Annotated in this window: 55 protein-coding genes (1 of these 55 running past the window's edge); 17 read left to right on the forward strand and 38 right to left on the reverse strand. The window is 66.7% G+C overall.

What is annotated here, in order from left to right:
• Positions 1 to 261: the 5' portion of an amidohydrolase family protein gene (locus tag ABD017_RS02690; RefSeq protein WP_343879855.1), read on the reverse strand. Its footprint begins 774 nt before the window's first position; the window shows 261 of its 1,035 coding nt (coding positions 1-261); the start codon lies at positions 259 to 261; its stop codon lies beyond the left edge, outside the window.
• A gap of 208 nt (positions 262 to 469) precedes the next feature.
• On the opposite strand from ABD017_RS02690, the gene ABD017_RS02695 reads away from it, so the two are divergent.
• Entirely contained in the window at positions 470 to 1,030 is a 561-nt protein-coding gene (locus tag ABD017_RS02695; RefSeq protein WP_343879857.1) for an ECF-type sigma factor, read from the forward strand.
• Positions 1,031 to 1,064: 34 nt separating this feature from the next.
• Here ABD017_RS02695 and ABD017_RS02700 read toward each other — a convergent pair whose 3' ends face one another.
• From ABD017_RS02700 to ABD017_RS02735, 8 genes are all read right to left on the reverse strand, one after another.
• A complete protein-coding gene (locus ABD017_RS02700; RefSeq protein WP_343879858.1) occupies positions 1,065 to 3,182 on the reverse strand; it encodes an FUSC family protein in 2,118 nt (705 codons plus the stop codon).
• A 491-nt stretch (positions 3,183 to 3,673) separates the two neighbouring features.
• On the reverse strand, positions 3,674 to 4,237 hold the full coding sequence (efpL, locus tag ABD017_RS02705) for an elongation factor P-like protein EfpL (RefSeq protein ID WP_343879860.1): 564 nt from the start codon (positions 4,235 to 4,237) through the stop codon (positions 3,674 to 3,676).
• 112 nt (positions 4,238 to 4,349) lie between these two features.
• Positions 4,350 to 5,117: an SDR family NAD(P)-dependent oxidoreductase gene (locus ABD017_RS02710; protein ID WP_343879862.1), complete on the reverse strand. Its 768-nt coding sequence runs from the start codon at positions 5,115 to 5,117 to the stop codon at positions 4,350 to 4,352.
• Between the two features lie 31 nt (positions 5,118 to 5,148).
• The gene (locus ABD017_RS02715) at positions 5,149 to 5,739 is read right to left on the reverse strand and encodes a GNAT family N-acetyltransferase (protein ID WP_343879864.1); all 591 of its coding nucleotides are present in this window, start codon (positions 5,737 to 5,739) and stop codon (positions 5,149 to 5,151) included.
• Between the two features lie 8 nt (positions 5,740 to 5,747).
• Positions 5,748 to 6,236, reverse strand: coding sequence for a GNAT family N-acetyltransferase (locus ABD017_RS02720; RefSeq protein WP_343879866.1), 489 nt, complete (start codon positions 6,234 to 6,236; stop codon positions 5,748 to 5,750).
• A gap of 39 nt (positions 6,237 to 6,275) precedes the next feature.
• The gene (locus ABD017_RS02725) at positions 6,276 to 7,178 is read right to left on the reverse strand and encodes a hydroxymethylglutaryl-CoA lyase (RefSeq protein WP_343879868.1); all 903 of its coding nucleotides are present in this window, start codon (positions 7,176 to 7,178) and stop codon (positions 6,276 to 6,278) included.
• 91 nt (positions 7,179 to 7,269) lie between these two features.
• Positions 7,270 to 9,276 (reverse strand): acetyl/propionyl/methylcrotonyl-CoA carboxylase subunit alpha, encoded by a 2,007-nt coding sequence (locus ABD017_RS02730; RefSeq protein ID WP_343879870.1) that lies wholly within the window; start codon positions 9,274 to 9,276, stop codon positions 7,270 to 7,272.
• Positions 9,277 to 9,422: 146 nt separating this feature from the next.
• The gene (locus ABD017_RS02735; RefSeq protein WP_343879872.1) at positions 9,423 to 10,217 is read right to left on the reverse strand and encodes an enoyl-CoA hydratase/isomerase family protein; all 795 of its coding nucleotides are present in this window, start codon (positions 10,215 to 10,217) and stop codon (positions 9,423 to 9,425) included.
• A gap of 115 nt (positions 10,218 to 10,332) precedes the next feature.
• On the opposite strand from ABD017_RS02735, the gene ABD017_RS02740 reads away from it, so the two are divergent.
• From ABD017_RS02740 to ABD017_RS02760, 5 genes are all read left to right on the forward strand, one after another.
• Complete coding sequence (locus ABD017_RS02740; RefSeq protein WP_343879874.1) at positions 10,333 to 10,578, forward strand: FeoA family protein; 246 nt, start codon at positions 10,333 to 10,335, stop codon at positions 10,576 to 10,578.
• Complete coding sequence (gene feoB, locus ABD017_RS02745) at positions 10,575 to 12,410, forward strand: ferrous iron transporter B (RefSeq protein ID WP_343879876.1); 1,836 nt, start codon at positions 10,575 to 10,577, stop codon at positions 12,408 to 12,410. The genes ABD017_RS02740 and feoB overlap by 4 nt, the downstream gene beginning before the upstream one ends.
• Positions 12,407 to 12,706 carry a DUF6587 family protein gene (locus tag ABD017_RS02750; protein WP_343879879.1) on the forward strand — a complete coding sequence of 100 codons (300 nt, stop codon included), beginning with the start codon at positions 12,407 to 12,409 and terminating at the stop codon, positions 12,704 to 12,706. The genes feoB and ABD017_RS02750 overlap by 4 nt, the downstream gene beginning before the upstream one ends.
• A gap of 110 nt (positions 12,707 to 12,816) precedes the next feature.
• Positions 12,817 to 13,155 (forward strand): cupredoxin domain-containing protein, encoded by a 339-nt coding sequence (locus ABD017_RS02755; protein WP_343879881.1) that lies wholly within the window; start codon positions 12,817 to 12,819, stop codon positions 13,153 to 13,155.
• A 5-nt stretch (positions 13,156 to 13,160) separates the two neighbouring features.
• Complete coding sequence (locus ABD017_RS02760; RefSeq protein WP_343879883.1) at positions 13,161 to 14,015, forward strand: FTR1 family iron permease; 855 nt, start codon at positions 13,161 to 13,163, stop codon at positions 14,013 to 14,015.
• Positions 14,016 to 14,049: 34 nt separating this feature from the next.
• Here ABD017_RS02760 and ABD017_RS02765 read toward each other — a convergent pair whose 3' ends face one another.
• The 3 genes from ABD017_RS02765 to ABD017_RS02775 all read right to left on the reverse strand — a co-directional run bounded on the left by ABD017_RS02765 (position 14,050) and on the right by ABD017_RS02775 (position 17,584).
• On the reverse strand, positions 14,050 to 15,657 hold the full coding sequence (locus tag ABD017_RS02765; RefSeq protein WP_343879885.1) for a carboxyl transferase domain-containing protein: 1,608 nt from the start codon (positions 15,655 to 15,657) through the stop codon (positions 14,050 to 14,052).
• A gap of 175 nt (positions 15,658 to 15,832) precedes the next feature.
• A complete protein-coding gene (locus tag ABD017_RS02770; RefSeq protein ID WP_343879887.1) occupies positions 15,833 to 16,240 on the reverse strand; it encodes a hypothetical protein in 408 nt (135 codons plus the stop codon).
• Between the two features lie 159 nt (positions 16,241 to 16,399).
• Positions 16,400 to 17,584, reverse strand: a complete 1,185-nt coding sequence (locus ABD017_RS02775) for a thiolase family protein (RefSeq protein WP_343879889.1) — start codon at positions 17,582 to 17,584, stop codon at positions 16,400 to 16,402.
• A 214-nt stretch (positions 17,585 to 17,798) separates the two neighbouring features.
• Here ABD017_RS02775 and ABD017_RS02780 point away from each other — a divergent pair, with 214 nt between their 5' ends.
• A complete protein-coding gene (locus ABD017_RS02780; protein ID WP_343879891.1) occupies positions 17,799 to 20,648 on the forward strand; it encodes a S8 family serine peptidase in 2,850 nt (949 codons plus the stop codon).
• A gap of 97 nt (positions 20,649 to 20,745) precedes the next feature.
• Here ABD017_RS02780 and ABD017_RS02785 read toward each other — a convergent pair whose 3' ends face one another.
• The 20 genes from ABD017_RS02785 to ABD017_RS02880 form a co-directional block, all read right to left on the reverse strand.
• Positions 20,746 to 21,903: an isovaleryl-CoA dehydrogenase gene (locus ABD017_RS02785; protein WP_343879893.1), complete on the reverse strand. Its 1,158-nt coding sequence runs from the start codon at positions 21,901 to 21,903 to the stop codon at positions 20,746 to 20,748.
• Positions 21,904 to 21,999: 96 nt separating this feature from the next.
• Positions 22,000 to 22,440: an excinuclease gene (locus tag ABD017_RS02790; RefSeq protein ID WP_343879895.1), complete on the reverse strand. Its 441-nt coding sequence runs from the start codon at positions 22,438 to 22,440 to the stop codon at positions 22,000 to 22,002.
• 80 nt (positions 22,441 to 22,520) lie between these two features.
• Positions 22,521 to 23,249, reverse strand: coding sequence for a 3-oxoacyl-ACP reductase FabG (fabG, locus tag ABD017_RS02795; RefSeq protein WP_343879897.1), 729 nt, complete (start codon positions 23,247 to 23,249; stop codon positions 22,521 to 22,523).
• Positions 23,242 to 23,709 carry a hotdog family protein gene (locus ABD017_RS02800; RefSeq protein ID WP_343879899.1) on the reverse strand — a complete coding sequence of 156 codons (468 nt, stop codon included), beginning with the start codon at positions 23,707 to 23,709 and terminating at the stop codon, positions 23,242 to 23,244. Before ABD017_RS02800 ends, fabG begins: the two co-directional genes overlap by 8 nt.
• Positions 23,706 to 24,911 carry a beta-ketoacyl-[acyl-carrier-protein] synthase family protein gene (locus ABD017_RS02805; RefSeq protein WP_343879901.1) on the reverse strand — a complete coding sequence of 402 codons (1,206 nt, stop codon included), beginning with the start codon at positions 24,909 to 24,911 and terminating at the stop codon, positions 23,706 to 23,708. The genes ABD017_RS02800 and ABD017_RS02805 overlap by 4 nt, the downstream gene beginning before the upstream one ends.
• Positions 24,908 to 25,627: a methyltransferase domain-containing protein gene (locus tag ABD017_RS02810; protein ID WP_343879903.1), complete on the reverse strand. Its 720-nt coding sequence runs from the start codon at positions 25,625 to 25,627 to the stop codon at positions 24,908 to 24,910. The genes ABD017_RS02805 and ABD017_RS02810 overlap by 4 nt, the downstream gene beginning before the upstream one ends.
• Before the next feature lie 8 nt (positions 25,628 to 25,635).
• Entirely contained in the window at positions 25,636 to 26,082 is a 447-nt protein-coding gene (locus tag ABD017_RS02815; protein WP_343879905.1) for an acyl-CoA thioesterase, read from the reverse strand.
• Positions 26,054 to 27,052, reverse strand: coding sequence for a lysophospholipid acyltransferase family protein (locus ABD017_RS02820; protein ID WP_343879907.1), 999 nt, complete (start codon positions 27,050 to 27,052; stop codon positions 26,054 to 26,056). The genes ABD017_RS02815 and ABD017_RS02820 overlap by 29 nt, the downstream gene beginning before the upstream one ends.
• Positions 27,045 to 27,674 (reverse strand): ApeI family dehydratase, encoded by a 630-nt coding sequence (locus tag ABD017_RS02825; RefSeq protein WP_343879909.1) that lies wholly within the window; start codon positions 27,672 to 27,674, stop codon positions 27,045 to 27,047. Before ABD017_RS02825 ends, ABD017_RS02820 begins: the two co-directional genes overlap by 8 nt.
• Positions 27,671 to 28,222, reverse strand: a complete 552-nt coding sequence (locus tag ABD017_RS02830; RefSeq protein WP_343879911.1) for a COG4648 family protein — start codon at positions 28,220 to 28,222, stop codon at positions 27,671 to 27,673. The genes ABD017_RS02825 and ABD017_RS02830 overlap by 4 nt, the downstream gene beginning before the upstream one ends.
• Positions 28,210 to 28,506, reverse strand: coding sequence for a phosphopantetheine-binding protein (locus tag ABD017_RS02835; protein WP_343879913.1), 297 nt, complete (start codon positions 28,504 to 28,506; stop codon positions 28,210 to 28,212). The genes ABD017_RS02830 and ABD017_RS02835 overlap by 13 nt, the downstream gene beginning before the upstream one ends.
• Positions 28,503 to 29,291, reverse strand: a complete 789-nt coding sequence (locus tag ABD017_RS02840; RefSeq protein WP_343879915.1) for a lysophospholipid acyltransferase family protein — start codon at positions 29,289 to 29,291, stop codon at positions 28,503 to 28,505. Before ABD017_RS02840 ends, ABD017_RS02835 begins: the two co-directional genes overlap by 4 nt.
• On the reverse strand, positions 29,270 to 30,001 hold the full coding sequence (locus ABD017_RS02845) for a beta-ketoacyl synthase chain length factor (protein WP_343879917.1): 732 nt from the start codon (positions 29,999 to 30,001) through the stop codon (positions 29,270 to 29,272). The genes ABD017_RS02840 and ABD017_RS02845 overlap by 22 nt, the downstream gene beginning before the upstream one ends.
• Positions 29,998 to 31,257, reverse strand: coding sequence for a beta-ketoacyl-[acyl-carrier-protein] synthase family protein (locus ABD017_RS02850; RefSeq protein ID WP_343879919.1), 1,260 nt, complete (start codon positions 31,255 to 31,257; stop codon positions 29,998 to 30,000). Before ABD017_RS02850 ends, ABD017_RS02845 begins: the two co-directional genes overlap by 4 nt.
• On the reverse strand, positions 31,257 to 32,480 hold the full coding sequence (locus ABD017_RS02855; protein WP_343879921.1) for a beta-ketoacyl-ACP synthase: 1,224 nt from the start codon (positions 32,478 to 32,480) through the stop codon (positions 31,257 to 31,259). The genes ABD017_RS02850 and ABD017_RS02855 overlap by 1 nt, the downstream gene beginning before the upstream one ends.
• Positions 32,477 to 33,280: a glycosyltransferase family 2 protein gene (locus tag ABD017_RS02860; RefSeq protein WP_425543648.1), complete on the reverse strand. Its 804-nt coding sequence runs from the start codon at positions 33,278 to 33,280 to the stop codon at positions 32,477 to 32,479. Before ABD017_RS02860 ends, ABD017_RS02855 begins: the two co-directional genes overlap by 4 nt.
• A gap of 34 nt (positions 33,281 to 33,314) precedes the next feature.
• The gene (locus ABD017_RS02865; protein WP_343879925.1) at positions 33,315 to 33,587 is read right to left on the reverse strand and encodes an acyl carrier protein; all 273 of its coding nucleotides are present in this window, start codon (positions 33,585 to 33,587) and stop codon (positions 33,315 to 33,317) included.
• Between the two features lie 336 nt (positions 33,588 to 33,923).
• Positions 33,924 to 36,059, reverse strand: a complete 2,136-nt coding sequence (gene yccS, locus ABD017_RS02870) for a YccS family putative transporter (protein ID WP_343879927.1) — start codon at positions 36,057 to 36,059, stop codon at positions 33,924 to 33,926.
• A 216-nt stretch (positions 36,060 to 36,275) separates the two neighbouring features.
• Complete coding sequence (locus tag ABD017_RS02875) at positions 36,276 to 37,379, reverse strand: Glu/Leu/Phe/Val dehydrogenase dimerization domain-containing protein (protein WP_343879929.1); 1,104 nt, start codon at positions 37,377 to 37,379, stop codon at positions 36,276 to 36,278.
• A gap of 198 nt (positions 37,380 to 37,577) precedes the next feature.
• On the reverse strand, positions 37,578 to 38,375 hold the full coding sequence (locus ABD017_RS02880; RefSeq protein WP_343879931.1) for a M48 family metallopeptidase: 798 nt from the start codon (positions 38,373 to 38,375) through the stop codon (positions 37,578 to 37,580).
• 103 nt (positions 38,376 to 38,478) lie between these two features.
• On the opposite strand from ABD017_RS02880, the gene ABD017_RS02885 reads away from it, so the two are divergent.
• Together ABD017_RS02885 and ABD017_RS02890 are read left to right on the forward strand one after the other, a co-directional pair.
• Entirely contained in the window at positions 38,479 to 39,081 is a 603-nt protein-coding gene (locus tag ABD017_RS02885) for a TetR/AcrR family transcriptional regulator (protein WP_343879933.1), read from the forward strand.
• A gap of 26 nt (positions 39,082 to 39,107) precedes the next feature.
• Positions 39,108 to 40,019, forward strand: coding sequence for an alpha/beta fold hydrolase (locus tag ABD017_RS02890; protein WP_343879935.1), 912 nt, complete (start codon positions 39,108 to 39,110; stop codon positions 40,017 to 40,019).
• Between the two features lie 66 nt (positions 40,020 to 40,085).
• Here the strand turns inward: ABD017_RS02890 and ABD017_RS02895 are convergent, their stop codons facing one another.
• A complete protein-coding gene (locus tag ABD017_RS02895; protein WP_343879937.1) occupies positions 40,086 to 40,928 on the reverse strand; it encodes a TonB C-terminal domain-containing protein in 843 nt (280 codons plus the stop codon).
• 322 nt (positions 40,929 to 41,250) lie between these two features.
• Here ABD017_RS02895 and ABD017_RS02900 point away from each other — a divergent pair, with 322 nt between their 5' ends.
• From ABD017_RS02900 to ABD017_RS02925, 6 genes are all read left to right on the forward strand, one after another.
• Complete coding sequence (locus ABD017_RS02900) at positions 41,251 to 44,904, forward strand: methylmalonyl-CoA mutase family protein (protein WP_343879939.1); 3,654 nt, start codon at positions 41,251 to 41,253, stop codon at positions 44,902 to 44,904.
• Between the two features lie 3 nt (positions 44,905 to 44,907).
• Positions 44,908 to 45,447 carry a nucleotidyltransferase family protein gene (locus tag ABD017_RS02905; protein ID WP_343879941.1) on the forward strand — a complete coding sequence of 180 codons (540 nt, stop codon included), beginning with the start codon at positions 44,908 to 44,910 and terminating at the stop codon, positions 45,445 to 45,447.
• Positions 45,410 to 45,613 (forward strand): hypothetical protein, encoded by a 204-nt coding sequence (locus tag ABD017_RS02910; protein ID WP_343879943.1) that lies wholly within the window; start codon positions 45,410 to 45,412, stop codon positions 45,611 to 45,613. The genes ABD017_RS02905 and ABD017_RS02910 overlap by 38 nt, the downstream gene beginning before the upstream one ends.
• A 628-nt stretch (positions 45,614 to 46,241) precedes the next feature.
• Positions 46,242 to 46,760, forward strand: coding sequence for an RHS repeat-associated core domain-containing protein (locus tag ABD017_RS02915; RefSeq protein ID WP_343879945.1), 519 nt, complete (start codon positions 46,242 to 46,244; stop codon positions 46,758 to 46,760).
• Between the two features lie 116 nt (positions 46,761 to 46,876).
• Complete coding sequence (locus ABD017_RS02920) at positions 46,877 to 47,188, forward strand: hypothetical protein (RefSeq protein ID WP_343879947.1); 312 nt, start codon at positions 46,877 to 46,879, stop codon at positions 47,186 to 47,188.
• A complete protein-coding gene (locus ABD017_RS02925) occupies positions 47,188 to 47,553 on the forward strand; it encodes a hypothetical protein (RefSeq protein WP_343879949.1) in 366 nt (121 codons plus the stop codon). Before ABD017_RS02920 ends, ABD017_RS02925 begins: the two co-directional genes overlap by 1 nt.
• A gap of 100 nt (positions 47,554 to 47,653) precedes the next feature.
• Here ABD017_RS02925 and ABD017_RS02930 read toward each other — a convergent pair whose 3' ends face one another.
• Positions 47,654 to 48,358, reverse strand: coding sequence for a transposase (locus ABD017_RS02930; RefSeq protein ID WP_343879951.1), 705 nt, complete (start codon positions 48,356 to 48,358; stop codon positions 47,654 to 47,656).
• Between the two features lie 214 nt (positions 48,359 to 48,572).
• Between ABD017_RS02930 and ABD017_RS02935 the strand changes: the two genes are divergently transcribed.
• Positions 48,573 to 49,409, forward strand: a complete 837-nt coding sequence (locus tag ABD017_RS02935) for a glycoside hydrolase family 11 protein (protein ID WP_343879953.1) — start codon at positions 48,573 to 48,575, stop codon at positions 49,407 to 49,409.
• A 229-nt stretch (positions 49,410 to 49,638) separates the two neighbouring features.
• On the opposite strand, the gene ABD017_RS02940 is transcribed toward ABD017_RS02935, so the two are convergent.
• From ABD017_RS02940 to ABD017_RS02950, 3 genes are all read right to left on the reverse strand, one after another.
• Positions 49,639 to 50,862 carry an XVIPCD domain-containing protein gene (locus tag ABD017_RS02940; protein ID WP_343879955.1) on the reverse strand — a complete coding sequence of 408 codons (1,224 nt, stop codon included), beginning with the start codon at positions 50,860 to 50,862 and terminating at the stop codon, positions 49,639 to 49,641.
• A gap of 34 nt (positions 50,863 to 50,896) precedes the next feature.
• Positions 50,897 to 51,505, reverse strand: coding sequence for a hypothetical protein (locus tag ABD017_RS02945; RefSeq protein ID WP_343879957.1), 609 nt, complete (start codon positions 51,503 to 51,505; stop codon positions 50,897 to 50,899).
• A 573-nt stretch (positions 51,506 to 52,078) separates the two neighbouring features.
• A complete protein-coding gene (locus ABD017_RS02950; RefSeq protein ID WP_343879959.1) occupies positions 52,079 to 52,951 on the reverse strand; it encodes an SMP-30/gluconolactonase/LRE family protein in 873 nt (290 codons plus the stop codon).
• A 181-nt stretch (positions 52,952 to 53,132) separates the two neighbouring features.
• Between ABD017_RS02950 and gndA the strand changes: the two genes are divergently transcribed.
• The gene (gene gndA / locus ABD017_RS02955; RefSeq protein WP_343879961.1) at positions 53,133 to 54,542 is read left to right on the forward strand and encodes an NADP-dependent phosphogluconate dehydrogenase; all 1,410 of its coding nucleotides are present in this window, start codon (positions 53,133 to 53,135) and stop codon (positions 54,540 to 54,542) included.
• Between the two features lie 203 nt (positions 54,543 to 54,745).
• Here gndA and ABD017_RS02960 read toward each other — a convergent pair whose 3' ends face one another.
• Positions 54,746 to 55,288: a protein tyrosine phosphatase family protein gene (locus tag ABD017_RS02960; protein WP_343879963.1), complete on the reverse strand. Its 543-nt coding sequence runs from the start codon at positions 55,286 to 55,288 to the stop codon at positions 54,746 to 54,748.
• Positions 55,289 to 55,411 lie beyond the last annotated feature (123 nt).

Below are 55,411 nucleotides of genomic sequence, written 5' to 3' on the forward strand. Positions count from 1 at the left end.
GTAGCCCGGCGCCCAGTACGAGAACAGCACCGGCACGGTCGAGATCACCTGCACGTCCACGCCGAAGCGGGCGTAGTCGTCGATGCGCTGCTGCGGATCGAACGCCGAATCCCACACCTCGCGGAAAAACCGGCCGCCCTTGTAGATGCGGTGGCGCCCGTCGGAGTGGGTCATCACCGGGAAACGGTCGTTGCCGTACTTGGCCGCCAGATTCGGCCAGTCACGGGGAAGAATGTGCGCATGGCTGTCGATCTTCAGCATCCGCGAAGTGTAGAACCGGGCCGCGACGCTGTCGTGCCGCGGTCGCACAATCGCCCGGCGCGCCGTGGCCGCGAAACGAGGGTGGGCGGCGGCGAAACGTGATCCCTATCCGGACGTCCGGCGGCTTTCCAGTTACGATGTGCGTCTGCATGCGGCGTTCGGCGCGGGGGCCCGGCCCGGCCGCCGTCATGCGCGAGGGTGGAGTTCCATGACCGATCAAGCTGAAGTCACACGCTTGCTGCATTCGGCGCAGTCGGGAAATCCGCAGGCGTTGAACGAGGCGCTGCGCCATATGTATGCGGCGCTGCACGGCATCGCCAAGGCCCAGCTTCACCGCGAGCAGATGGAGCGCACGCTCAGCGCCACGGCCCTGGTGAATGAGGCCTACCTCAAGGTTTTCGGCGGCGCGGAGCCGCCGCAATGGGCCAATCGGCACCACCTGCTGGGGGTGGCGGCACGCGCCATGCGCGAAGTGCTGATCGATTCGGCGCGGCGCCGCAAGGCCAGCAAGCGGCCGCAGGAAGCCGGTCGCCTGCCCTTGCTGGAGATCACCGCCGAGCTTTCCGACCACGTCGATTACGCCGCGTTGGCCGAATGCCTCGATCTGCTGGCTGCGCTGGACCCGCGTCAGGCAAACATCGTGGCCATGCGTTTTTTCATGGGCATGACCGCCGAGCAGATCGCCGCGGCGCTGGATATCTCCGCCAGCACGGTGCAGCGCGAATGGCGCCTGGCGCGTGCCTGGCTGCAGCGCGAACTGGAGCGGTAGCGGCGCCGCATCGCGCCTGCCGGCAGCCGCGGATTCAGGTCGCCTGGGTGGGTTTGCCCGGACGGGAATGCAAGCGCCGGCCATCGGAGGTGGTGACGCCCTGCTGCACCACGTGGGCCAGTGTGTTCACGTTGTCGACCAGGCGATCGCTGATACGGGTCAGCAGGTCGGCGCCGGCGCGGTTCTCGGACATCAGCAGCAGCACCACCAGCGTCTGTTGCAACGCGCGCAGGTCGGGCAGGTCGATCGGCATGCGTTGTTCGCGCAGGGCATCGGCGATCGCGCGCAGCGTGTTCGCCACCAGCTCGATGAACACACCCGTTTCCACTTGCTCGGGCAGGGCGTTGTTGTCATCGATCAGCGCCTCCAGCGCCATCGACGTGCGGGCCAGCCGGTTGCCGTTGGCGAACAGGGCGCGCGCCATGTTCAGAAGCTCGGGCGGCGTGGCAGGTTCCGCGCGCATGCGTTCGATGGAGGCCTGCGCATTGCTGCGGCGGGTGCGCGCCGCGGTGCGGGTTTCGCGATGGGCCGTGCGCTGCGAGGGTTGCGCCAGCGCGGCCAGGTAATCGGCGTAGCCCTCCAGCATCCGCGCCAGCGCGGCGCGGGCGCGACCGCGCTCCCACGTCGGCCAGGCCACGTAGGCGAGCAGGGCCATGCCGCAACCCAGCGTGGTGTTGATCACGCGATCGGCCACCGCCACGCCGGAATTGACGCCCTCGAACGACAGCAGGATCACCACCGTGCCGGTCAACGCCGCCACCGCGATGCCGTAATGGGCGCTGGCCAGGTAGCGGAACGTCATGCACAACACGGCCAGCAACAGCAGATGCGCCCATGGCTGGTCGGGCGTGACGTGCAGCAATACGGTGGTGACCACCAGGCCGGCCACCGTTCCCAGCATGCGCAGCAGGCCGAAGTTGAAGGTGGCGGCGAAATCCGGGCGCAGCACGATCGCCGCCGTCATCGGCAACCAGTAGCCGTGCGGCAGGTCGAGCAGGCGCGAGATCCACAGCGCCGCCGAAAGGCAGACGGCCGTGCGCAGGGCATGGCGGAAAGCCACCGACTGCACGGTGAGGTTGGCGCGCAGCGTGGCGAGGCCGGAGCTGCTGCGCAGCGCCTTGGGCAATTGCGTTTCCGCCGCACGCGCGCGCCATTCGCCGCGGCTGCCGGCCCAGTCGGCGTTGCGCACCGCCGCGGACAGCTGGCCGGTCAGCGCGTGCACGTGGCGGTTCATGCCGGCGCTGAGCGAGCTGCCGTCGATCTCGGTTTCACGCGCTTGCAGCCATTGCAGCGAACGCGCGGCCTGGGTGGGGGTGGCGCCTTCGTCCAGCGCGGTGGCGATGCCTGACAGCACCTCGGCCGCCTGTTCGCGAAATTTCCGACAGGCGTCGTTGTCCGCGTCCAGCTCGCTCATGGCGATGAATTCCAGCCGCATCCGTTCGGCCAGCTCCAGCAGCACGCCGAACGCCTCCATCGCGCGGCCGTGCGCGCGGTGCCGGCCCAGCAGGGTCTGCTGCAGGGTAGTCATCGCGTCGGTCAGTGCGGGCGCATCGGCGTTGTCCTGCGAGGGCTGCGTGGCCAGCGTGGCCAAGCCTGCGTACACGGTGGCCAGCACCTGGCGCTCGGGCCAGTAGCGTTGCAGCGGCCAGGCAGCCAGCGAAAACAGGGTGAGCAACAGGCCGCCGCAGACGATCAGGGCCGAGGCGCTTGCCGCCTGCACCAGCGGCAACGGCGTGGCCGCCGTGATCACCAGCAGGATCATGCTGGTCATGCCGACGCGGGCGGTATCGGTGCCGAACACCACCAGCAGCCCGCCAAAAAAACCGAACGCCGCCGTGGCCAGCAGGATCGGCAGCAGATGCCCGCCGATCAGGAAGCCCAGCAACGAGGCGATGCCGGCCACCAGCGACGCCAGCAGCAACTGACGCGTGCGCTGGCGGTAAGGACCCGGCTGATCGGAGAACATCGTGTTGAGCGCACCCGCCGCCACGCCCAGGCCGACCTGCGGATGACCGGTCCCCAGGCCGATCGCCAGCGGCAGCGCCACCGCCGCGGTATTGCGCACGACCACCCGCCACGGCACGTCGGGCCGCTTGACGCGGACCAGACTCTCGATCGCGTGGGCGCGTAGCGAGTAGGCGCTGCTGGGCATGGTTTTCCTCGGCGCTACGGTTCGGGTTTACACGTGGCGAGAGTAGCGCAGGGGACGTGAGGCTTTGGGTGTTGCGGGGTGCGAACCGGAGTGGGGTGTCGCGCCCGGTTTTTCGTCCTGTTTTCGCATGATGCGCGCAATGCGGGGGCGAACAACCTCATCAGATCCGTCATTCCAGCGAAAGCTGGAATCCAGTGACCTCCGGCCTCTGAAAAAGAGGCTCTGGATTCCAGCTTTCGCTGGAATGACGAGGTTCTTGGAGGTACTGAGGCTCGAAGTGCTACCTGTTCCATGCGAAGTGGACTGAGGCAGGCAGCCGTCCATGGAGCGCTGCCGCTCGGCTTCCTGCCTCGTCCGAGCCTGACGCGCGAACGTCCACTGGACGTTCGCAAGCGCGTTGATGGGCTGAGGCAGGTAGCCGTCCATGGAGCGCTGCCGCTCGGCTCCTGCCTCGCCCTCGCCTGATCGGGAATGCCTTTGGGCATTCCCGATCAGGCTCGACCCCCGAATTCGCCGGTTAGGGTGTTTACCCAGATCTTTTCGTTGTTGCTGATGTATTCGGGCACCTGCACTTCGATGCCGGTGGCGAGCTTGGCCGGCTTGGTGCGCTTGGTGGCGCTGGAGCCCTTCATTTCCGGTGCGGTGTCGACCACGGTGAGCATCACGCTGCTGGGTACCTGCAGGCCCACCGGCGCGTCGTCGATCAATTGCACGTAGTAGCCCTCCAGGTCCTCCACGATGTAGCCGGCATTGTCGCCGACCAGCTCGGGCGAGAGCGGGTACTGGGTGTAATCCTCCGCATCCATGAACACGAACGCGCCATCGTCCATGTACGAGAAGGTCGCCGCGCGGCGCACCAGGTCCATCTCGCGCAGATCGTCGTCGGCGCGCAGGCTCAAGTCGTATTTGCGGCCGCCGGGGATGGAATACATGGTGAAGCGGAAGGTGACATTGCCGCCGCGCGCGGTGGGCGCGCTGCGCTCGATGTCGCGGATCTGATAGACGGCACCTTCGTGCTCGACCACGTTGCCTTTCTTGACGTCGGAAGCTTTCATAGGTCAGAAGTGAGTTAAGAGAAGTGAGGAGTGAGAGAAGAGCAGAGGCGTGTGGTGAAGCGGCATGAGGCGAGCTTTCTCTCACTCCTCACTCCTCTCCACTCACTCCTCGCTACTTGGGTTGCAACCGCACCGCACCGTCCAGCCGGATCGTCTCGCCGTTGATGTAGCGATTGCCAAGGATGAAGGCGACGGTGCTGGCGAATTCCTCCGGTTGGCCCAGGCGCGCGGGGAACGGGATCGAGGCGCTCAGCGAGGCCTGTACCTCGTCCGACATGCCGTCGACCATCGGTGTCCAGAAGATGCCTGGCGCGATGGTGGCCACGCGGATGCCGAAGCGGGCCAGTTCGCGCGCCATCGGCAAGGTCATGCCCACCACGCCGCCCTTGGAGGCGGAGTAGGCGGCCTGGCCGATCTGGCCTTCGTAGGCCGCGACGCTGGCGGTGTTGATGATCACGCCGCGTTCGCCGTCCTCGCCCGGCTCGTTGTGCTGCATCAGCGCGGCGCCGGCCTTGGCCACGTTGAAGCTGCCGACCAGGTTCACCATCACGGTGGCGGAGAAACTGGCCAGCGGCATCGCGCCCTGCTTGCCCAGCACGCGACCCGCGCCCAGGATGCCGGCGCAGTTCATCACCAGGTTCAGCCCGCCCATCGCGTGGTGCGCCGCTGCCGCGTTGGTGGCCACGCCGTCTTCGGAGGTGACGTCGGTGCGCAGGAAGCGCGCGGCGTCGCCCAGCTCGCTGGCCGCGGCCTGGCCGTTGGCGTCGTTGACGTCGAACAGCGTCACCTTGCCGCCGTTGGCGACCAGCTGCCGCGCCACCGCCAGGCCGAGCCCGGAAGCGCCGCCGGTGATGATTGCCTTGACCTGATGGAGTTGCATGGACTGTCCCGGTGGGGAAGGGCCCGCCATCTTAACCGAGCGCGTCGTCGCCGTGATCCAGCCATGTCCGCAACAATGCGGGCGCAAGCTGGGGATATGGCGTGACCGGCGGGGGCGGGTTCGCCGCCGGCTGCAGTTCCTTCTGCCACACGCCCACGTCCCACCATTGGCCCAGCTTGTAGCCGCTCTGGCGCCACACGCCGGCGGGGCTGAAACCCATCGCTTCGTGCATCGCCACGCTCACCGTGCCGGGCAGGGTGATCACGCCCACCGCCTGGGTGATGCCCTGCTCGCGCATCACGTCCAGCAGCGTGCCGTACAGGCGCCGCGCGATCCCGCGGCGCTGCGCGTCGTCGCGCACGTAGATCGAGGTTTCGGCGATCCAGTCGTAGGCGGCGCGTTCGCGGAAGCGGCTGGCGTAGGCATAGGCCAGCACTTCGCCATCCGCTTCCCAGACCAGCCAGGGGTAATGCTGCAGCTTGCTGCGGATGCGTCCTGCCATCGCCTCCACGCCGGGCAGTTCCGTTTCGAAGGTGGCCACGCCGTGGGTGATCGACGGCGCGTAGATGGCGTGGATGGCGGCGGCATCTTCCACGCGCGCCGTGCGGATGGGCAGGGTCAAGATCCGGCTCACAGGTCGCGAATGAAAAAGCGGTCGCAGCTGAAGTGGCCGGTGCCGCCCATCGGCCCGCACAACGGCGTGAAGCCGGTGCGCTTGTACAAGGCCTGCGCCGCGTCCATGCCGGTCAGCGTTTCCAGGTAGCAGCGCCTGAAGCCGTGCGCGCGGGCCGTATCGAGACAGCGCTGGATCATCGCGCTGCCGGCGCCGATGCCGCGCGCGGCGGGCAGGAAGTACATCTTGCGCAGCTCGCAGACATCCGGCTCGGCGTTCTGCAACGGCGCGACGCCACCGCCGCCCACCACCGCGCCGTCGCGCTCGACCACGAAATAGCTGCTGCGCGGCTGCGCGTACGAGGCGTACATCGTGTCCACCTCGGCATCGTTGATGGCGAAGCCGGGGCCGTCGGCGCCGAACTCGGGCATCACGGCGCGGATGATCGCGGCCATGGCCGCGTCGTCGGCCGGCTGGATCGGGCGGATCAGGAAGGTGTCGGTCATGGCGTGGGTGCGCCGCAGTGGTGGGGAAAGGATGGTAGCTCAGGCCGCGGCGGTGCGCGCCCGGGTTACGCGGCTGGCGGTTTCCTTGTGAAGTTGCGTGGCCAGCCATGCGCCGGTGGCGATGAGCTTGTCCAGGTCGACACCCGTTTCCAGCCCCATGCCATGCAGCATGTAGACCACGTCCTCGCTGGCCACGTTGCCGGTGGCGCCCTTGGCATACGGGCAACCGCCGGTGCCGGAAACGGCGCTGTCGACCACGCGCACGCCTTCCTCCAGGCAGGCCAGGATGTTGGCCAGCGCCTGGCCGTAGGTATCGTGGAAGTGCACCGCCAATGCCGCCATCGGCACCTCGCCGGCCACCGCCCGCAGCATGGCGCGCGCCTTCGCCGGCGTGCCCACGCCGATGGTGTCGCCCAGCGAAATTTCGTGGCAGCCCATCCGGTGCAGGCGCTGCGCCACGCGCACCACGTCGCTCACCGGCACGTCACCCTGGTAGGGGCAACCCAGCACGGTGGACACGTAGCCGCGCACGCGCACGCCATCGGCCCGAGCCTGCTCCAGCACCGGCGCGAAACGCTCGATGGATTCGTCGATGGACGCGTTGATGTTGCGCCGGTTGAACGCCTCCGACGCGGCCGTGAACACCGCCATGTCGGTGGCGCCGGCGGCCAGCGCGCGCTGGTAGCCCTGCATGTTCGGTACCAGCACCGGATAACTCACGCCCGGTTTCTTGCGGATGCCGCCGAACACTTCCGCCGCATCGGCCAGCTGCGGCACCCATTGCGGGCTGACGAAACTGGTGGCCTCGATCGTCTGCAAACCGGTGTCCGACAGCCGGTCGATCAGTTCGATCTTCACCACCGCCGGCAGCAACGTCTTTTCATTCTGCAGCCCGTCGCGTGCGCCGACTTCGACGATGCGTACGTGGTCGGAAGAGGTCATGGCAAGCTCCGGATCGATGTAGGAGCGGCTTCAGCCGCGACGCTTTTGCGGTGTGCCGAAGAAGGGCGCGCACAGGGTGCGCCCCTACAGCTCATGCTTCGGCGAATTTCACCAGCACCGCATCGGCCTCGACGAAGTCGCCTTGCGCGGCACCCACGCTTTCGATGGTGCCGGCACGCGGTGCCTTCAAGGCCAGCTCCATCTTCATCGCCTCCATCACCAGCAGATCCTGACCTTGCTCGACCTGATCGCCAACCTGCGCCTTCACCAGCACGACGCGGCCGGGCATCGGCGCGATCACCTGGTTGCCGCCGGCCGCGTCGCTGGCTTCCCAGGCGAACGCGACCGCGCGGGTGAAGCTGTAGCGCTGGCCGTCGGCGTCGTGCAGCAGGACGTGCCGTGCGTCGGCGCGCAGCGGCAGGCGCAGCGACCGGCCGTCGAAGCGCGCGCTCAGCGTGTTCTGCAGCATCCGCGCGCCGCGCACGTCGCAGATGGCCTCGCCATGGCGCAGGCGATAGTCGCCGCCGTCGCCATGGGCTTCGATGTCGTGGCGCTGCTCGCGCCAGGTCAGCGCGATGATGCGCTTGCCGGCGTGGCCGATGCGCCAGGCGTCGGCGCGCGCCCAGGGCGAATGCGGGTCGGCGGCAGCGTGCTCCACGTGCGTTTCGTCATGCAGCAAGGCAGCGGTGGCGGCAGCGAACAGCACCTGGTCGGCCGGCGTGGTGTCGCCCGCCAGGAACTCGTCGAGGTGGCGATCCAGGTAGCCGGTATCGATGCGCCCTTCGACGATGGCCGGATGCCGCGCCAGCCGTTCCAGAAAGCCGATGTTGGATTTCGGGCCGATGATTTCGCCCGCGGCCAGCGCCTCGCGAAGCCGCTGCAGCGCTTTCGCACGCGTCGCATCGAACACGATCAGCTTGGCGATCATCGGGTCGTAGAAGATCGTCACCGTGTCGCCCTCGACCACGCCGCCGTCCAGGCGTACGTGCGGCGAGGGTGCCGGCAGGCGCAGCGTCTGCAACTTGCCGGAGCCGGGCAGGAAGTTCTGGTCCGGATCTTCCGCATACAGCCGCACTTCGATCGCGTGGCCGTGGGCGTGCACCTGATCCTGCTGCAGCGGCAGCGGCTGGCCGGCGGCCACGCGCAATTGCCATTCGACCAGATCCAGCCCCAGCGTCATCTCGGTGACCGGATGCTCGACCTGCAGGCGCGTATTCATCTCCATGAAGAAGAACTCGCCCGGACTGCCGTCGGCCTGGCGCGCCACGATGAACTCCACCGTGCCGGCACCCACATAGTCGACCGCTTTCGCCGCCGCCACCGCGGCCTGGCCCATGGCCTGGCGGGTGGCGTCGTCCAGCGACGGGCAGGGCGTCTCCTCCAGCACCTTCTGATAGCGGCGCTGCGCCGAGCACTCGCGTTCGTTGAGATGGATCACCTGGCCGTGGGTGTCGCCGAACACCTGGAACTCGATATGCCGCGGATGCTCCACGTAGCGCTCGAGAATCACCCGCGCATCGCCGAACGCACTGGTTGCCTCGCGCTGCGCCGAGGCCAGTGCGTCGGCGAATTCCGCCGCATCGCGCACGATCCGCATGCCCTTGCCGCCGCCGCCGGCCGCCGCCTTGATCATCAGCGGGAAGCCGGTTTTTTCCGCTTGCGCGGCCAGAAACGCCGCGTCCTGGTTGTCGCCGTGATAACCGGGCACCAGCGGCACCGCGTGATTTTCCATCAGCGCCTTGGCCGCGGCCTTGGAGCCCATCGCCTCGATGCTTTCGGGTTTCGGGCCGATGAAGGCGATGCCGGCGTCGGTGCAGGCGCGGGCGAAATCGGTGTTCTCGGAAAGAAAACCGTAGCCGGGATGCACCGCCTGCGCGCCGGCCTTCTTCGCCACCTCGAGAATGACATCGCCGCGCAGGTACGACTCGGCCGGGCGCGGGCCGCCGATCGGCCAGGCTTCATCGGCCAGGCGCACGTGCTGGGCGTCGCGGTCGGCTTCCGAGTACACCGCGATGGTATGGATACCCAGGCGCCGGCAGGTGCGGATCACGCGGCAGGCAATCTCGCCGCGGTTGGCAATCAGTACGCGCTCGAACATGGGGTATTCCTGCCGCCGTTGGATGGTGGTGCAAAGCTTGTAACGCTAACAGATAGGCGCGTGGCAACCGATGCGCGGCGCAGCATGAAACGCGCGTCAAGCGGCCTGCAGCGCTCGATATCGCCGCGCCGCAGAGCGGTGTCACGTCAGAGGCCGCCCACCCATGCCGGTGCGCGTTTGTCGAGGAAGGCGGCGAGCCCGTGCTGGCCTTCCTCGGAAACGCGCAGGCGGGCGATCAGCGCTGCATTTTCTTCATCGATGCGCTCGGCCCGCGCCGCGTCCGCACCGCCGGTGCGCAGCGCCAGTTGCTTGGCTTCGTGTTGGGCGTTCGGACCGGCCTTGCCCAGCAGGTGCAGCTGGCGCGCAATCGCCTCGTCCAGTTCGCCCGCGGGCACGCTGGTGTGCAGCAGGCCGATGCGGGCCGCCGTGGCGGCGTCGAACACTTCGCCGGTGATGAACAGACGTCGTGCCTGGCGCAGGCCGATGGCGGCGACGACGTACGGCGAAATGACCGCCGGCACCAGCCCCAGCTTCACCTCGGACAGCGCGAACTTGCTGCCGTCCACGCCGATGGCGATGTCGCAGCACGCCACCAGGCCCACGCCGCCGCCGTACGCGGCGCCGTTGACCCGCGCCACGGTGGGCTTGGGCAGGTATTGCAGCGTGCGCATGAGGCGGGCCAGGCGCAGCGAATCGGCGCGGTTGTCCGCCTCGCTGGCGTCGACCATGCCGCGCATCCAGTTGAGGTCGGCGCCGGCGGAAAAGCAGTTGCCCTTGCCGGTCAGCACCACCGCGCGCACCGCCGGATCGGCGCCGGCCTGTTCGAGGGCGACGGTGAGCGCAGCAATCAAACCGTCGTCGAACGCGTTGTGGACCTGCGGCCGGTTCAGCGTGAGCCAGCAGATACCGTCGCGCCGTTCGCTCAAAATGGAATCGGTCATGGGGGCGTCCCGCAAAGACCCGCATCATAAACGCTGCCTGTTGACGACCGCGTCGTGCGATGCAAGCGGTTGCGCGAGGGGCTACAATGCGAACAATTCTTATTTGAGAAATACCGTGCGTCTTTCCGAATTGCCCAAGGGTTCCCCCGCCGTCGTTGACCGCGTGGACGATGCGCATGCGTCGGACCCGATCGCGCAACGCCTGCGCGACCTGGGTTTTGTCGATGGCGAACCGTTGCGGGTGGTGGCGACCGGTCCGATGGGCGGCGATCCGCTGCTGATCCAGATCGGCTCGACCCGCTTTGCGCTGCGTCGCGCCGAAGCGGCGCGGGTGAGCGTGCGCGTCGAGGTGGCCGCGTGAGCGCTTCCACGCTGAAGATCGCGCTGGTCGGCAACCCCAATTGCGGCAAGACGGCGCTGTTCAACCAGCTCACCGGCGGCCGCCAGAAAGTGGCCAATTACGCCGGCGTCACGGTGGAGCGCAAGGAGGGCCGCTTTACCGCGCCGTCCGGCCGGGTGCTGCAATTGCTGGATCTGCCCGGCACCTACAGTTTCGAGGCCAACAGCCCCGACGAGCAGATCACGCGCGACGTCTGCGCCGGCACCTACCCGGGCGAGGCGCCGCCGGATCTCATCGTCTGCGTGGCCGACGCCACCAACCTGCGCCTGCACCTGCGCTTCGTGCTGGAGGTGAAGCGGCTGGGCCGGCCGGTGGTGCTGGCGTTGAACATGATGGATACCGCACGCCAGCGCGGCATCGTCATCGACGTGCCGCAGTTGCAGGAACGGCTGGGCCTGCCGGTGGTGGAAACCGTTGCGGTGAAGCGCGGTGGCGCCAGTGCGCTGATCGAGCGCGTGGATGGCGAAGTGCCCGCCGCCGCGCCGGCGCAGGCGGACGACGCCGCCAGCCGCGCCGATCTCCATGCGCAGGTGCGCGAATTGCTGGCCGCCACGGTGACGATGCCGCGCGCCACGGCGGTCATCGACGACGCGCTGGATCGCTGGACGCTGCATCCGGTGTTCGGCCTGATGATCCTGGCGGTGGTGATGTTCCTGGTGTTCCAGGCGGTCTACTCGCTGGGCAAGCCGATGACCGACATGATCGGCGATGGCTTCGGCTGGATGGGCGAGCAGGCCGCGGCACTGATGCCGGCCGGACCGTTGCAGAGCCTGGTGACCGACGGCCTGTTCGGCGGCATCGGCACGGTGCTGGGTTTCCTGCCCGAAATCCTGGTGCTGTTCCTGTTCATCATCGTGCTGGAGGAATCGGGCTACCTGCCGCGCGCGGCGTTCCTGCTCGATCGGCTGATGCTGTCGGTGGGGCTGACCGGGCGCTCGTTCATCCCGCTGCTGTCGAGCTTCGCCTGCGCCATCCCCGGCATCATGGGCACGCGCAGCATCCAGGACCCGCGCGACCGCCTGGCCACCATCCTGATCGCGCCGTTGATGACCTGCTCGGCGCGATTGCCGGTGTATGCGCTGCTGATCGGCGCGTTCATCCCCACGCGTCGCGTGTTCAGCGTGTTCAACCTGCAGGGCGTGGTGCTGTTCGCGTTGTACCTGGCCGGCATCCTGGGCGCGATGGCGGTGGGTTGGGTGATGAAGCACATACGCCGCGACAAGAGCGAGCACGCGTTGCTGATGGAACTGCCCTCGTACCGCCTGCCCAAGGTGCGCGACGTGGCGATCGGCCTGTACGAGCGCGGCGCGATCTTCATGCGGCGCCTGACCGGCGTGATCCTGGGGTTGACCGTGCTGATGTGGTTCATCTCCACCTTCCCGTCGCCACCGGCCGGTGCCACGCAGCCGGCCATCGAATACAGCTTTGCCGGCTACATCGGGCGGGCGCTGCAGTACGTGTTTGCGCCGATCGGGTTCAACTGGCAGATCAGCCTGGCGCTGATCCCCGCCTTCGCCGCGCGCGAAACGGCAGTGGCGGCGCTGGCCACGGTGTACCTGGTGGGTGGCGAGGCGAGCGGCCTGGGTCAGGCGCTGGCCGGGCAGATTTCGCTGGCCAGCGCGCTGTCGCTGCTGGTGTGGTTTGCCTACGCGCCGCAGTGCATGTCGACGTTGGCGGTCATCCGTCGTGAAACCGATTCCTGGCGCAACGTGGCGGTTTCCTTCGGCTACATGTTTGCCATGGCCTACACCGCGTCGTTCATCGTCTATCAGGTAGCGAGGATGCTGGCGTGAGTACGGGCCTGTTGCTGCAATACGTGGTCATCGGCGTGATCGTACTGGCCAGTGTGCTGCTGGTGGTGCGAAAGCTGGCGCCGCAATTCAGCAACCGCTGGCTGGCGGCAGCCTCCATCCGCTTCAATCGTCCGGGCCGGGCGGCTTGGGTGCGGGCCGTGGGGCGGCACCTGCAGCCTAAGCAAGCCACCGGCGATTGCAGCGACGGCTGTGCCACCTGCGGTGCCTGTGGGCCGAAGCGGCCCGCGTCGGCCCATGTCGAACCGCAGCCGCTGGAGTTCCGTCAACGCCGCTGAGCGGCGGTCGAGACTGATCGAGCCTGAAAAGCCCACGGAGCGGCCGAGTTCGCTTGAGCTCGTTCTTGAGAATGATTATCATTAGACAATCGAGGCCACCGGACATTGTCGTGAACTACGCAGGATCAATCGCGCTGGGATTGTTGCTGTCGCTGACCACCCTGGGCTCCGCCGTGGCGGCCGAGCCCGCGGCCTACACCCTGGTGCTGCAGAACCACCGTTATCAACCCACCGAGTTGCACATCCCGGCCGATACGCGGGTGAAACTGGAAGTCATCAACAAGGACCCTTCGCCGGAAGAGTTCGAGAGCAATGATTTTCCCGCCGAGAAAATCATCATGCCCAAAAGCAGCGCCACGCTGTTCGTGGGTCCGTTGAAAGCCGGCCGCTACCATTTCTACGGTGATTTCCACCAGCCTACCGCGCAGGGCACGTTGATCGTGGAGTAGGGCGCATGTGGGCGATCGCATTGCTGGTGTTTCGCGAGGTGCTGGAGGCGGCGCTGATCGTCAGCGTGGTGGCCGCGGCGACCCGCGGCGTGCGTCGGCGCGGCTGGTTCATCGGCGGCGGCATCGGGCTGGGCGTGCTCGGCGCCCTGCTGGTGGCGGCCTTCGCTGGCGCCATCGCGCAATCGCTGAGCGGCGTGGGCCAGGAGTTGTTCAATGCGGCCGTGCTGCTGGCGGCGGTGGTGATGATCGGCTGGCATGTGATCTGGATGTCCAGCCACGGTCGCGAGCTCACGCAGCACATGAAAGCCGTAGGCAGCGCCGTGCGCACGGGCGCCAGTTCACTGACCATGCTGCTGGCCGTGGTGGCGCTGGCCGTGTTGCGCGAGGGCTCGGAGATCGTGCTGTTCCTCACCGGCATGCTGGCCGGTGGCGCGGACGGCCTGTACCAGGGCCTGGCCTTGGGCCTGCTGGGCGGCGCGCTGGTGGGTTTTGCGCTGTACTTCGGCTTGCTGCGCATTCCGATCCGGCATTTCTTCAGCGCCACCAACGGCATGCTGGTGCTCCTTGCCGCGGGGCTGGCCTCCTCGGCAGCACGCTACCTGGTACAAGCCGACGTGTTGCCGGCCTGGGGCAACCAGGTCTGGGACAGCTCGTGGCTGCTCTCCGACGGATCGCTGGCCGGCAGCATCCTGCACATCCTGGTGGGCTACGAGGCGCGTCCCGCCGGCATCCAGCTGGTGTTCTACGCCACGGCGGTACTCGTGCTGGTGTCGGGCATGCGCTTGCTCGGTCATGACGGCAAGTCGTCGCCCCGCCACGCGGAACCGGCGGCCAAGGCGCTGACGGGCTCGGCATCCTGAGGCAGCGCGGGCTGCGCCAGGGACGCGCCACCGGCTACATGCGGAACACGCCGTAGCGCTGGGGTTCGATTGGTGCGTTGAGCGAGGCCGAGATGGCCAGGCCCAGCACGCGGCGGGTATCGGCCGGGTCGATCACGCCGTCATCCCATAGCCGCGCGCTGGCGTAATAGGGATGACCCTGGCGCTCGTACTGTTCGCGCAGCGGTGCCTTGAAGGTTTCTTCCTCGTCCGCGGACCATTCGCCGCCCTTGGCCTCAATGCCGTCGCGCTTCACCGTGGCCAGCACGCTGGCGGCCTGCTCGCCGCCCATCACGCTGATGCGTGCGTTCGGCCACATCCACAGGAACCGTGCGCCGAATGCACGCCCGCACATGGCGTAGTTGCCGGCGCCGAAACTGCCGCCGATCACCACGGTGAATTTCGGCACGTGCGAGCAGGCCACGGCGGTGACCATCTTGGCGCCGTCCTTGGCGATGCCCGCCTGTTCGTATTTCTTGCCGACCATGAAGCCGGTGATGTTCTGCAGGAACACCAGCGGCACGTTGCGCTGGTTGCACAGCTCGATGAAGTGCGCGCCCTTGAGCGCGCTTTCGGCGAACAGGATGCCGTTGTTGGCGACGATGCCCACCGGGTAGCCGTGGATATGCGCGAAGCCGCAAACCAGGGTCTTGCCGTAGCGCGCCTTGAACTCGTGCAGTTCGGAACCGTCGACGATGCGCGCGATCACCTCGCGGATGTCGAACGGGCGCCGTGTGTCCTCGGGGATGACGCCGTAAAGCTGCTCGGCCGGGTAGTTGGGCTCGACCGGCGTGGCCAGCGCCAACGGCATGGGCTTGATGCGGTTGAGGCTGGCCACGATGTCGCGGGCGATCGACAACGCATGCGCGTCGTTCTCGGCGTAGTGGTCGGCCACGCCGGAGATGGACGTATGGACGTCCGCGCCGCCCAGGGTCTGCGCGTCGACCACTTCGCCGGTAGCCGCCTTCACCAGCGGGGGACCACCCAGGAAGATGGTGCCCTGGTCGCGCACGATGATGGTCTCGTCGCTCATGGCCGGCACGTAGGCGCCACCGGCGGTGCACGAGCCCATCACCACGGCGATCTGCGGGATGTTCAATGACGACATCCGCGCCTGGTTGTAGAAAATGCGGCCGAAATGCTCCTTGTCGGGAAAGACTTCGTCCTGCAGTGGCAGGAACGCGCCGCCGGAGTCGACCAGGTAGACGCAAGGCAGGCGGTTTTCCAGCGCCACTTCCTGCGCGCGCAGGTGCTTTTTCACCGTCATCGGAAAATAGGTGCCGCCCTTGACGGTGGCATCGTTGGCGACCACGACAATTTCCAGTCCATTGACGCGACCGATGCCGGTGATCAGCCCCGCGGCCGGCGCGGCGCCGTCGTACAAGCCATGGGCGGCCAGTGGCGACAGTTCGAGAAATGGCGAGCCGGGATCGAGCAGGGCGCGGATTCGCTCGCGTGGCAGCAGCTTGCCGCGCGCGGTGTGCCTGTCACGCGCCTTTTCGCCGCCACCGTTGCTAGCGCGGGCCAGTTGGTCGCGCAGGTCGTTCACCAGTGCCTGCAGGCGCGCGTGGGCCGCCTGGTAATCGGGGGAGCGAAGATCGATCTGCGAGGCGATGACACTCATGCTGACGGGTCCATGGATTTTGCCGGGACTGGCGTGGTCGATCCCGGATGATAGCGGTGGCGGAGTGTCGACCCAAACGCGGGCCGGCTGTCATTCCCGTTCAGGCCTTGAGTTCGAATGAGGCGCAAAAAAAACGGCCGCGCGAGGCGGCCGTTTTTTCGGAAGCAGCGAGGGATCAGTGATCCTTCTTGGCGTCGTCGGCAGCGTCTTTCGCGTTGTCGGCAGCGTCCTTCGCGGCGTCGGCAGCCTTGTCGGCCTGGTCGGCGGCGTTCGCGGCGGCATCCTTCGCCTGGTCAGCGGCGTCGCCGTTGTTGGCGGTCGCTGCGGTGGAAGCGGCGCTGGCCGCCTGCTGCGCCTGCGCAGCCGCCTGGCCGGCAGCGTCAGCAGAGGTGTTGGCCTGGTCGGCCGCCTGCATCGCTTCCGTGGACGGAGCCTGCGCAGCAGCCTGCTGTGCGGTATCAGCAGCCTGCTGAGCCGTATCAGCGGACTTCTGGGCGTCCTGCGCGGAATCCTGCGCGCCGTTGCTGCATGCCGCCAACAGCGCGACGAGCGCGGAGGCGAGTAGGGTACGCGTAAACTTCATGGTGGATCTCCTTTGCCGTGGAATGCCGTTTGGCCGTGTATTAATAGCGCTTTCGTGGAACCTGCGCCACATATTTATAGCAACGCTTCAGTGCACATTAAAAACCGGTTTAACCCGCTTTCATTGGCGTGCGGATTGTTGCGCGTCGTGCGTGAGGGTTCAGTCTACGGATTCGACGGCAATGGCGGTTGCTTCGCCGCCACCAATGCACAAGCTGGCAATGCCGCGCTTGAGCCCGCGCGTTTTCAACGCGTTGACCAGGGTGACGACGAGTCGCGCACCACTGGCGCCGATGGGATGGCCCAGCGCGCAGGCGCCGCCGTTGACGTTGATCTTGTCGCGTGGAATGCCGAGTTCGCGCATGGGGGCCATTGCCACCACCGCGAATGCTTCGTTGATCTCGAACAAATCGACGTCGGCAATATCCCAGCCGGCCTTTTCCAGCACCTTGGCGATGGCGCCGACGGGCGCGGTGGTAAACCATTCCGGCTCTTGCGAATGGGTGGCGTGGGCCACGATGCGCGCCAGCGGTGACAGGCCGCGCGCCCTGGCGTCGGCTTCGGTCAACAGCACGACGGCGGCGGCGCCGTCGGAAATGCTCGACGAGCTCGCAGCGGTGATGCTGCCGTTCTCCTTGCGGAAGGCGGGGCGCAGGCTGGGAATCTTCGCGATGTCGGAACGGCCGGGTTGTTCGTCGGTATCGACCTGGACGTCACCCTTGCGGCCGCTGACCGTGACCGGAACGATTTCGTCGGCAAAGGCGCCGTTCTTCTGCGCGGCCTGGGCACGCTCCACCGAGCCGATCACGAAGGCGTCCTGTTCCTCGCGGCTGAAGTGGTACTTGTCCGCGCACAGTTCGCCAAAGACACCCATCGACTGGCCGTCGTAGGGATTGGTCAAGCCGTCCCACGCCATGTGGTCGACCAGCTTGCCGTCGCCATAGCGGATGCCGGTGCGCGCATTGACCATGTGCGGAGCATTGGTCATCGACTCCATGCCGCCGGCCACCACCACGCTGGCCGAGCCGGCCTTGATCAGGTCGTGGCCCAGCATGATGGCCTTCATGCCCGATCCGCACACCTTGTTGACCGTGGTGGCGCCGCTGGCGGCCGGCACGCCGGCGCCCAGCGCGGCCTGGCGGGCAGGCGCCTGGCCCAGGTTGGCCGGCAGCACGCAGCCCATCAGTACTTCGCTGACATCGGCCGCGGCCACGCCCGATTGCTCCAGCGCCGCACGGATCGCGGTGGCGCCAAGCGTGGGCGTGGGGACGCCGGTGAACTGGCCGAGAAAGGAACCGATCGCCGTGCGCTTGGCACCGGCAATGACAATGCTGTCGTCCGACATGGGTATCTCCGCGATGTTTGGGAGGCGCGAACGCCTGCCGAATATTTCCGCAAATTATCGCAGTTGCGCCGAAGCGCCGGCAAATCCGCGTGAACGGCATCGCAGCGCGCGCCGCACGGTAACTCGTGAGCTTTTCGTTGTGTCAGTATTCGACTTCGCGCAGCCAAAAGGGGTGTTGGCGGCGATGGTTGCAGGGGATCAAACGGGGAGCACCATGAAAAACATCGAACCGAAATCACGTCGCTGCGAAATGGCGTTGGCCATCGGCATGGCGCTGGCCTTGAGCGCCTGCGGCGGCGGCGGTGGTGGAGGCGGCGGTGCGAATGTGCGCCCGACGCCCACCCCGGTCCCGGCGCCGGCACCGGCGCCCACTCCGGTTCCGGCGCCCGCTCCCGTACCCAGCCCGACACAGACCGACCCGCCGTTCGATGCCCAGGTCAGCCTTACCGGCGCGGACAAGGCGCACGCGCAGGGCTTCACCGGCAGTGGCGTGAGGATCGGCGTGATCGACAGCGGCATCATGCGCAACCATCCGGCCCTGGCAGGGCGCGTGGTGAAATCGCTGTACTACATCGACCCGGCCATCAACAACACCGCCGTGGACGATGTGCTCGGTCACGGCACGTGGGTGGCGGAGATCGCCGCGGGCAAGGCGTTCGATCTCTTTGCCGGCGGCGTGGCCCCCGGTGCGAGCCTGGTGTCGGCGCGCATCATCAGCGATTCGCCGCCACCGGACGACGGCACCGGTCAGGGCAACGAGGTCACCAGTGCCGACCCGTTGGGTTCCATCAACGATGACCTGATCGCCAACAACGTCAAGATCACCAACAACTCGTGGGGCGGCCTGTACTGGTCGGCAAGCGCCACCGCCACCACCCAGAGCTTCCACGACGCCTACGCGCCCTTCGTCAAGACCTGGGGCGGGCTGGTGGTAATGGCGGCGGGCAACAGTGGCGAGGCCAATCCCAGCGACGTGGCCGCGTTGCCCAGCCGCACGCCCGACCTCGAGCCGGGCTGGCTTGCGGTGGTGGCGCTCGACACCAACAAGCCCACCACCCTGGCCAGTTACTCCAATGCCTGCGGCGTGGCGAAGAACTACTGCCTGGCCGCGCCCGGCGACGTGATCGTCAGCGACAAGGACGACACCAGCGCCGATACCACCTACCTCATCGTCAAGGGCACCTCGCTGGCGGCGCCGCAGGTCTCCGGTGCGGCCGCGCTGGTGTGGCAGGCCTATCCGTATTTCACCAATGACCTGGTTCGCCAGACCCTGCTGGGCACGGCCGACGACCTGGGTGCGCCGGGCGTGGATGCGGTGTTTGGCTATGGCGGGTTGAACGCGGGCAAGGCGGTCAACGGGCCGGCGAAGTTCGACTGGGGCGACGTCAGCGTAAGCGTGCCGGGCAGCTCGAGCTGGAACAATCCGATCTCCGGTGCCGGCGGGTTGATCAAGCAGGGGACCGGTACGCTGACGCTCACCCAGCCCTCGACGTTCACCGGCTTGACCCAGGTGCAAGCCGGTACGCTGGTGGCGAAGTCGCTGGTTTCGAGCGTGACCATCGGTGCGCAGGGTACGCTGGCCAATACCCATGCCATCGGCGGCAACGTCGTCAACAGCGGCGTCATCGGCGTCAATGGCGGCGACGTGACGGTGGCCGGCGACTACACCCAGCAGGGCAGTGGGCGGTTGGCCGTGTCGCTGGGCTCGGCATTGAAGGTGACGGGCAAGGCGACGCTCGCCGGTGGCGATCTCTATGTGATCGGCAAGGAGAACAGCTACGTTGCCGATTCGCACACCGTCGTGCTGAGCGCGGCAGGTGGCTTGACCGGTGCCTTCAGCGGCTATGCCAAGGCCTCCAACGTGACCTTGCTCAATGCCACGCTGGGCTATGACGCCAACAACGCCTGGCTCAATGTCAGCCAGGTGCAGGCAACCTCGGTGACGGGGCTTGCCTACACGACGGCTTCGTACGCCGCCGCGCAGCGGGTGGATGCGGCGTTCGGCCAGATCAACAACCAGCTCGGTGGCGGTGCGTCCGGCAGCGCCGCCGTGGGCAGCGGTTTCATCCAGGCGGCGGCAACCCTGCAGCACACGGCCAATCTGCAAAACCTGCAGCGCTCGCTGGAAAGCCTGTCCGGCCAGTTGCACGCGGCCAGCACGGCGATGACGTTCGAGGCGATCGATGCGGGCACGCGCGCCTTGTCGGATCGATTCGACAGCCTGCTGACCGCGCCGCGTGCCGGCAGCTGGACGCAGAACCTCGGCTACCACGGTGGCATGTCGCGCAGCGGCTACAGCGAGGTCGGCTACGACCTCAGCGGCTGGCTGGCGGGCCAGGACTACCGCATCGGCAGCAACGGGGTTGCCGGTTTCGCGCTGAGCCAGAGCCGGGGCCTGGGCCGCCTGGCCGAGAGCGCCGACCAGGGCCGCAGCCATGCGGTGGAAGGCATGCTGTACGGCGGCGTGATCGATGGTGCCTGGTACACGATGGGCCGTTTCGGCATCGGCAGCTATCGCGAAAACATGCGGCGCACGGTCGAGCTGGGCGCGCAATCCACGGGCGTCAGCAGCCAGAGCGGAGGCCGTTACGGCGTGGCTTACGGCGAAAGCGGCTACCGTCTTGCGCTGGGTCGCACGGCGGTCACGCCGTACGTCAACCTGCAGTACGCGCAGATCCGTCGCGACGGTTTCAACGAGCTGGGTGGCGCCGGCTTCGGGCTGAAATCCGCCGCGCAGACGGCGGCGCGCTGGCAGGCCGGGCTGGGTGTGCGCGCCACCCGGGGTTGGCAGTTCGAGCGCGGCGGCAGCGTGCGACTGCAGACGCACTTGCTGTGGCAACAGGCGTTCGGCTTGCGCGGCGACGTGTTCCAGGCCAGCTTCACCGGTCTCGACCAGTGGGCGCCGCTGGGCGGCATCGGGCTGGCGCGCTACGGCGGCATGGCGGGCGCGTCACTGGATTGGACGCTTACCCCGCGGGTCGGTTTCCAGCTGGGCTACGACCAGTACCTGGGCCAGCGCCAGCAGGCGAAGATGGCGACCGCCAGCTTCCACTGGACGTTCTGAACCAGGTTTCTGGCCCTCGCCCCAACCCCTCTCCCAAAGGGAGAGGGGCTTTCGAGGCGGGAGCTGGCGCTCGACGCTAATCCCGAATCCCGGCCCCTCAGGCTTTCCCGTGGAACAGCTCGCGCCCGATCAGCATGCGGCGGATCTCGTTGGTACCGGCGCCAATCTCGTACAGCTTGGCGTCGCGCAGCAGCCGGCCGGCTGGATAGTCGTTGATGTAGCCGTTGCCACCCAACGACTGGATCGCCTCCAGCGCCACCTTCACCGCGTTGGCCGAGGCATTGAGCAGGCAGGCGGCCGGGTCGATACGCGACTTCACGCCGCTGTCGAACTGCTGCGCCACCAGGTAGGCGAAGCCGCGTGAGCTTTGCAGCGCGGTGTACATGTCGGCCACCTTGGCCTGCATGATCTCGAACGTGCCGATCGGCGCATTGAACTGCTTGCGCTCGCGCACGTAGGGCAGGGTGATGTCCAGCGCCGCCTGCATCAGGCCGATCGGGCCGCCGGACAGCACCAGCCGTTCGGTGTCCAGCCCGTTCATCAGCACGCGCACGCCTTCGTTGATCTCGCCCACGATGTTCTCGGGCGGGATCTCGCAATCCTCGAACACCAGCTCGCAGGTGTTCGAGCCGCGCATGCCCAGCTTGTCCAGCTTCTGCGCGGTGCTGAAACCCTTCATGCCTTTCTCGACGATGAAGGCGGTCATGCAGCGGCTGCCGGCGGTGCGTGGCGCGGTGCGCATGTACACCAGCAGCACGTCGGCGTCGGGCCCGTTGGTGATCCACATCTTGTTGCCGTTGGCCACCCACACGCCGTCGCGCAACTCGGCCTTGCAGCTCATCGAGCCGACCACGTCGGAGCCGGCGCCCGGCTCGCTCATCGCCAGTGCGCCCACGTGTTCGCCGCTGCACAGCTTGGGCAGGTACTTCTGCTTCTGGGCCTCGTTGCCGTTGTGGAAGATGTTGTTGACGCAGAGGTTGGAATGCGCGCCGTAGGACAGGCCGACCGAGCCGGAGGCGCGCGAGATCTCCTCCATTGCCACCATGTGCGCAAGAAAACCGAGGCCGGTGCCGCCGTAGGCTTCGTCGACGGTGATGCCGAGCAGGCCCATTTCGCCCAGCTTGCGCCACAGGTCGGCGGGAAACAGGTTGTCGCGATCGATCCTGTCCGCGCGCGGGGCGATCTCCTTCTCCGCGAATGCATGCACGGTTTCGCGCAATAGGTCGATGTCTTCTCCGAGCGGGAACGGACGCATTGACGGACTCCATGGACGACGCAGATGACAGGCCGTCGATGGTAACGCAGGCGCGGCTCGCCCCGCTGGCGATGCCGCGCCGTGAGTCGTCGTGCCTCAGTGAACCTTGGCCAGCTTGCCCCTCAGCGCCACGCCCGACATCAGCGAGCCCTTGTGGCATTCGTAGTTCTTCGGGTCGCGGTGGACCTGTTTCTTGTAGTAGCTCTCGATGTCCACCACCGCGTTGGCGCCGGCCTGCCTGGCGGCATCCTGCAACGTGATCAGCGCCGACTGCAGCACCCAACTGCAGGTCTCCTGGCTGGATTTGCCGAACGCGTTGGTCTTCTTGTTGGTGACGACGTTGTCGTTGACCACCTCCACCTTGCCGGCCGGCTGGTTGCCCGCCAGGTAGAACTTCACGCTGCCATCGAGCTTGCCGGATGCGGTGGCGGCCGCCACGGTGTCCTGGAACGACAGGTACACCACGTCTTCAGCCATGCCGATGGCGGGCACAGCGGACAACGCGAGCAGGGTCAGGGCGAGAACTTTGGTCTTCATGACAACTCCTTGGGTGATGAACCGATGCGGTCGCCTGACCGCGGCAATAAAGCGGCGAGCGTAACGTGCGAAGAACCCCGTCAGCACAGGCCGCCGTTGACGGCCAGCACCTGGCGCGTGATGTAGCCCGCGTCGGCGCCCAGCAGGAACTCCACCGCGGCCGCCACTTCATCGGGCGTGCCGGTGCGTTCGGCCGGGATCATCTTCAGGATCTGCTCCACCGGCACCTCGGGGTCGAGCATGTCGGTCTCGATCAGGCCGGGGGCCACGCAGTTGACCGTGATCCGGCGCTTGGCCAGCTCCACCGCCAGCGCCTTGGCGGCGCCGATCACACCGGCCTTCGATGCGCTGTAGTTGACCTGGCCGCGGTTGCCGATGAGGCCGGAGACCGAGGTGATGCAGACCACGCGGCCGGGCGCGCGGCGGCGGATCATCGGCATGATCAACGGGTGCAGCACGTTGTAGAAGCCGTCCAGGTTGGTGCGCAGCACGCTGTCCCAATCCTCGCCGGTGAGCGCGGGAAAGGCCGCGTCGCGGGTCAGCCCGGCGTTGCAGACCACGCCGTAATAAGCCCCGTGCGCGGCTACGTCCGCTTCCAGTGCCGCGGCGCAGGCGGCGCGGTCGGCAATGTCGAACTGCAGCACGCGCGCCGATTGTCCCAGCGCCTCGATCTCGCCGCGCACCGCGTCGGCCTCCTCGCGGCGTGAGCGGCAATGCAGCACCAGGGTGTAGCCGGCGCGGGCCAGGCGCAGGGCGATGGCGCGGCCGATGCCGCGGCTGGAGCCGGTGACGAGAATGGTTTCAGGCATGGGTCTGGCTCGGTGCGAGGGAGGCGAGAAAAGCGTCGCTGTCGGGTGGGCTGAAGACGGTCAGGCGGGCTTCGGCATGGATGCCTTCGGCGTCGATGCGGCAGGCGAACATCGCCATGCCATTGTCGTCATGAAAACTGCGGAACGCTTCGACGGCCAGTTCGCTGCCGGGTGGAAACGCGTGCACGTTGCAGCGGAAGTGACGGGTGCCGAGCAGGAATCCCAGGCGGACGGGACGATCCTCCTGCCTTGCCTGCCAGCCCGACCATGCCGCCACGGCCTGCGCCATCAGTTCCACGCCGCACCATGCGGGGAGGCTGCCATCGGGGTCGTTGAACGGTCCATCGGGCCGCACGCCGAGCCGGCAGACGATGCGATCGCCTTCGGCGTGCAACACCGAATCGAGCAGGATCATGTCGCCGGTGTGGGGCAGCAGGTCGGCGATCGGCCAGGGCGTCATGGCGGGGTTTCCCCGCTGGCGTCGGCGTCGGCCAGGATCAGGCTGGCGTTGTTGCCGCCGAACGCGAACGAGTTGCTCATCAGCCGCCGCGTGCCTTGCGCCGGCAGGCGGCGTTGCGTGTCGACCAGATCCAGTGCGGCCAGCTCCGGGTCGGGCTCGCCATCCCATGCGTGCGGCGGCAGGCGGTGGTGGCGATCCATCAGGCTCAACCAGCAGAACGCGGCTTCCAGCGCGCCGGCGGCGGCCAAGGTGTGGCCAGTCAGGGCCTTGGTCGAGGAGCACGGCACGCCGCGCGGAAACACCGCCGCCATCGCCCGGCTTTCCATGCGGTCGTTGTGTTCGGTGGCGGTGCCGTGCAGGTTGACGTAGTCGATCTGGCCGGCATCGAGTTGCGCGCGCGCCAGCGCGTCGCGCATCGCCTGTTGCGCGCCCAGCCCTTGCGGGTCCGGTGAGGACATGTGGTACGCGTCGGAGCTGGCGCCGCTGCCGGCCAGCACCACGCCGCCGTGTTCGCGCGTCATCAGGAACAACGCCGCGGCCTCGCCGATGTTGATGCCGCGACGGTTGCGCGAGAACGGCTGGCAGTGATCGGCGTCCAGCGCCTCCAGCGCCAGGAAGCCGTTCACTGGCAGCCGCGCCAGCGTGTCGACGCCGCCGCACAGCACCGCATCGCACACACCCATCTGCAGCAGGCGCTGCGCGCTGATCAGGGCGCGCGCGCCCGAGGTGCAGGCGGTCGAGATGCCGTAGGCAGGGCCGGAAAGCGCCAGCCATTCGGCCAGGAACTCGGCCGGCGCGCCCAGCTCCTGGTCGGCGTAGCGGTAGTCGTGCGGCCATTGGCCGTGCCGGCGGCGATGGCCGATCGCGTGGGTGGTGCGCTCGATGCCGGTGGTGCTGGTGCCGATGACCACGCCCACGCGGTGCGCACCGTGCTGGCGGATCGCGGCGCGGATATCGCCCTCGATCTCCTGCGCGGCGGCCAGCAACAGGCGGTTGGCGCGGTTGTCCCGCGTTGCCGCCAACGCTGGCGGTATCGGCGGCAGTTCGTGGCGCACGGCGGCCAGCGGCAACGGGCGGTTCGGCGCCCAGCCCGCTTCGGCGCGGATGCCACCGCCGTCGCCGCCGAACAGGGCGGCGGCAACCTCGTCCTTGCCATGGCCAAGACTGCAGGTCACGCCCAGTGCGTTGAGATACGCCGTCATCGGGCAAGCGGCTTGCGCGCGGCCACGTTGACCAGGGTTTCCTCGCGCTGGCCCGGCGGTGGCGGTTGTTTCAGGTGCCAGCGTTCCAGCAGGCCGAAGTCGCGTGCGCGGCTCCACCACAGGTAGGGCAGCGATACCTGTTGCGGACCGAACGCGAAACCCTGCTCGCGCAGCATCTGCAGGTAGCCGTCCGCACTTTTCTGCACATGCATTGGGTGGCGGAAGAACCAGCGGATCACCCAGGTGTCGATATAGGCCTTGGTCGACTCGGCAAACAGCAGTACGCCGCCGGGTTTCAGTACGCGCCAGAATTCGGCCAGCGCGCGTTCCTGCTCCACCAGGTGGTGGAAGGTCTGGTGGCAGAACACGATGTCGACGCTGGCGTCGGGCAGCTCGATCTGCGCGCAGTCGCCGGCGATCAGGTCGGCGGGAATCCGCTCCTTGTCGGCTTCGGCGCTGGCCAGCGAAAGGCTGTGCGGATCGGCATCCAGCCCGATCAGCCGCTGCGGCCGGAACGCCTCGTGCAGCAGCCGGAACGATTTGCCCTGGCCGCAACCGACGTCCAGCAGCACGCCGCCTTGCGGGGCAGGTTCGCCACAGAGTTTCTTCAGGTCGTTGATGGCGACGCGAAGCACGTGGTGCTGCCAGGTGAACGTGCTCAGGAAGCGGAAGCCAATGCGGGTTTCCTCGACATATGTGGGGCTGGCGTAGTTCATGGTTGGCATCAGGCGTGGGTGGATGAAGAGGGCGGCAGGTGACGCTCGACCGCGTCGATCATCACCTGTGGCGACACCAGCTGCATCATGCCGTCGGCGGCGCTGACGGCGACCTGCACCGTGCTGGCGCGGGTCAGCCGCTCGCCGGTTTCCGCATCGCTGATCAGGTAGTTGATCTTCAGCCGGTTCTGCCATTCGGCCAGGTCCGCGCGCACGCGCAGGCGCTGGCCGAAGCGCGCGCCCTGCACGTAGCGCAATTGCAGGTCGATGATCGGCCAGGCATAGCCGGAGGCCTGCATGTCCAGGTAGTTGTGGCCGATCATGTCCAGCAGCGCGCAGCGCGCGATCTCCAGGTATTTCACGTAATGGCCGTGCCAGACCACGCTCATCGAATCGACGTCGAAGAACGGCACGGTGATCTCGGTATCAAGGTGCAGCACGCCGCGGGTGCGCATCGTTTTCTCCAGTGGCGGTCGCTGGCGCGTCAACGTGCCAGTAGGGGTGGAAATTGAACCATTGCCGCGGCGCCACCAGGCATTTCTGCGCCAGGTAATCGGCATAGCGCTGCACCCAGCCGGCGATCAGCGCCTCGCGCTGGCGACGGTCCCAGGCCGGCGCGTCGATGAACGATTCGAGGTGGATCTGGTAGCGGCCGTCGATCTTCAGGCAGCACATCAGGTTCACCGGGCAGCGCAGCAGCCCGGCCAGCATCCACGGGCCTTGCGGGAACGGCGCCGGGTGGCCGAGGAAATCCACCACCACGCGCCGGCCATCCTGCAGCGGCACGCGGTCGCCGGCGATCGCCAGCCATTCGCCGCGGTCCAGCCGTTGCGACAGGTCGAGCATCAGCGCCGCGTCCATCTCGCTGACCTGCAACAGGTGCAATTGATGATCGCCGGCGGCGCTCTGCAGGCGGTTGAAATGGGCCACGTTGGGCGTGTGCACCAGGACGTTCAGCGGCACCTGCTCGCCCAGCTCCGCCAGCGCGCGGCACACCTCCAGGTTGCCCAGGTGGGTGCCCACAAGGATCTCGCCGCGGCGGCCGTGCCGGTTTTTCGTCAGCCGCTCGCGCACGCCATCAGGGTCGTGCAGCGTCACCTGGTCGAGCTTCAGCTTGCCGTGCCACGCATCCAGGCGATCGAGCAGGCTCTCGCCGAAGGCCATGAACTGGGCGAACACGCTGCGCAGGGTGGGGCGCAGGTCGCTGCGTCCGCTCCATTGGGCGAGGTAATCCTGGTACTGGCGCACGTTGCGCCGGGCGCGGCGGCCGAACACGAAGAAGTACAGCACGATCCCATACAGCACCGGCGTCATCGGGCGCCGTCCCAACAGGCGCAAACCGAGCGCGGTGAGCTTCATCAGCCAGAAGCTTCCACGCTCGCGCTGCGCCGCCCAATGCTGCTTGTCGGTGCTGTGCTCAGCCATGGGCGAGGGTCACCCGCAGGCGCCCGGATGAGCAATGCTGGCCCGCCAGGCGGTAGGCGAAGTGCAGCTTCCCAAGCGTCGTGCCGGGCTCGGCCTCGTAATGCAGGTCGAGCTCCAACGCGTCACCGGGACGCAATAGTCGCTGGAATTTCAGCGCTTCCATCTCGCGGCAGTGGTTCGAGGTGCCAAGGCGCGGCGCAGCCAGCGCCAGCGCCCACGCCACCTGCACCACGCCCGGCAGGACCGGCGCCGTGCGGAAATGGTCGTCGAAGAGGACCAGGTCCGACGGCAGCACCAGATCGAGCCTCCAGCGGCCCGCGTTTTCCTGCTCGGCAATGGGAGTGACCTGGCGCGGGCGCGGTGTCGCCAGCAGGCGCTCGATGGTGGCGCGGTCGGTGGCCGGTGGCGGCGCGTCCAGCAGGCGCCAGTGGCTCGGTACGGTCAGATCGTGCGTGGCGAGCTGCGATTGCAACGCGTGCAGCAGCGACTGGCGTCCCTCGCGATGGAACTGGGCCTGGCCGCTGCGGCTCAGCAACAGCAGGGCGCCGGTGCTGCCTGCCCAGGCGCCATCCAGCCAGGGATGGTCGGCGAGTACCCTGGCCGCAAGCGCCAGCGGGCTCACGCAAAACTCCGGCGCAATCGCTGGCGCAGCAGCCATTCGCCACCGAAGAGGATGCCCAGCAGCGCGTAGGAGATCATGCCGTTGTAGAGCGTCCACCACGACAGCGGCGCCCACAGCGTCAGCGCCGCCGACATGCTGCCGTTGAACGCGAAAAAGCCTACCCACACCCAGGTCACCACGCGGGTGTAACGCACGGCGGCCGGCGGCAGGTTGGGTTCGCGCAGGCGCGCGAAGCGTTCGACGAAGGGCGGGCCGTAGACCAGGCTCCAGCCGAAGGCGGCCAGCAGGAAGGCATTGAGCAGCACCGGATACCAGCGCAGCAGCATCGCCTCGCCGGTGAACATCAGCAGCACGCAGTAGAGCAGGGCGATGCCCATCATCCAGCGGCCGCCCGGCTGACGCAGCAGGCTGGGCCCGCGGATCAGCCAGATCGCGCCGAGCACCAGCGCGAAGATCGGCGGCGCGACCTTCTCCGTGCCGAAGTACACCACGAACGGGTACAGCACGCCGGCCAGCGGCAAGGCGATCTTGGCGATTAGTCGCCGCATGCGCTGCGCTGCTCCTGCACGAAGGCGGCCAGGCTGGCCACCGTGGCGAAATGCTTGCGCGATGCCTTGACGTCGGCATCGATTCGGATGGCGTACTGCTTCTGCAACGCCAGCGCCAGCTCCAGCGCGTCCACCGAATCCAGCCCCAGGCCGTCGCCGAACAGCGGCTGATCCACGGCAATGTCGGTGGCGGCCAGGTGTTCCAGGTTCAGCGTGTCGATGATGAGCCGGGCGATGTCCTGCTGCAGCGCGGTCTGTGCGGACACGGGATCTTGGGTGGTCATGGGGCGTCGAGTCCTTCCAGAAAGAGATCATGCAGGTGCTGGTTCAGGCGTCGCGAGGCGATCGGCCGGGGCGCGTCGTTGAACGTGGCCGGGTCGATATCGTCGCCCACGCGCAGATGCACCATCACCCGCCGCCAGGGGATGTGGTACCACGGTTCGGCCTTGGTCAGCGTGGTGGGTACCACGGTGATGAACACCGGCGTGATCGTGCGCGCGCCGAGCAGGGCGATGGCGGCGGCGCCGCGATGGAACACCGGCGGCTGCCCCGGCGTGGTGCGCGTGCCCTCGGGAAACATCACCAGGGTCTGGCCCTGGCGCAGCACGTTGGCCGCCTGCTCCAGCATCTCCGGGCTGCCGTTGTTGCTGATGTACTGCGCCGCGCGCACCGCGCCATGCATGCACGGGTTGTTCCACAGGCTGGCCTTCACCACGCAATTGGTGTCGCGCATCTGCGAGATCAGGAACACCACGTCGATCAGCGACGGATGATTGGCGATCACCAGCTGGCCCGGCCGCCCCAGGCGCTCGGCGCCGTCGATGCGAAAATCCAGCACGCGGGTGCGGTACATGAACTGCACATGCAGATGGAACGCGCGGCTGATCGCGGCGCGCGCGCGGCGACGGCGCGCCAGCGGGCCGCCCGGCAGCAGTGCCAACAACGGCAGGATCAGCACCCGCAGGATCACCCCGCCGATGCCGAACACGGCAAAGCTGGCGCCCGTGGCCAGCAGGCGCCACAGCCACGCGTCGCGGCGGCGGTGCATCACGTGCGCTGCCACTGCCATCGGCGTCGTTTCCAGGCGTGCTGCAACGAGGACGCGCCGGTCTGCAGGGCGCGCAGGAAATCCAGCGCATGCGGCCACGGGCAGGGCGGCGTGTCGCCGTCATCGGGCTGCAGGTCGAGCTGCCAGCCGTCGCCCGCCGACGCATCCGTGCGGCCCAGCCGCAGGGCCACGGCGTAGGAGAACGGCACGTCGGTGATCCAGCCGGCATACGCGTCCGGCGGCACTTCCTCGGCGATCACCGCCAGCACCGACGAGGCGCCGGCGGCCAGCAGCGTCGATGCTTCCAGCATGGCGTGCTCGAAGGTATCCGCCTCGCCGGCGATCGCCACCGATTCACCGCGCTGGCCGCGCAGCAGCGACCACTGGCCGGCGATGGCGTTGTGCACCGACAAGCCGAACTGCGTGGGCGACAACGGCTGCTCGCCGGCCACGTCGCCCAGCAGGTTGAACGTGCGCGTGGTTTCGCCGTGGCGCGAGGCGAATACGAACGGCAACTGCTCGTTGTCGCCGCATAAGGGCGAGGCCACTTCCATCGTCATCCGCGCCAGCCGGCTCAGGCGGCGGCGTTGCATCGGTGGTAGCGACAAGCACTCCGGCTGCTCCTGTCGATCGGTCAGCACGCGCGGCGATTGAGCCCAGGCCAGCCATTCCTCGGCGCTGGCCACGCCCGGCGCCCATGCCCGCCACTGCTCGATGCGCAGCGCGATCATGCGGCTTGCTCCGCCGGCCGCTGGAACATCAGCGCGGCGCAGCTGCCACCGAAGCCGAAGTTGTGCGACAGCACGCTGTCAATGCGGCGCGCGTGGGTCTGCTGCACCAGCGGCGCCGCCGCAAAAGCAGGATCGGCGTCGATCACAGGCGCGCCAGCGGCCACGAAACCGTGCTGCATCATCAGCACGCTGGCGATCGCATCCAGCGCACCGGCGGCGCCAGGCGCGTGGCCGCTCAGCCCCTTGATCGACGACATCGCCGGCACCGGCGCGCCGCGTTCGGCGAACACCGCTTCGATCGCCTGCCATTCCTGCAGATCGCCCTGCGGCGTGGAGCAGGCGTGGGTGTTGATGTAGTCGGGCAGCGTGCCGGCCTGCTGCAAGGCCTGGCGCAGCGCGCGCACCATGCCGTCCACGCCGGGGCCGACCATGCTGGCCGGATCCGTGCCGGCGCCGAAACCGGTCAGCTCGGCCAGCACATTGGCGCCGCGCGAGCGCGCGTGCGCCAGCGATTCCAGCACCAGCGCGCCGGCACCGGCGGCCAGCACGAAGCCGTCGCGCTGCCGGTCGTACGGCCGCGACGCGCGCTGGGGCTGGTCGGCGCTGGCGGCGGACAACGCGCCGAAGGCATCGAACCAGGTGGCGGTGCCTTCGAACAATTCCTCGCTGCCACCGGTGAGCACGATCTGCTGGCGCCCCAGCTGGATCAGCTCCATCGCCTGGCCGATCGCCAGCGTGGCGCTGGTGCAGGCCGAGGCCACCGTCTGGGTGACGCCGCGGATGCCGTACGCATGCGCAAGACAGGCCGACAACGCACTGCTCATGCCGCGCGATACCAGGAACGGCGACAACCGGCCCACGCCCTTGCTGCGGTAAGCCTCCAGGCCCGCTTCGTATTCGTTCAACGAGGCACCGCCGCCGATCACCAGCCCGCAGTCGCCGCTTTCCAGTTGGGCCGCGTCGAGCCCCGCGTGTTCGATTGCCTCGCCCATCGCGTGCCAGGCGTACAGCGCCGGCTGGGCCAGGAAACGGCGCAGCTTGCGCGGCGGCTCGGGCAGGGTGCTGACGTCGACCGGCCCGCCGACGCGCGTGTTCAGGCCGCGGCGGGCGAAGCTGTCCATCGCGCGCAGGCCGCTGCGGCCGGTTTGCAGCGCCTCGCGAAATGCCTCGCGGCCGTTGCCCAGGCAACTGACCACGCCCATCCCCGTCACCACCACCCGTGGCAGGCCGCGCGCGTCGAGCAGGTCGGGCGCCATCAGTCGCTGGCCCGGAAGATCAGCGAGGTGTTGATGCCGCCGAAGGCGAAGTTGTTGTTCATCACGCAGTCGGTGGAAAGCCGGCGCCCTTCACCGGTGACGTAATCCAGCTCGGCGCATTCGGGGTCGACGTCGGTGAGGTTGATGGTGGGCGCAAACCAGCCTTCGCGCATCATGCGGATCGCCCACCACGACTCCAGCGCGCCGCAGGCGCCCAGCGTGTGGCCGACATAGCTTTTCATCGAGCTCACCGGCACGCGCGCGCCCAGCACCGCGGCCGTGGCGTGGCTTTCGGCCACGTCGCCGCGATCGGTGGCGGTGCCGTGGGCACTGACGTAGCCGATCGCCTCGCGCGAAATGTCCGCGTCCTGCAGCGCCCACTGCATCGCCGTGGCCATCGTTTCGCGGGTGGGCTGGGTGATGTGGTTGCCGTCGGAGTTGCAGCCGAAGCCGATGATCTCGGCATGGATGGTGGCGCCGCGCGCCTTGGCGTGTTCGTACTCCTCCAGGATCAGCGTGGTGGCACCTTCGCCCACCACCAGGCCGTCGCGGGCGCGGTCGAACGGACGTGGCGTGAGGCCGGGCTCGTCGTTGCGGGTGCTGGTGGCGAACAGCGCATCGAACACCGCCGCGCCGGGGCCGGACAACTCCTCCGCGCCGCCGCAGAGCATCATCGTCTGGCGGCCGTACTTGATTGCCTCGTAGCCGTAGCCGATCGCCTGGCTGCCCGAGGTGCAGGCGCTGGAGGTGGGGATCACGCGGCCCTTCAGCTGGAAGAACACGCCGATGTTCACCGCCGTGGTGTGCGCCATCATGTGGATGTAGCTGGTGGCGGTGACGCCCTGCATCGAGCCGGTGTCCAGCATGTGGCCGACCACCCGCGCCGGCTCCACGCTGCCGCCGGACGAGCCGTAGGCCACGCCCATGCGACCGTCGCGCACGCTGGGGTCGTCGAGCAGGCCCGCGTCGCGCATCGCATGCTCGCTGGCCGCCACCGCCAGCTGCGCCACGCGACCCATCGAGCGACTGAGCCGGCGCGGCCACGGCGGCAGGGTGAAGTCGTCCACCGGGCAGGCCAGGCGGGTGTTGAGGGCGTCGAAATGGTTCCACTCGGGCATCGCGCGCACGGCATTGCGGCCCGCGCGCAATCGCGCCTCGATGGTTGCCCAGTCGTGGCCGAGCGCGGTGATGCCGCCCATGCCGGTGATCACCACGCGCTTCATCGCAACGGCTTCTCGTCAAGGTGGTGGGGGACAGTGGCCGCAAGGCGGCCTGCCTTCCATCGGCGCCACAGCAGGCGCGGTGCGCGCGGCAGCATGCCCAGCAGCAATCGCGTGTGCATGGCGGTGATGCGCACGTTGTCGTGCAACATGCGGAAATGCGACAGCCCATCGGCCGGGTAGATCACCCGCGTGGGCACATTGCGCACCGGCACGCCGCGCCACACCAGCCGCACGGCGATCTCGGTGTCGAAATCCATCCGTGCCGGCAGCGGCGCGCGGGCGATTTCCGCGGAGGTTTCGTCCAGCGGATACAGCCGGTAGCCGCACATCGAATCGTCGATGGCCAGCGACAGCGTCTCCATCCACACGCAGACGTGGGTGAGGTAGCGGCCGTACAGGCGCGCCTTGGGCACGCTGTCGTCGTAGACCGCGCGCCCGCACACCATGGCGCGTGGATGCTGGTGCGATGCTTCCAGAAAGCGCGGCACGTCGTTGACGTCGTGCTGGCCGTCGGCGTCGATCTGCAGTGCGTGGCTATGGCCGGCCTCGCGCGCGGCCAGCAGCCCGGCCACCAGCGCCGCGCCCTTGCCCTGGTTGTGCGGCAGGCGTAGCAGCTGGATCTCGCCACTCGCGGCCAGCGCATCAAGCACGGCGCGGGTCTCGGCATCGCTGCCATCGTCGACCACGATCACGGGCAGGCCTTGCGCCCGCAGGGCCTGCACGGTGCGGGCGATGGTGGCCTTGTGGTTGTAGATCGGGATCAGCGCGCACGGCGCCAGGCGTGCCGCGGGCACTGACATCGGCGGGACCGGCATCCGACGCAAGAGGCCGCCGTCAGCGGGCGAGCAAGGTGTGCACGGTGGCGATCACGTCGCCCACGGTGCGCACGCTCTTGAAGTCCTCGGGTTTGATGCGCATGCCGGTCATCTCCTGCACGTGGATCGCCAGATCCACCGCATCGATGCTGTCCAGCTCCAGGTCGGTGAACAACTGCGCCGACGGCGTGACCCGCGCAGGGTCGATCTCGAACGTGTCGCGAAGCACGTCCCTGAGCCTGTCCAGGATGGCCTCGTCGCTGATCCCTGCTTCCATCATCATCGCGCTCATAACTCTTCCGCCTGCTCTTGTTCCGGTGATGCCATGCAAGGCATGGACGGGGAATGGGCCGGGCGCTTTCGCACGCCCGGACGCCGGCATTCCCGTGTCTGTCCCCATGAGGTTCCGATGTTGGCGGAGCGGCCTGGCCGATCCTCCCGCGACGCGGGCCCCCTGTGGCCCTAGCCCTTTTCAGGCAAGGGTTTACGCGTCAAAAACGCGTGACGGAGTGTAGCAGAATCAGGGCCGGCGTCAGCCATCTTTCGGCATGGGACGCGGGCCCCGGCGCGCTGCGATCCGGGCGTGCTGGCGGCCCCGGCATGCGGGTGGCCGCCGCGCATCACCAGGTCACGCCGGCTGCCACTCGGCGGTGAGATCGGCCAGCTTGCGGCATTGGCCGCGCACCAGCGCCAACTGGTTCAGTACCAGGGTCGCCGCGTCGTCGTCGGGCACGGCTTCGGTGGGGTCGTCCGGATGATCGGCGGGGCCGGCGGCCTGCGCCGACCGCTGTAGGGCATCGGCCACGCGTTCCAGGGCCGCCACGGCCTGCCCACCCCGCTGCATGACGGCGTCGACGGCGTCGGCGGACAGCACCTGCCGATGGCTGCCCAGCGTCGACAGGTGACCCAGCAGTACCTGCGCGGCGGTCAGGAATCGCAACAGCACATCGTCGTGGCGATGCTTGCCGCCGGGCTCGCGCAGCATCTGGCCGAGCAGGCCGCTCAGCGCGGCAATGGCGTTGTGGGCGTCGCGGCGGGCAATGCGGTAGTCCAGATCGTCGTGCCTGCCGCTGCGGTATTGCGGCAGGATGCGCGCCAGGTAGCGCGCGTCGCTGTGCAGCGTGTCGGCCAGCAGCTGGCCCGGTTGTCGCGCCTGCCAGTCCGGCAATATGAAATGGATCGCCAGCGCGGCAATCGCGGCGCCGGCCAGCGTATCCAGCAGCCGCGGCAGCATCACCGCATAGCCGTCGCCCACCTGGTTCACCAGCATGATGACGAACAAGGTGATCATTGCCGTGGCCACGCCGTAGCGCCGGTGGCGGGCCGCGAAAAACGCCACGCCGGTCAGCGCGACCAGCGGCAACTGCCATTGCGGCGTGATCGAGTTCAGCGCCGCCCAGCCGATCACCAGCCCCGCGATGGTGCCGCCCAGGCGCTGCAGCAGCACGCGCCAGGTGGCGTGGTAGCTGGGCTGGCACACGAACAGCGTGGTCATCATGATCCAGTAGCCATGTTGCGGATGCAGCAGGCGCATCACCACATCACCGGCCAGCAGCGCCGTGGCCAGCCGTATGGCGTGGCGGAAGCGCGGCGCGCGCGGGCTGAACTGGGCGCGGATGCGGGCCCAGGCATCGGCGAGCGATTGCGGCGCCGGGTCCTGCAGGGTCGATTCCATGTGCCGGTCCAGCAGCACCTTGCCGTCGAGCAGGTCGTGGATGGCGGCAAGGTTGCTCGCCAGCCCGTCGAGGGCACGCAGCAGCGCCGGTTCGTGCGGCGTCTGGCGCAGGGATTCGATCGAGGTGCGCACATCGGCAAACGCGGCTTCCACGTCGTCGTCGCGCCCGATCCGGCTGCGCCGGCGCAAGGCATCGGCGAGCTGGCGGCAGCGGCTGGCCTGCAACCGCAGCAGGTGCTCGCAGCGAAACAGCACGTCGCTGTGGAAGAACGCCGTGGCCAGCGCGTCGTACGGGTAGTGCGAGGAGTTGATCCGCTCGTGGATGTCCTGCGCCATGAAATAGCGCTGCAGCAGCACCGCGGTGGCGCCGCGCGCGCGGCGGCTGCCGATGCGGTCGATCAGCATCAGGCGGGTGTCGTTGAGCGCCGTCACCACGTTCTCGTTGCGCCGCGCCAGTTCGAGTTGCAGAGCCTGGTCGTCGCGCCCGCGCAAGGGCAGGAACAGCGCCGCCTTGCCGTCCAGCTGATCGGCCAGCGCATTGAACAACCGTGCCAGCGCGTGCCGCACCGCCTGTTGCGGCGAGAGCGCGCTCCACAGCAGCGACAGCACGCCATACCACGCGGCGCCGGCCAGCATGCGGGCCGGTTCCAGCAGCAGGCCCGTCGGCGCGCCGCCGGCAAGATCCGACGCCAGCATCGTGTATACCGCAAGGATCAGCGTGGCGCCGGCGATCGTGCTGTAGCGCCCGCTCAGCGCGCCCAGCATCACCAGCAGCACCGTCGACAGCCACAGGCCGATCGCGAACGCCACCGGGTACGGCAGCAGCCACTCCACCGCCACCGCGGCCACCGTGAAACAGGCCAGCGTCACCAGCAGGGTGATCAGGCGGTTGCGCCACTGGTCTTCCGTTTCCGCCAGCGCGCAGGCGATGGCGCCCAGCAGGATCGGGATGATCGCCGCCAGCTCACCGCTGACCAGCCCGTAGACCACGATGCCGCCCAGCGCCAGCAGCACGCGTACGCATTCGGCAAAACGGTCGTAACCGAGCAGGCGAAACCAGTAGCTGGAGAGAGTGGACGTTTGCTTCATGCGGGAAGCATACGATGCGGCCCGCGCTTGCGCCGAATGGACGTCCAAAAGCTGCGTGCGCGACCGCGCTTTGCTCCCTTCCCTGCATGCCGCAAAGGGACTTCCTCCGGTCGCAGGGGAGGGCTGGCGAGGGGGTCTTTGGCATTCTCGCCAGCCCGGGCCACCCCCTCCCAACCTCCCCCTGCCTGCAGGGGGAGGAGCAAGAGACCGGTGTGCTTACTGCCCGCGCATGCGCCCCTGGAAGCGCGTGTGACCGTTGCCCATGTGCGCCAGCTTGATCTTGCCGATCGCGTTGATGCGCTCTTCGGCCAGGCGGTCGGCGGCCTTGTAGGTGGGGATGTTCTCGGTCTTGGAGATCTCGAAGATGCGCCCCAGGTTGTAGTAGATGGTGCGCATCATGCGCATGGCGCGCTCGCGGTTGTAGCCGTCGATCTCCAGCGACACGTTCATCACGCCTCCGGCGTTCACCGCGTAATCGGGCGCGTACAGCACGCCGCGCTTCTGCAACTCGTCGCCGATGGCGTCGGTGGCCAGCTGGTTGTTGGCCGGGCCGCAGATGATCTTCGCCTTGATGCGGTCGATGGTCTGCTCGTTGACGGTGCCACCCAGCGCGCAGGGCGAGTACACATCCGCATCCACATCGTAGATCTCGTCCAGGCCCACCGCCTCGCAGCCCAGTTCGTCGACGCAGCGCTGCACCGCTTCCTTGTTGATGTCGGTGACGAACACCTTGGCGCCCTGTTCGCGCAGCAGCTTGATGAACTCGCCGCCCACGTGGCCGCAGCCCTGCACGGCATAGCTGTACTTGCCCACGTCCTCGTTGCCGTACTTGGCCTGCAATGACGCCATCACGCCCTGCAGCGAACCGTAGGCGGTGAACGGCGACGGATCGCCCGAGCCACCATGCACCTGGTGCACGCCGGTGACGTAGTCGGTTTCGCGGAACACGTACTCCATGTCGTTGACGTCGATGCCCACGTCCTCGGCGGTGATGTAGCGGCCGCCCAGCGAATTGACGAAGCGGCCGAACGCGCGGAACAGCGCCTCGGACTTGTCCTTGCTGGGATCGCCGATGATCACCGCCTTGCCGCCGCCCAGGTTGAGGCCGGCCACGGCGTTCTTGTACGTCATGCCGCGCGACAGGCGCAGCACGTCATTCACCGCCTCCTGCTCGGTCTTGTACGGCCACATGCGCAAGCCGCCGAGCGCGGGGCCCAGCACCGTGTTGTGGATGGCGATGATGGCCTTGAGGCCGGCGTCCTTGTTGTGGCAGAAGACGACTTCCTCGTGTCCCGTGTTGGCGATGGTTTCGAAAATCATTGGAACGGTGACTCCATGGATTACGGTGCCGAACGGCATCTACAGACAGGAGCGGGGGCGATGCGACGCGGCCGCCCTGGGAACAGGGGAACCCTGAAACTGATCGCCCCGACCGAGGCCGGGGCGATGAAACTGGCGCGGAGTTTAGTACTTCGCCCGTGAAGGTGTTCCCGCGACGCAGCAAACGCGGGCTCCTGCTTACATGCGGCAATTCGGCGCGTGGCCGCTCTTGCGCGCCTGCTCGTACACCGGCATCAACTGCTGCGCCTGCTGGTTCAACGCCTGCGCGCGGTTGCCGGTGGACGGGTGGGTGGAAAGAAACGCCGGTGGCTTGCTGCCGCCTTGCGCGCCCATCTTCTGCCACAGCGTCACCGCCGCGCGCGGATCGAAACCGGCCTGCGCCATGTAGCGCTGGCCCAGCGTATCGGCCTCGCTTTCCTGCGTGCGCGAGAACGGCAGCAGGATGCCCACCTGCGCGCCCAAGCCCAACGCTGCGGCAACGTAGCCGGTGTTGGTGCCGCGCGTGCCGGCATACGCGGTGCCGGCCGCCACCGCGGCCTGCGTGGCCATGTTGTCCGACACGCGCTCCGCGCCATGGCGCGCCACCACGTGCGACAGCTCGTGGCCAAGCACCACGGCCAGCTGGTCCTGGTTGTTGGCCAGCTTGAACATGCCCTTGTTCACGCCGATGCGGCCGCCGGGCAGGGCAAACGCGTTGGCGGTGTCGTCGTCCACGATCTGCACCTCCCACTGCTGCGTGTTCCACGGCGGCGGCAGCACCGCGATCAGCGCCTTCGACACGCAGGTGGCGTAGGCGCGTTCGCGCGGCGCATCGACAAACTTGCCCTGCTTGCGCATGTCGTTGAACGCGGTCAGCCCCATCTCGTTCATCTGCGCATCCGACACCATCATCAATTGCGAGCGGCCGGTGGGCGAGGTGACGCAGGCGCTCAGCAGCACGGTGGCCAGCGGCGCCAACAGGTGACGGTATTTCATGGTGTTCCTCCTTGGACGGGTAACGGCAAGCATACGGAGAACACATCACGGCCGCGTGGGCGCGCTGTTGAAAAGAACGAACGATCGTGCTATTCCTTCGCCCATGAATACCCCCGCCGCCACCGGAAAGCGCATCGCCACGCGCGAGACCATCCTCGACCACGCCTATGCGCTGGCCTGCCACGGCGGGCTGGAAGGCCTGTCCATCGGCAGCCTGGCCGCCGACGTGGGCATGTCCAAGAGCGGCGTATTCGCGCATTTCGGTTCGCGCGAGGAGTTGCAACTGGCGGTGCTCGATGCGGGCGGCCAGCGTTTCATGGCCACGGTGCTGGCGCCCGCGCTGAAGCGACCACGCGGCCTGCCGCGGCTGCGGGCGATCGTGGCCAACTGGTTCAACTGGGGCCGCGAATTCCAGAGCGGTTGCGTGCTGCTGTCGTCGGCCAGCGAATACGACGGCCGCCGCGGCCCGCTGCACGACCGCGTGGTGGAGCAGATGGCCGGCTGGCGCCGTGAGCTGTGCAAGGCGATCGAACAGGCCGTGGCCGAAGGCCACCTGCGCGCCGACACCGACGCCGAACTGCTCGCCTTCGAGATCTATGCGCTGATGCTCGGCCTGCATCACGACGGCGGCTTGTTCGGTTTCGATGAAGCCAAACGCCACGCCGAGCGCGCGTTCGAGCGCCTGTGGCGCAGCTGGCAAACCTGAGGCCCACCATGTCCACCGGAACGCCGATGCATCGCCCCGCCTTCTCCGCACGCCTCAAGCTGGGCGTCGTTCGTGCCGCGTTCGCGCTGGGTGGACGGCTGGCGCCTGGGCGTACGGTCAACCGCGCCGCGCGTCTGTTCGCCACGCCGTTCGCCAGCAGCCGCCGTCGCGCGCAGGCGGCGCAGGCGGGCAGCGACATGCGCCGCGGCCAGTTGCAGGTCAACGGCGAAACCATCGCCACCTATGTCTGGGGCGACCCCGCCACGCAGCCGTATGCGCTGCTGCTGCACGGCTGGTCCAGCTTCGGGCTGCGCTTTCTTCCCTGGGTCGACGCGTTGCGCGCGCTGGGCTTGGCGGTGGTCACGTTCGACCAACCCGGCCACGGGCACAGCAGCGGCAGCCTCTGCACGTTGCCCGAGTTCACCGCCACCGTGCGCGCGGTGGGCCGCCATTACGGCAACGCCGCGCTGGCCATCGCCCATTCGCTGGGTGGCGCCGCGCTGGCGTTTGCGCAGGACGAGCAGTGGCGCGCGGAGAAATGCGTGCTGGTGGCGCCCGCCGCCGACATGCACGCGGCCGCGGGCCGCTTCTTCCGCCTGGTGCGACTGGGCGAACACCTGCGCCAGCCGTTCTTCGCCTGGCATCGGCAACGCACCGGCATCGACGTGGATGATCTGCAGATCGCACGCCGCGTGCGCGACTACGGCCAGCCCTGCCTGGTCGTGCACGACCTGGACGACGAGGACGTGCCGTGGGGCGAGGGCGAGCGCTATGCCCGGCATTGGCCCGGCGCACGCATGCTCACCACGCAGGGGCTGGGCCATCGCCGGGTGCTGGATGCGCCCGAGGTGGTTGCTGCCGTGATCGCTTTCGCGCGCGGCGGGTCGGTGGGCGAGCGCGTGGTGAGCTCGCCCAACCTGCCGTACGGTGTGGCGTAGCGACACGCCCGTGTTGCCGTGGCCGCCGCCGGGCGGTGTGGCCCATCACCCGGCCGTGGCGACGTATCAGCCGTGGTCGAGCGTGGACAGCAGCACCGGCCCTGCGCCATCGGTACGCACGCTGCCGTCGGCGAGCGCGTCGGCCGCGTTGAGGTCCGGCTTGTGGAGCCAGGGCGCCGGCGTATACGGGCCGGGCACATAGCTGACCCAGGTCGTGTTGCGCGGGGGCGCATTGTGGTCGTTCAGGGCGTAGTTGACCGGAACATGCACGGTCCAGCTTTCCTGCGCGGCCAGCGGGCCGGTGGTGGGAATCTCGAAGCGCCACTGGCGCGCCGCCTTCAGGGCCGAGTCGGCCAGCACGGCGCGGAACTGCTTGAGCAGAGGATCCGGCCCGAGGTTGCCAAGATTCACCTGTTCGGCCACCGCGTCGACCACGCGACCGCCGCGATCCAGCCGCAGCGCCAGGTACACCGTTCCCTGTACGCGGCCGCGGATGGCCGCCTCGGGATACTTCGGCGGGAACATCTTGTTGATTTCGGCACGGCGCACCGCATCGGTGGATGGCGCGTCGCTGTCGCCGAAGCTGGCACCCTTGATGCGCGCGGTGTAGTTGCCGTCGGGCTTCTTACCGAGCACCACCCGCACGTGCATGGTGGATTTGGCCACCACGGGCGCACCATCGCGAAGCACGGGCTGGAACCGCCACTGCGAGACGGCCTTGCGCACCAGGTCCACGATCGGCTGCCCGTACTTTTCCGGCTCGTCGACGACCACGGCCTGCACCGTGCCGTCCTGGGCGACCACGAGGGTTCCATTGACGATGGCGGAGGCTTCGATATCGCTGCTGGAGCTCGCCTGCACGACCATCGCGGCCAGGGCGAGGATGACACCGAGCATCAGTCTTTTCATGCGTGTTTTCCCTGGATGAGACAGCGTTGAACGATCCGGTTGTTCCATTCGCCGGGCGGCTTTCGGCAACCGCGCCGCGTCCGACGACTCATGCTTTCACGGCACCCCGCGCGCCTTTTCGCGACAGCCCTTCGGCCGGTTTCCGATGGATGCCGTGCCGCCGGCGGCAAGTATGCGAGCAGGCAGGGCAGGGCGTAAATCGCCCCGGACAACGGCTTGCGCCATCGCCTCCAGCGGCCTGGTTGCACGCGCTGCAGCAAGCCCTTGGCGACAGCCGCCACTAGAATCGATGCGTTGATCGCGCACGATGTACGGAGTTGCCATGAGTTCCCCCGCCAAGCACGTCCCCACCGACACGAAGCCGGCGGAAGCCACGCCGCTGCGTTTCGTCACCGCCGCCAGCCTGTTCGATGGGCATGACGCGGCCATCAACATCATGCGGCGGATCATCCAGGCGCAAGGCGCCGAAGTGATCCACCTGGGTCACAACCGCTCGGTGGAAGACGTGGTGCGCGCCGCCCTGCAGGAAGACGCCGACGCCATTGCCATCTCCTCTTACCAAGGTGGCCACGTCGAATATTTCAAGTACATGATCGACATGCTGCGCGAGCGCGGCGCCGGCCACATCCGCGTGTTTGGCGGCGGCGGTGGCACCATCACGCCGGAGGAAATCCGCGAGCTCGAGGACTACGGCGTCGAGCGCATCTACCACCCCAACGACGGCATGAAGCTGGGGCTGGTGGAGATGATCGAGGATGTAGTTGCGCGCGCGGCGCGCGCGCGCGAATCGGGAATAGGGGATCGGGAATCGGTAAAGACAACCCCCGACATCGACGACGAGATCAGCATCGGCCGCATGTTGAGCGCGATCGAAGATGGCGCCTTCAGCGACGCCGAATTGACCGAGCTACGCCGCGCCTGGGCAAGCGCCACCCGTTCCCCGTTCCCTGTTCCCTGTTCCCAGCCAAGCACGCCAGTGCTCGGCCTCACAGGCACCGGCGGCGCCGGCAAATCCTCGGTGGTCGACGAGCTGCTGCTGCGCTTCCTGCACGCGTTCCCCGACATGCGCATCGCCGTGCTCGCCGTCGACCCCACCCGCCGTCGCTCCGGTGGCGCGCTGCTGGGCGATCGCATCCGCATGAACTCGCTGCGCAGCCATCGCGTCTACATGCGCTCCATGGCCACTCGCCGCCAGCACGCCGCCACCAACACCGTGCTGCACGACTGCATCGCGTTCCTGAAAAGCCAGCCCTACGACCTGGTCATCGTGGAGACCGCCGGCATCGGCCAGAGCGATTCGGAGATCGTCGACCTGGTCGACTTCCCCGTCTACGTGATGACCAGCGACTACGGCGCCGCCAGCCAGCTGGAGAAGATCGACATGATCGACTTCGCCGAGCTCATCGTGCTCAACAAGTTCGACAAGCGCGGCGCCGAAGACGCCCTGCGCGACATCCGCAAGCAGTGGAAGCGCAACCGCACCGCGTTCAACGTCAGCGACGACGACGTGCCGGTCTATCCCACCATCGCCAGCCAGTTCAACGATCCGGGCGTCACCTGGATGTTCGCGAACCTGTGTCGCCTGCTTCGCGAAAAACTGCACCTCGGCGCGGAGCCTGACGGCACCGACCCTGTAGGAGCGCACCCTGTGCGCGATCACGCGGCGTCGAACGGCGATAAAGAAGGCATCGCCCACAGGGTGGGCTCCTACACCAGCAAATGCGACTGGAAGCCCAACCTCGACACCACCCTGAAAGAACCCCGCGCCACCGTCCTCATCCCCGGCGCCCGCATCCGCTACCTCGCCGAAATCGCCGAGCAGGGCCGCGCCATCAACAAGGCCATCGAAACCCAGGCCGAATTCGCCAGCAAGGCGCAGCACTACTACGAGTCACTGAAGGAGCTGGGCGATCCGTTGCTGCCCAAGCCCCTCGACCTCTACGCCCGCGACGCTCTGAATGCTTCCCTTCCCCCGCCTGCGGGGGAAGGTGCCCAACGGGCGGATGGGGGCACGGCCTCCGCCGATCCCTCCATGCTCCTCCTGCGCCAACGCTACAACGCCGCCCTGAAGGAACTCACCCACGAAGCCATCCGCCAACTCCGCGACTGGCCCGCGCTCTACGCCTCCGTCACCGCCGACATCAACGAATACAAGGTCCGCGACAAGGTCATCCGCGTCGACAACTACCGCGACTCCCTGAGCCACCAGAAAATCCCCAAAGTCGCCCCGCCGAAATCGAAAGACTGGGGCGAACTCGTCAGCTTTCTCGGCCGCGAAAACCTGCCCGGCCACTACCCGTACACCGGCGGCGTCTACCCGTACCGCCGCAGCGGCGAAGATCCCACCCGCATGTTCGCCGGCGAAGGCACGCCCGAGCGCACCAACCGGCGCTTCCACTACCTCAGCCAGGGCGGTGCGGCCACGCGCCTGTCCACCGCGTTCGACTCGGTCACCCTGTACGGCGAAGACCCGGCCCCGCGCCCGGACATCTACGGCAAGATCGGCAACTCCGGCGTCAACATCGCCACCCTCGACGACATGAAGAAGCTGTACTCCGGCTTCGACCTGAGCGACCCGCACACCTCGGTGTCTATGACCATCAACGGCCCCGCGCCGATGATCCTGGCGATGTTCATGAACACCGCCATCGACCAGAACGTGGAGAAGTACCTCAAGGAAGACGACCAGCGCTGGGCCACCGCGCAGCAGCGCATCGACAAGCTCTACAAAAACACCTCGCGCCCGCAATACCACGGTGATTTACCGAAGGGTAACGACGGCCTGGGCCTCGGCCTGCTAGGCGTCTGCGGCGACGAACTGCTCGACGCGGAAACCTACGCCCGCATCAAGGCCGACACCCTCACCAAGGTACGCGGCACCGTGCAGGCCGACATCCTGAAGGAGGACCAGGCGCAGAACACCTGCATCTTCAGCACCGAATTCGCGCTGCGCATGATGGGCGACATCCAGCAGTACTTCGTCGACCACAAGGTGCGCAACTTCTACTCGGTCAGCATCAGCGGTTATCACATCGCCGAAGCCGGCGCCAACCCGATCAGCCAGCTCGCCTTCACCCTGAGCAACGGCTTCACCATCGTCGAGTACTACCTCGCCCGCGGCATGAAGGTGGACGACTTCGCGCCCAACCTCAGCTTCTTCTTCAGCAACGGCATGGACCCGGAATACACCGTGATCGGCCGCGTCGCCCGCCGCATCTGGGCCCGCGCCATGCGCGAACGCTACGGCGCCAGCCCACGCAGCCAGATGATGAAGTACCACATCCAGACCTCAGGCCGCTCCCTGCACGCGCAGGAAATCCAGTTCAACGACATCCGCACCACGCTGCAGGCGATGTATGCGCTGTTCGACAACTGCAACAGCTTGCACACCAACGCCTACGACGAAGCCATCACTACGCCCACCGAAGAAAGCGTGCGCCGCGCCGTGGCGATCCAGATGATCATCAACAAGGAACTCGGCCTCAACTTCAACGAGAACCCGTGGCAGGGCAGCTACGTGGTCGACACCCTCACCGACCTGGTGGAAGAAGCCGTATACAAGGAGTTCGAAGCGATCAGCGAGCGCGGCGGCGTGCTCGGCGCGATGGACACCATGTACCAGCGCGGCAAGATCCAGGAGGAGTCGATGTACTACGAGCACAAGAAGCATGATGGCTCGTTGCCGCTGATCGGCGTGAATACGTTCCTGCCGAAGGATCATGGCGGGGAAATTGCCACCGAGATCGAGTTGATCCGGTCGACGGAGGAGGAGAAGGGGGCGCAGATTGCCAATGTGAAGCGGTATGGGGAGGCGCGGAATGCGCTGGCTGCTGATAGCCTCAAGGTGCTACAGACGACGGCGCGGGATCGGCGGAATGTGTTTGAGCAGTTGGTTGAGGCGGTTAAGTACAACTCGTTGGGGCAGATTTCCCATGCGTTGTATGACGTCGGCGGCGAATACCGGCGGAACATGTAACGCATGTCCCGCCTTGTCGAACAGATCAAGCAGGCCGTCGCCGCGTTTGTGGGCTGCAAGACCACGCCTGCGCTGATCGGCGGTCTGGCGCTGGCAGCACATCAGGTGGTGCGCGCGACGCGCGACGTGGATTTCCTGGCCGACGCGGACGATGCGGATCGGCTGCACGAGATCCTGTTGTCGCTCGGTTACCGCTGCGTCCATCGCAGCGAGGACGCGGCCAATTACCTGCGCGAGGACGAGGGCCTCGATCTGCTGTACGCGCATCGCCCAACAGCGCGACGCCTGCTCGCCGACGCCGAGGAGCGTTTCACAGCCATGGGGCCGCTGCGCGTCATCAGCGCCGAAGGCCTGATCGGCTTCAAGCTGCAGGCGCTGGTCAACAACCCCTCCCGCACGCGCGACTTCGATGACATCCGCGCGCTGTTGCGCGTGCAGCGCGGCCGGCTCAACATGGTCGAGGTACAGGAATACTTCGCGCTGTTCGATCGCAAGGAAATGCTGGATGAACTACTCGCCGAAATCGCCAACGACAAAGCATGAAGGCGTCCGCGAGCCGCTGGTCGGCAGCGACGTGCTGGATGTCGTGCAGGCGGGCAGGGGCGATCTGTCGGATTGGGTGGAGTTGATGGAGGCGGTGGAGGCGTTGTGCCCGGTGTGGCCGAGGGCGGAACGGCAGATGGTGAAGCAGTTCGAGTTCAAGCTTTGAAGAATGCCAAGGCGGGCTTAACTTCCTCCGTCCCGGTTTCCAGGCGGGCTTAACTTCCTCCGTCCCGGTTTCCGGTTTCCGGTCCCGGTTTCCGCTGGACGAGTGTCAGCACGGCAACGCGCTACACGCTGCAGGAGCAAGTCAACGGCGGTAGCTGGACCAGCGTGCAGAACAGCACGGCCCGCAGCATGGCATTCAGCGGCAAGACCACTGCCAACTACGGTTATCGTGTAGTGGCATGCAACGCCAACGGCTGCGGCCAGTGGAGTGCGGCCAAGACCATCGCCGTTGGCGTGATCCCGGCCGCGCCAGCCACACCCAGCGTCCGAGCGTCAGGCCCGACGAACAAACCGGTCGTTACGGTGAGTTGGGGCGCGGTGGCCGGGGCGTCCAGCTATGTCGTCGAAGAGACCGAGCCAGGGAGTAGCGTGGGTGACACTTTCTACAGTGGGCCCAACACGTCCGCAAGCGCGCTCATTTTCGCGACCGGAACAGTGAAGTTCCGCGTAAAGGCTTGCAATGTCACCGGTTGTTCCGGATGGAGCAGCTATGGCTCGGTCACACTCCACTCCGAGCTTGGGCTGATGAGCCAGCCAGCCGAATCCGGCACAGTGCAGGGAGCTATCCAATGAACCATCGCACGCGCTCGTTGACGATACTGGGCTCATGGCTACTGCTGGCCATCACTGCACACGCCCGCACCGTGACCTATGTGTATACCGACCCGCAGGGCACGCCGTTGGCAGAGGCCGACGCCAATGGAAACATCACGGCGCGGTTCGACTACACGCCGTATGGGCAACCTGTAACCAGCATGGGAGCGGCGCCGAATGGGCCGGGGTATACGGGCCACGTGAACGATCCGGACACGGGGCTCGTGTACATGCAGGCGCGCTATTACGATCCGGTGGTGGGAATGTTCTTGAGTATCGATCCGGTCGGGCCGGAGCCGGGGAGTACTTTTAACTTCAATCGATACGCCTATGCATATAACAATCCTCTCAGATACACTGATCCAGATGGGCGATGCCCATGGTGCGCCGTGGCCGGAGCTGTCTCAGGCGCGGTAATCGGAGCCAGTACGGCCTACGTATCTAGCGGAGGCAATTGGCGCACAACAATTGCGGGGGTGCTGGTGGCGCAGTAGGCGGCGCAATAACGGGCTTAACCGTTGGCGCAGGCAGTGGGCGGGCCATAACTGTTACCGCTGGCATCACTTCTGGCATCGCGGGAGAGGGCACTGTTGAAACCGTGCAGAATGCCATGGCCCATGGCACTGACCTTAAGAGTTACGAATATTCCCCAGGAAAAATTGCCGTGGCGGGAGCTCTAGGCGTGGTCGGTACGACAAATGCGAAGGTGGCGGAGCAGTTCGCTCTTCCCGCTGCAAAGAGTGCGGTCTTGGGCACTTCGGTCGTTTTGCCCGCACAACTGGTCAGCGATCAAATTGCCGACCATCCAGGTAATCTACCTGTGATCCATCTGCCGGTGGTCGAAGGCCCCAAACCTGATGAAAGGAACGGTCCCGAACCAGATAAACTGATTCCGGTAAAAGATCATTTGGAGCTGCATTGATGATTTTCGAAGCCTTCGCGCTATTTTGTATAGGATACGTCACGGGTTTATGCTGCCTTTCAGGCATGGTGGTAGCAACGGCAAAAAAATGTTATTTCGTGGGATGGGGTGGATTGGGGCGCATAACATGGATTGTTATTGCTTGCGGCAATATACTGTTTGCGACTTTCGGCACAGTACTTATTTTCGTCTTTGCAGTAATAGGAGCTGAAGGCATTGATCGCGTCGATTATTGGATTAGGGCCTTGAGTTTTGGAGTTGGCGTGTTAGTCGGTATTGCTTTGGTGGTTGTGGCATCGGCATTGAAGATATGGAATCGGCCGGAAAAAACGATCCTGATTAGCGCCGAACCTCAGTCAAGATAGTTGCTCGCGGTACGAAGGATTGGCTCCGGACAAGGCTTGCACAGGGCAACGGCTCGCGCCAGTCGCGGCAACATCTCGCGCGAAAACGGGACGGAGGAAGTTAAATGCCACCGCCTTCGTCGTCACGGCTCGGCCGCCCGGGCCGGCGCACGCTCACCGGCCGCCCCAAGGTCTTTTCTGCCATCGCCTGAAAACGCTTGCTGCCAAAGGCGCGTTCCTGTTGCAGATACCGACGAATGGCGATCAGTTCGTCGTCACTGACGCCTTGCTCCAGCCACGTCCGGTAGGCCTCGGCGCGCAGTTGCCGTGTATCTCCCATCGCCATGAAACAGGCATGCGGCGTCACCAGGGGATCGTCGCAAAGTGCCAGATTGGCATGCACGCTGGACCAGTGGTGATGTTCGGGCTTCTCGACCATCGCGGCGCGGACCGGGTTGAGTTCGATATACCGATAGGCGGTGAGCAGGTAGCGGTCCGAGTCAACCAGGCAGGACTTGAAGCGACCTTCCCAAAGTGTTACGGTGCGTCGATGGCGTCGGTTGAATCCGGTGACGCAGGCCTGACCGAGTTGGCGCATCGCCAGTGACACTTTCCCCGGCTCGCCGGAACTGACAAGGAGGTGCACGTGGTTGCCCATGAGTACATAGGCGTGAACCTCCAGTCCGTGGCTTCCCGCGCTCTCGCGCAACAGACGAAGATAGTGCCGGCAGTCGTCATCGTCCAGAAAGATCGCGCATCGATTCACCCCGCGCTGAGTGAGATGCAGCGGAATTCCGGGGATTTCCAGACGAGCTTGGCGGGGCATGTCATTGGCCGGAGATGGGATGGCCTCAGTGTCGACGTGCTGAGCGGCGAATCGCATCGGCGGGACGACCAGTGACGGGTAGGCGCGAACCGGCTCTGAAGATGGTTAACTTCCTCCGTCCCAATTTCTCGCACCCGCGTCATCCATAGCCTTGGCTAAACGCCACCGACAGGCCATGCTGCAGGTTCGTCCCCTGATCCAGCAAAGGCCTCTCATGACCTGTCGCTACACCAAAACCCTTCTGACTTCCGCCGTGATCTTTGGTATCGCCGGTTGCGCTTCGCATCCTGCGCGTGTGGCCGCTGCGGCGCAGCCGCAGGCCCAGCCGTCCGCTGCGGCGCAAGCCAAGCCGCCGATCACCAAGTTCAAGGCGTACACCCAGCGCTTCCGTGGCGAGACGCTGCTCACGCAGAGCCATGCGACCGGTCATGTGGGCGATCTGTTCTTTACCCACTGGAAGGATGGTGGTGCGGCTTCGTTCAAGCTGGATGAGCAGGGCAATTTCAAGATCGACTGGGTGGGGGGCGACTACAACTACGTCGGCGGCGCGGGCTGGGATCATGGCGACCGCAACCGCGTGATTGGCTACCACCTCGACAAGGATTCGGGCGCCAGCTACGTAACCCTGTATGGCTGGGGCTACGACAAGACCATGGACCCGTCCGACCCGGCTCACCTGGTGGAGTACTACGTGGTCCAGCGCGGCGTGCGTACGCCGGGGCAGGGCGGTGAGGAGGGCGTTTCCTTCGTCAGCGACGGCGTGGAGTACACCACCTACCGCACGGTGCGTAGGGAAAAGCCCTCGATCAACAACACCGCCACGTTCTACCAGTACTGGAGCCGGCCCAAGGAGCAGCTGTCGCTCGGGGTTGACCACAAGATCATCTTTGCCGACCACGTGAAGGCCTGGGAAGCCAACGGCTGGAAGCTTCCGAACCTGGACAACTTCGACGCCAGCGACGACCCCACCTATCAGGTGTTCGCGGTCGAGGTGTTCATGGTCGACAAGGGCGGCACGGTCGAGGGGCGGGTCTGGGATGCGGGGAAGTAACCAGGAACCGAGGGCAGGTTCACTTGATTTAGTGAAGAAGTGAACCCGTCCGGTCAGGCTTGCGGACCTTCGTATTACGGTATCGGCACGGACAGACCCTGTGAATCACGGGGTGTCGCTCCGGGTCAGGCTGTTGCGCCATCACGCCTCGGCAAAAGAACTTTGACCCGGTTGGCGGGGCCGATTGGCGGCATCAGCCGCGACGGCCTCGCCTGCCTCGGCACCGTTCTCAAATGCTCATTGTGGGGCCGTCGTGTGCAGGGGCTTTCACCGGTGCAGGCGCCTGAGCCTCTCTCGCTTGCTGCGCAGCATGCTGCATCCACGCCGCACCGCTCTGCGCCAGCGTCGTGTTGACGGCTTCTGCGGTCTGCACATAGGCGAACGTGGGGGCACCCCTGCGTTCCACTGCGAAGGCGCGAACTCCGTCTTCGCTCAGGACGATTTCCGTTATGTGCTTGAGGCCCGCTTTTTGCGCAGCGACAGCCGCCGCCCCGGCGAGCTGATCGCTCTGCGCGTCGGACGTACGGCCCATGTTTCGATCGAGCGCGTAAACCGCCCTTTGGGCTTCGAGGTACAGCGGATACCCCGGATGATTTTCGTCGTTCAATTGGGGTTGGTGTTGATGGGTACGAATCGCCTGGTCGAGCGCCTCCCGAGTGCGCGCTCCAGCGATGCCGTCCACTTTCAGATGATGTTCGTGCTGGAAAGCCTCGACAGCGTGGCGGGTGTTTGGGCCGTAGTTTCCATCGGGCTTCAATCGCCGGCCATGAACACCGGTGTAGCCAAGGGCCTCCAGGTCGTGTTGCAGGGTGCGCGTCGCCTGCGTACAGCGGCGGTCTTCCGTTGTCACCCGGCGCTCTGGGGCTCGTTGGTGGCCCAACTTTTCACGCCACGCTTCGGTCGCGTCCTTGCGGGCCTGCAAGCCGTTGTGGCCGCCGTTGATATCGGCGCACGCAGCGGCGACGTCGGTCTGATGGCCTTTCGGAACAACGCGCGTGTCCCAGTAATGAAGGGCAATCTTGGCCGCGGTTTCGCGGTCTGCCGCCAACTCCGGATGATCGACGAAGTTCAGCCCCATCTCACGTCCGACACGGTCGTAGTTGTCGCGTCCGGTCAGTTGCACGTACCCGCGGCCGTGATAAGTCCAGCCATCGCCGGATTCGGTGTTGCCCAGATTGAGCTTTCCCCACGTGCCACCGTAGATCTTGTTGGCGATTGCTTCAGGACCATCGGCAGAAATTGCATCGGCCTGCTCAAGCGTATGCATGCCGTTGCGCCCTGGAAAAACCTCAAGCAGCCGATGGCCGGAGTAATTGAGATTTTCATTCATGCGCGCGAAGCCGCCGCTTTCCACTTGCATCTGGCCCATGAAGTTGACCAGCTCCTGCGGGTTGGTGATGCCATGGTTCCGGGCTTGCTTCAGCAAGTAGTCGGCATTGTCCTCTGACGACACATCATTCTCCGTTTGATCCTGGTGGCGGTGGCAACTACCGGGATTCGGGCAGGCCGCTGGACTCGATCTGCGGATCCTTCTTCAGCTCCAACGTCGTGTCGATGAGCTGGTCATCGCTGGTTTCGGTGATCGCTGTGGCACGGCAGGCCAGCTTCGTCGCCGGTTTCGAATGATCCAGGGGTTGCACGATCACGCCGCCGTCGCGCGAAGAACCCTCGCCGGAAATCGCATAGACGATGTATTTGTACCCGGCATTGGCAAATGAATACGCGTAGCCGCCGGTATTGCCGGCAAAGCCGAGATGGGTCCGGCTGAAGGTTGCCTTGTCGCCATGACCCGGAGCAGGAAAGCGAAACTCGGCAGCGCCGGCATGGCCGAACGCGTAATAGAAGGTCGTCGCAGCTCCACTTTTGCCTTGCGTTGCGCAAACGGAAGCGATCTTCGTTCCCTTGGCCAATGGACAGGAAAACACGACCTGATCACCCGCTGCACAGGTCGTGGAGGCCATGGCGTTTTGCTGCGCCACCGCGTCTCCGCCCGTGGTTGTCTGCTCGTGACCCTTGGCTGTCGAAGGTTCGCCAGCACTGCAGGCGCAGGAAAAGAGGCACAACAGGATCACCGAAAGCCGTTGGCGAAAGTTCATGGACGCATTCCTTGGTGAGCGTAGCCGCACAGCGGCGAAGTCGAAGGGTGGGGCTTGCGGGTGCCCTTCGACTTCGGCCTGTGGCCTACGCTCAGGGCGAACGGAGAGAGCCGACAGCCTTGCTTTCGAATTGAAGGGGTAGGAAAGCTACGGCATCCTCGCCGAATGCATCGGATTTGTGTTCCGGTTTTCATCATGACGACCACGCGTGTCGCACCGCATCGATCTTCGGCGGTGGGTGGCGAGCCAAGGGGCGTCTGGATCGCCCCGATGGTGTAGCCGCCGTTCGCCTCCGTTCCGCGGCCCACCACAAAGCAGGTGGTGGGCCACGAGACATCGAGGTCATGGGTATCAAGGCGGGCATGGTCTTCGTCCTTGAAGAAGGGGTTTACTGCGGGTTCGCCATAAGCAGGCAGTCGTCCAGCGCGTTGGCGCGCTCGCAGATGCCTGGAGCCTATCATCGAACTGACGTAACCGCAGCCGAACGGTGCTTGCTTGACCTCGTCATCTTCGCGAAGTGGGGATTCACCCTCAAGCAAGTGCGGATCGCCGCTTTGCCTTTGCGGGCCATTCCTATTCCGGCATCGGTACGGACCAGACCTTGCCCGTCGCGCGCTCGGTGAACCACAGGGTATCGCCCGCCGGTTCGACGCCTGTCGGGGTCTTCAGCCCGTCCTTGATGACGGTGACGTGGGCGGTGTTGCCGTTGATCGTCAGGCTGCTGATTTCACCGCTGCCGTTCGCCGCGACAAACAGCTTGCCGTTGGCGGCGCGCATGCCGTCCGGTCCGTGGACCGGGGCATCCATCCAGATGTCGACGGGCGTGCCGGGTTTGCCGTCGGCGCCCACGGGCACGCGATAGAGCTTGTTGAAGAAGACGTTGTTGACGTACAGCGTGCCGTCGAGGAAGGCGATGCCGTCGATGCCGAGCAGGCTGCGGTGGTCGAGATAGAGTTTGGGAACCTGGGTGCCGGGTGCGAGGCGGTAGATTTTCTGGTTGGCGGTGTCGGTGATATAGAGCGCCTTGTCCGGCCCCACGGCGAAATCGTTGCAGGTGGAGTTGTCGCCCGGAAGGGTCCAGCTGAGCTTCGGCGCGCCGGATTTCAGATCGAAGCCGCGCAGGGCGGTGCTGCGGCGCACCGGGGTGGCGCCGGCCACGGGCGTCAGCTGGCAGGTCCACAAGGTGTGGGTGGCCGCATCGGCCAGCACGCCGAAAAAGAAGGTGCCGGGGCCGGCGGCGCTGGCATCGATGAAGCGTGTTGCCGTGGTGTGGCCCTTCTTTACCGTATAGACGTAGGGTGTGCTGGCGCTGCCGACGTAGAGCGTGCCGTCCGGCCCCACGGCCATGCTCTCGGGCTGCGAGCCGCCGTCGTGGACGACGATCTCCGCGGCGCTGGACGCGGCGGTGGCGAGGAGGGCGAGGGCGAAGCAAACGGCGCGGATCATGGGCGTGTCCTTTGTCGTTGTCGTGTCCGGGTAATGTACTGAAACCGGTACGGGGCGAGTAAACCTGGCGCTCGCGTCGGATTCACTGCTTGAACAATTTCTTCACACGAGCTGGCGCCCTTGACTGCACGCTCCAGGGTTCGCCCCGTTTTGATATCAACAAGCACGAGGAGTGATCGCTATGAGTCAGCAGGCAATCGGCGTGGTCGGCATGGCCGTGATGGGTCGCAACCTGGCGTTGAATATCGAAAGCCGCGGGCACGCGGTGTCGATCTACAACCGCAGTCGCGAGAAGACCGACGAGGTGATCGCCGAGCATGGCGACAGGAAGCTGGTTGCCACCTACACGCTGCAGGAGTTTGTCGACTCTCTGGAGAAACCCCGGCGCATCCTGCTGATGGTGAAAGCGGGCGCGGCAACCGACGACACCATTGCCCAGCTGCGACCGCTGCTGGACAAGGGCGACATCCTGATCGACGGCGGCAATACCAACTTTCACGACACCATCCGGCGCAACAAGGAGCTGGCCGCCGCTGGCCTGCACTTCATCGGCACCGGCGTGTCCGGCGGCGAGGAGGGCGCCCTGCGCGGCCCGTCGATCATGCCCGGCGGGCCGCGCGATGCGTATGACCTGGTCGAGCCGATCCTCACCGAGATCGCGGCACGGGCCAAGGACGGCAAGCCGTGCGTGGCGTACATGGGCCCCGACGGCGCCGGGCACTACGTGAAAATGGTGCACAACGGCATCGAATACGGCGACATGCAGCTGATCGCCGAGAGCTACGCGATACTCAAGCACGTGCTGGGTTTGTCCAACCCGGAACTGGCCAACGTCTACACCCGCTGGAACGAAGGCGAGCTGGACAGCTACCTGATCGAGATCACGGCCACCATCTTCGGCAAGAAGGACGACAAGACAGGCAAGGCTCTGGTCGATGTGATACTCGATCGCGCGGCGCAGAAAGGCACCGGCAAGTGGACCAGCCAGAGCGCACTGGACCTTGGCGTGCCATTGCCGCTGATTACCGAAGCGGTGTTCGCCCGCGTGCTGTCCTCGCTCAAGGACCAACGCGTCGCCGCGAGCGGGCAACTCGAAGGGCCGGCCGGCAAGGCCTTCAGCGGCGATCGCGACGCGTTCATCGCTGCCGTCGGCAAGGCGCTGTATCTGAGCAAGATCGTCTCCTATGCGCAGGGGTTCGCGCAGTTGCGCGCCGCGTCGGACGAGTATGGGTGGCGGCTCGACTACGGCACCATCGCGCAGATCTGGCGCGGCGGCTGCATCATCCGCGCCCGCTTCCTGCAGGCCATCACCGACGCCTACGCCGAAAACCCCGGCCTGGCCAACCTGCTGCTGGCCCCGTATTTCCGCGACATCGCCAGGACATATCAGGTGGCGCTGCGTGACGTGGTCAGCGCGGCCATTGCCGCCGGCGTGCCGGTGCCGTGTTTTTCCTCGGCCATCGCCTACTACGACGGCTACCGCAGCGAGCGCCTGCCGGCCAACCTGCTGCAGGCACAGCGCGACTTTTTCGGCGCCCACACGTTCGAGCGCATCGACGAAAAGGGCAGCTTCCACGCGGAGTGGAGTTGACCCGTTCGGCGGACGTGCCTTGGTTTACGCGAAAAGTGGCTTCCAGATGCAGCCCCTCCCCCTGCTTGCAGGGGGAGGTTGGGAGGGGGTGACGCTTTGAGCTTCAAGTCAAAAGCACCCCTCCCCAGCCCTCCCCTGCAAGCAGGGGAGGGGGCCTTGCCTTCGCCCTCCGCGGCTCCATCAGGGAGGACGATGGCAGGTGTTCACTGCGTGGCTTCAGTGGCCTCGCTCGACCATGCGTGCAAGCGTTCGCGCACCGCGGGCCCCAGGCTTTTCATGCCCCATCGCCGACCCTCGGCCAGCGCGGCGTCGGTCGAAAGGCCATCCACCAGGGCGGCGCGCAACGCGATCATGGCGCCCACCCGGTTGCTGCTGGCGCAATGCAACAGTGTCGGTTGCTCGCCCGCGTCCCGCAGCAAGCGGTCGAACTGCCTGACGCGGGTGCGCGTGAGGTCGCCGGCACCATGGATCGGCAGCGCGTGATAGCCGATGCCGGCGGACCGCATGGCCGCCGCCTCGTCGAAATCGGGTGTCTCGCTGTCGGCACTGAGGTCGATGACCTGTGCGATGCCGGCGCGTTTCAGCGCCGCCACGTCAACCGCCTGCAACCTGCCGGATGCGACCCGATGCGGCGCCGGGAACGACACATTCGGCAAACCGGTCAGTGCGGCCTCGGCCGGCGTGGCAGCGAGGGCGGCCAGCGGAGCGGCAGCCAGCATCAGTGACAGCAGCACGAATCGAAACATGGCGGACGTCTCCCGTTGGACCAGCCAAAGGATAGCCGAGTCGTCCCGGGCCTCTGAACGGGGCGCGGGAGGTTGCATCCGATGATCCGATTTCCGTTGCCCTTGTTAGCCGTTTCCCTCTCA

The sequence above is a fragment of the Rhodanobacter caeni genome, from assembly GCF_039523575.1.
GTDB classification, from domain to species: domain Bacteria; phylum Pseudomonadota; class Gammaproteobacteria; order Xanthomonadales; family Rhodanobacteraceae; genus Rhodanobacter; species Rhodanobacter caeni.

Excerpts from the sequence above, each read along its gene's own strand:
- ABD017_RS02770 (WP_343879887.1), bottom strand. The coding sequence starts at position 16,240 with ATGAAGTTTACGCGTACCCTACTCGCCTCCGCGCTCGTCGCGCTGTTG.
- ABD017_RS02760 (WP_343879883.1), top strand. The coding sequence starts at position 13,161 with ATGTGGGCGATCGCATTGCTGGTGTTTCGCGAGGTGCTGGAGGCGGCG.
- ABD017_RS02730 (WP_343879870.1), bottom strand. The coding sequence starts at position 9,276 with ATGTTCGAGCGCGTACTGATTGCCAACCGCGGCGAGATTGCCTGCCGC.
- ABD017_RS02835 (WP_343879913.1), bottom strand. The coding sequence starts at position 28,506 with ATGACCACCCAAGATCCCGTGTCCGCACAGACCGCGCTGCAGCAGGAC.
- ABD017_RS02905 (WP_343879941.1), top strand. The coding sequence starts at position 44,908 with ATGTCCCGCCTTGTCGAACAGATCAAGCAGGCCGTCGCCGCGTTTGTG.
- ABD017_RS02815 (WP_343879905.1), bottom strand. The coding sequence starts at position 26,082 with ATGCGCACCCGCGGCGTGCTGCACCTTGATACCGAGATCACCGTGCCG.
- ABD017_RS02775 (WP_343879889.1), bottom strand. The coding sequence starts at position 17,584 with ATGTCGGACGACAGCATTGTCATTGCCGGTGCCAAGCGCACGGCGATC.
- ABD017_RS02780 (WP_343879891.1), top strand. The coding sequence starts at position 17,799 with ATGAAAAACATCGAACCGAAATCACGTCGCTGCGAAATGGCGTTGGCC.
- ABD017_RS02885 (WP_343879933.1), top strand. The coding sequence starts at position 38,479 with ATGAATACCCCCGCCGCCACCGGAAAGCGCATCGCCACGCGCGAGACC.
- ABD017_RS02840 (WP_343879915.1), bottom strand. The coding sequence starts at position 29,291 with ATGGCAGTGGCAGCGCACGTGATGCACCGCCGCCGCGACGCGTGGCTG.
- gndA (WP_343879961.1), top strand. The coding sequence starts at position 53,133 with ATGAGTCAGCAGGCAATCGGCGTGGTCGGCATGGCCGTGATGGGTCGC.
- ABD017_RS02880 (WP_343879931.1), bottom strand. The coding sequence starts at position 38,375 with ATGAAATACCGTCACCTGTTGGCGCCGCTGGCCACCGTGCTGCTGAGC.
- efpL (WP_343879860.1), bottom strand. The coding sequence starts at position 4,237 with ATGAAAGCTTCCGACGTCAAGAAAGGCAACGTGGTCGAGCACGAAGGT.
- ABD017_RS02945 (WP_343879957.1), bottom strand. The coding sequence starts at position 51,505 with ATGAACTTTCGCCAACGGCTTTCGGTGATCCTGTTGTGCCTCTTTTCC.
- ABD017_RS02800 (WP_343879899.1), bottom strand. The coding sequence starts at position 23,709 with ATGACGCCCTGGCCGATCGCCGACCTGCTGCCCCACACCGGCGACATG.
- ABD017_RS02935 (WP_343879953.1), top strand. The coding sequence starts at position 48,573 with ATGACCTGTCGCTACACCAAAACCCTTCTGACTTCCGCCGTGATCTTT.
- ABD017_RS02865 (WP_343879925.1), bottom strand. The coding sequence starts at position 33,587 with ATGAGCGCGATGATGATGGAAGCAGGGATCAGCGACGAGGCCATCCTG.
- ABD017_RS02765 (WP_343879885.1), bottom strand. The coding sequence starts at position 15,657 with ATGAGTGTCATCGCCTCGCAGATCGATCTTCGCTCCCCCGATTACCAG.
- ABD017_RS02900 (WP_343879939.1), top strand. The coding sequence starts at position 41,251 with ATGAGTTCCCCCGCCAAGCACGTCCCCACCGACACGAAGCCGGCGGAA.
- ABD017_RS02720 (WP_343879866.1), bottom strand. The coding sequence starts at position 6,236 with ATGACCGACACCTTCCTGATCCGCCCGATCCAGCCGGCCGACGACGCG.
- ABD017_RS02930 (WP_343879951.1), bottom strand. The coding sequence starts at position 48,358 with ATGCCCCGCCAAGCTCGTCTGGAAATCCCCGGAATTCCGCTGCATCTC.
- ABD017_RS02855 (WP_343879921.1), bottom strand. The coding sequence starts at position 32,480 with ATGAAGCGCGTGGTGATCACCGGCATGGGCGGCATCACCGCGCTCGGC.
- ABD017_RS02895 (WP_343879937.1), bottom strand. The coding sequence starts at position 40,928 with ATGAAAAGACTGATGCTCGGTGTCATCCTCGCCCTGGCCGCGATGGTC.
- ABD017_RS02735 (WP_343879872.1), bottom strand. The coding sequence starts at position 10,217 with ATGACCGATTCCATTTTGAGCGAACGGCGCGACGGTATCTGCTGGCTC.
- ABD017_RS02805 (WP_343879901.1), bottom strand. The coding sequence starts at position 24,911 with ATGACGGCGTATCTCAACGCACTGGGCGTGACCTGCAGTCTTGGCCAT.
- ABD017_RS02790 (WP_343879895.1), bottom strand. The coding sequence starts at position 22,440 with ATGAAGACCAAAGTTCTCGCCCTGACCCTGCTCGCGTTGTCCGCTGTG.
- ABD017_RS02810 (WP_343879903.1), bottom strand. The coding sequence starts at position 25,627 with ATGAACTACGCCAGCCCCACATATGTCGAGGAAACCCGCATTGGCTTC.
- ABD017_RS02820 (WP_343879907.1), bottom strand. The coding sequence starts at position 27,052 with ATGGCTGAGCACAGCACCGACAAGCAGCATTGGGCGGCGCAGCGCGAG.
- ABD017_RS02710 (WP_343879862.1), bottom strand. The coding sequence starts at position 5,117 with ATGCAACTCCATCAGGTCAAGGCAATCATCACCGGCGGCGCTTCCGGG.
- ABD017_RS02950 (WP_343879959.1), bottom strand. The coding sequence starts at position 52,951 with ATGATCCGCGCCGTTTGCTTCGCCCTCGCCCTCCTCGCCACCGCCGCG.
- ABD017_RS02845 (WP_343879917.1), bottom strand. The coding sequence starts at position 30,001 with ATGATCGCGCTGCGCATCGAGCAGTGGCGGGCATGGGCGCCGGGCGTG.
- ABD017_RS02785 (WP_343879893.1), bottom strand. The coding sequence starts at position 21,903 with ATGCGTCCGTTCCCGCTCGGAGAAGACATCGACCTATTGCGCGAAACC.
- ABD017_RS02725 (WP_343879868.1), bottom strand. The coding sequence starts at position 7,178 with ATGACCTCTTCCGACCACGTACGCATCGTCGAAGTCGGCGCACGCGAC.
- ABD017_RS02700 (WP_343879858.1), bottom strand. The coding sequence starts at position 3,182 with ATGCCCAGCAGCGCCTACTCGCTACGCGCCCACGCGATCGAGAGTCTG.
- ABD017_RS02830 (WP_343879911.1), bottom strand. The coding sequence starts at position 28,222 with ATGCGGCGACTAATCGCCAAGATCGCCTTGCCGCTGGCCGGCGTGCTG.
- ABD017_RS02925 (WP_343879949.1), top strand. The coding sequence starts at position 47,188 with ATGATTTTCGAAGCCTTCGCGCTATTTTGTATAGGATACGTCACGGGT.
- fabG (WP_343879897.1), bottom strand. The coding sequence starts at position 23,249 with ATGCCTGAAACCATTCTCGTCACCGGCTCCAGCCGCGGCATCGGCCGC.
- ABD017_RS02960 (WP_343879963.1), bottom strand. The coding sequence starts at position 55,288 with ATGTTTCGATTCGTGCTGCTGTCACTGATGCTGGCTGCCGCTCCGCTG.
- ABD017_RS02860 (WP_425543648.1), bottom strand. The coding sequence starts at position 33,280 with ATGTCAGTGCCCGCGGCACGCCTGGCGCCGTGCGCGCTGATCCCGATC.
- ABD017_RS02890 (WP_343879935.1), top strand. The coding sequence starts at position 39,108 with ATGCATCGCCCCGCCTTCTCCGCACGCCTCAAGCTGGGCGTCGTTCGT.
- ABD017_RS02850 (WP_343879919.1), bottom strand. The coding sequence starts at position 31,257 with ATGGCGCCCGACCTGCTCGACGCGCGCGGCCTGCCACGGGTGGTGGTG.
- ABD017_RS02915 (WP_343879945.1), top strand. The coding sequence starts at position 46,242 with ATGAACCATCGCACGCGCTCGTTGACGATACTGGGCTCATGGCTACTG.
- ABD017_RS02875 (WP_343879929.1), bottom strand. The coding sequence starts at position 37,379 with ATGATTTTCGAAACCATCGCCAACACGGGACACGAGGAAGTCGTCTTC.
- ABD017_RS02910 (WP_343879943.1), top strand. The coding sequence starts at position 45,410 with ATGAACTACTCGCCGAAATCGCCAACGACAAAGCATGAAGGCGTCCGC.
- ABD017_RS02695 (WP_343879857.1), top strand. The coding sequence starts at position 470 with ATGACCGATCAAGCTGAAGTCACACGCTTGCTGCATTCGGCGCAGTCG.
- yccS (WP_343879927.1), bottom strand. The coding sequence starts at position 36,059 with ATGAAGCAAACGTCCACTCTCTCCAGCTACTGGTTTCGCCTGCTCGGT.
- ABD017_RS02920 (WP_343879947.1), top strand. The coding sequence starts at position 46,877 with ATGGCCCATGGCACTGACCTTAAGAGTTACGAATATTCCCCAGGAAAA.